Origin of the sequence: Tritonibacter horizontis, from assembly GCF_001518015.1 — a bacterium.
Lineage (GTDB): Bacteria > Pseudomonadota > Alphaproteobacteria > Rhodobacterales > Rhodobacteraceae > Epibacterium > Epibacterium horizontis.
On the sequence record NZ_LPUY01000135.1, the window covers coordinates 1 to 55945 of the forward strand.

The following is a 55945-nucleotide window of genomic DNA, read 5'->3' on the forward strand; positions in this document are numbered from 1 at the left end:
GGGCGGGCGGCTGGTCTTGTACCACCGTGCGGGCGCGGGCCGGCATGGCACCACCCAGAGCGCTGCGGCGCGCGCGCAGATACGTCATCTCGGCGCTGTCCTCGGCGGGTTTGAGAAAGCGCAGTGCCTCGACGTCCTGATCCGACAGCGGCAGGTCAAACCGGTCGCGGTATTCTGCCAGCGCGGCGAGGTCGAGTTTCTTCGCCTGGTGCGCCGTCATCCGGCTTTCGCCCGCCTGACCCATGCCATAGCCCTTTTTGGTCTTGGCAAGGATCACTGTCGGGCGCCCCTTATGCGCCTTAGCAGCGGCAAAGGCGGCATAAAGCTTGCGGAAGTCATGGCCGCCGCGTTTCAGCCGGTTGATTTCCTCATCCGTCATATGGGCGACCAGCGCGCGGGTGGCAGGATCGGCGTCAAAGAACTTGGCCCGGTTGTAATCACCATCCTTGGAGCCAAGGTCCTGATACTGACCGTCCACCGTTTCCGAGAACCGCTTGAGCAGGGCGTGGTCGGTATCGCGGGCAAAAAGCCCGTCCCATTCCGACCCCCATAGAACCTTGATGACGTTCCAGCCGGCGCCGATGAACAGGCTCTCCAGCTCCTGGATGATCTGACCGTTGCCGCGCACCGGCCCATCCAGCCGCTGCAGGTTGCAGTTCACGATAAAGGTGAGGTTATCAAGTCCCTCGCGCGCCGCCAGTGTCAGACCCGCCAGCGCCTCGGGTTCGTCCATCTCACCGTCGCCAAAGACCCCCCAGACGTGGCGGTCGGCGGTATCGGCCAGGCCGCGATGCTCAAGGTACCGCATGTAGCGCGCCTGATAGACGGCGTTGATCGGCCCGATCCCCATCGAGCCGGTCGGCAGTTGCCAAAACTCCGGCATCAGCCAGGGGTGCGGATAGGAGGACAGCCCGTTGCCGCTGACCTCGCGGCGATAATGCGCCAATTGGTCCTCGCTCAAACGCCCCTCGAGAAAGGCGCGGGCATAGACGCCAGGGGCGGAATGGGGCTGGTAGTAGACCAAATCGCCGCCGAAATCCTCGGTGCGGGCGCGGAAGAAATGGTTGAACCCCATCTCAAAAATTTCTGCCGCTGACGCATAAGAGGCGATATGGCCACCGAGGCCACCATAGGCGTTGTTCGCCCGCACCACCATCGCCAGCGCATTCCAGCGCATGATCGACGTCAGTCTTTCTTCTATCTCCAGGTCGCCAGGATAGGCGCCTTGCTGGGAGACGGGAATGGTGTTGCGATAGGCGGAATAGGGCTGGCCACTGGTAAAGACGCCTTCGCGGCGGGCGGCGTCCTCCATCTTGCGCAACAGATAGGTCGCGCGGCCGCCACCGTCCGTGTCGATCACAGAGCCGAGCGAGTCGAGCCATTCCCGGGTTTCCTGTGGATCCTCGTCAAGGTCTGCGGCAGTGTTGAATTGGGTCATAGGTTATCTCCTCCGGCGGTCGGTCCTTTGCCGGAAATCCTAGGAGGAACGGCCAAACATGTGCTGCCGAAGTCACCGCAGGCCGGTGGCGTGTGCCGCAGAATGTGCTGGGGAATGTCGAATGTCCGGCAGCTTCTGCCAAAGCCGGGACAAGCCGCGAATTTGTGTCTTTGTGAGCGTGGTGGGCCTGCCTAGATCATTGGGCAGATGACGCAACGAAACTTGGAGAGACAACCGATGACCGAGATCACAGCCGCCATGCTGGTCGGCAGCCTGCGCACCGGGTCAATCAACCAAAGACTGGCCCGCGCCATTGCCCGTTACGCGCCTGACACTCTGCGATTTCGTTGGATCGAAATGCAGGACATGCCGTTTTACAATGGCGATCTGGAGGTGGACCGCCCAGCGGCAGTGCGCGCTTTTGTTGCCGCGATGCAGGAGGTGGAGGCCGCATGTATCGTGACCCCGGAATACAACAGATCCATTCCGGCGCTGCTGAAGAATGCCATCGACTGGGGGTCAAAGCCCGCCGCCGAGAATGTGTGGCGGGACCGGGTGATTGCAATGACCGGGGCGTCGCCCGGCGGTATTGGCACCGCCGTCGGCCAGCAGCATTTGCGGCAGATCCTTGCCATTCAAAGTGCCACAGTGCTGCCGGGCGAGACCTATATCAGCTTCAAGACGCCAGACATGATCGCCGAGGACGGCGAGATTGCAGATCCGGAGGTGCGGGCGTTTATTGCCGGGTTTGCGGCGCGATTTGCGGCATTGGCGCTGCGGATGCGCTAATGGTCGCTAGCCGGTCGGCAGGGCGGTTTTATATTTCACCTGTTTCAGCGCAAAGCTGGATTTGATGTTGGCGACCCCCGGCACGGTCGTCAGTTCACGCAGGATGAACCGTTCCAGTGCGGCCAGGTCCGGCACCACAAGCCGGACAAGATAATCGCTATCCCCGGTCATCAGATAACATTCCATGACCTCGGGGATGGCGTTCATCTTGCTTTCGAAATTGCGCAATGCCTTTTCGACCTGACGTTCCAGTGTGACCTGGACAAACACGGTCATTGCCAGGCCAAGCGCTTCGGGGTCGGCCAGGGCGACATAGCCGCGCAGCACTCCGTCGCGCTCCAACTGGCGCACGCGGGTGAGGCAGGGAGAGGGCGACAGGCCAATCCGGGCCGACAATTCCACATTGGTCAGTTTGCCGTTTGCCTGCAGCTCTTTCAGAATGCGCAGGTCGGTGCGATCAAGTGACTTTCGCGGCATAATCTGCTGTCTCCTTCCCAAGTATTGGCCAGGCATACCGTAAAGGGGGTTCTGACGCCTACATGCGCGTTCGCCTATGGTGATGCCTGAAAAGTATCATCTGGGCGGATTTGAGGTCGCGTCAAACATCCCCCGTCTTCCTAGGTTTGATGAACTTCGCAACAGGACGCGAGAACAGAGGGAGGTCACGATGACGGACACAAAGGATTGCGCCGCGCTTCAGGCGCGAGAACATGCGCGGTGTGCGGCGCTGATGGCAGGGGATGCCGAGGCGCTTGATCCGATGTTGGCGGACGACCTCGTTCACATTCACCTGAACGGCATGGCGGATGGCAAAGCCAGCTATCTGGCCGGTGTGCGCGATGCCTATCGCTTTCGCGGGCTCAGCCGTGGCGACCTGACAATCCGCAGCTATGGGGATTTCGCAGTGATGACGGGTCCCCTGTCGCAACAGCTTGAGGTGCTGTCGACCGGGCAAGTCATGGATGTGCGCGCAATGACCACCCAGACGTGGCTCCGGCAGAGCGGTGAGTGGGTCCTCAATACCTGCCACAGCACGCCGCTGCAAAGCTGAACAAAGAATACAAGGACATACCCGAATGCCTCTGGCCCTCTTCTCTACCGCAACAACATCGCCACGCCTTGGCAAGGTGATTGGTGACCGGATCATCGACCTGGCCGAGGCGGCGCCAGGCTTGCCCGCAACTGTGATCGAATTCCTTGTCGCCGGAGAGTCTGCCCGTCAGGCTTATGATGCGGTCAACCCGGATAGCCCCGGCGCCCGCCCTCTATCGGATGTGCATCTGCACGCACCGGTCCCGGCGCCTGAGAAATATCTTGCGATCGGGATGAACTATTCCGATCACGGCGCGGAGGCTGAAAAGCTCGGTCTGACGGTGCCGGAATATCAGCTCTGGTTCAACAAGCAGGTCAGCTGCATTACCGGCCCGTTTGATGCGGTGGTGCTGCCGAAGGTCAGCGAGAAGCTGGACTATGAGGCCGAACTGGCTGTTGTGATTGGCAAGACATGCCGAAATGTACCGCGCGAAAAGGCGCGCGATGTGATCGGTGGCTATATGGTCGCCAATGACGTGTCTGCGCGGGACTGGCAGCTGCGCACTGGCACGATGACCCTGGGCAAGTCCTTTGATACCCACGGTCCGATCGGCCCCTGGCTGACGCTCGATCATGAGGTGGTTGACCCGCAGGCGCTGACTGTGCGGATGCTGGTCAATGGTGTTGAAAAGCAAAAGGCGAACACCGCGTCGATGATTTTCGATATCTACGACCAGATCGCCTATCTGTCGCAAGTCATGACACTGAAACCCGGCGACATTCTGGCCACCGGCACCCCTAGCGGCGTTGGCGTTGCCAAGGATCCGCCCGCGTTCCTGCAGGTGGGAGACGTGATGCGGACCGAGGTGGAGGGCCTTGGGTATATCGAAAACCGTGTCGTCGCGGACACGTGAACCAAGAGAAAAGATAACCGGCCCGGCATCGACCGGGCCAGTTTGCCGACCTGGGAGGATAAGGCAGATGACGACAACAGACATTCAACCCTTCGAGGTTTCCCTCGGTGGTGATCCTCTGACCGGGCTTTGGGCTCGGGCGGAGCGGGCACCGGAAGACAACAAGCCGGTGATCCTTGCCATTCATGGCGGCACTTACACCGCGCAATATTTTCATGTGCCCGGATGTTCGCTGATGGAACGGGCGCTGGCGCAGGGCTTTGATGTGATTGCGATTGACCGGCCCGGCTATGGCGGCAGCAAAGCGCTGCCCGATGCGGCGGATCTGATCCAGAAAAACGCAGACGCGCTGCTCCCACGAATTCCGGCGTTGCTTGAGGCCTTTGGCCGGGCGGGTGCCCCGGTCTTCATGATCGGGCATTCCATCGGCGGCGCGATCACCATCTCCATCGCGGCGGCTCAGCCGGATTGGGCGTTGACGGGGATCTCTGTGTCTGGCGTTGGCCTGCAGACCCCGCCCGAAAGCGCAATGGCATATGCGCAATTTCCCGACACCTACTTTGTCGATTTGCCCACCCCGATGAAGGACCAGCTGATGTTCGGTCCGGCCGAGACCCTTGCCACCGACATGCCGGAGGCGAGCCATATGGCCAATACCCATTGCCCGCTGAACGAACTGAAGGATATCACCGGCGGCTGGCAAGACCGGCTGCGCGGCCTCTGCGCGACTGTCACGGTTCCGGTCCAGACAAAACAGGGTGCCCATGAGGCGCTGTGGCTGATGGATGGAACGCTGGTCGAGGACTTTGGCGCCTGTTTCACCGCAGCGCCGCGTGTTGACGTGGGGGTGGTGGCCGATGCCGGCCATTGCATCGACTTTCACAAGGCGGGGGCCGCCTTTCAGGACGCGCAACTTGCATTTGCCCTGAGCACGCTGCCGGCAGCAGCTGACTGAGACCAACGAAATTGAACTCGGGCCTCCGCGACAGGCCTGAACCTCTGCCGATGTGTCGGGGGGGGCAGGCCTGTTGTGGATCGAAACAGACAGGACAGTTGAATGGAGGATCGCATGGCTGGCATTCAGTCCCTTACAAAAATCGGCTCCCTCGCCGCCGTGGTGGCGCTAAGCACAACAACGGGCCTCTGCGCTGCAGAGCTTCTGGCGCTGCGGGATGTGGCGGTGGTCGATACGCGCAGTGGTGAAATCACCACCGGGCAGACCGTGATGATCCGGGGTGACCGGATCGAGGACATTGTCGCCCTGGGGGCGGAGCCTGCCGAAAGCCATACGGTCATTGAAGGGGCCGGCCGTTATGTCGTGCCGGGCTACATGGACATGCATGCCCATGTGCTTGATGAGGCCGCGCATGGTGACCACGACCACTCCGCCGGCAACCATACGACCCAGGCGACCAAGCTGGAGCTGTTGCTGGTGAATGGCGTCACCGGGTTTCGGCAAATGTCGGGTTCAGCGGACATGATCGCAGCCGCCCGCGCATTGAATGCCGCCACTGCTGCGGGCGAGGTGGTCGCGCCGGAGGTGCTGCAGGTTCCGGGGGATATCTATCTTGGCCAGGCCCCGGCGCCGGACGCGGCGCGTGCCTTTGTCCGCGCGCAGCAGGCTGCAGGGGCGGATTTCGTAAAGATCGTGGCCGGTCCGCGTGAGGGCGCGTTGGCAGTCATGGACGAGGCCCGCAAGCTTGGGTTTGGTGTCGCGGGCCATCTGCCGGTGCCGGTCTCCACCGCCGAGGCCGTGGCGGCGGGATTTACCTCGTTCGAACATCTCGGTGCGACCCCTGGCAACATGTTGGACTGCGCCAAGGCAGGTGCAATGATCCGTACCAAGATGGTCGAGAACATGCCCAAGGGCCCGATGGAGCTGCCGCCGACGTTTTTGCTCAATCCGATGCTCTATACGGCAGAGAAGATGGCACCGGCGCTCAAGGGTGTGCTGGGGACGTTTGACCCGGAAATGTGCGATACGCTGGCGGAATTGTTCATTGAAAAAGATGTCTGGCAGGTGCCCACCCTGATCCGCATTCGCGGAATGAACTTTGGCGGGGCTGAGGCGTTTCGACAAGATCCAAACCTGAAGTATCTGCCAGCCGAGACGCGTGCGGTCTGGGAAGAACTGGGGATGCAATTCGACACAGGCCTCCCGGCAGAGACCAAATCCGTGGTGGAGGCGATCTATGGGCTGACCCAAAGGATCACCGGCCAATGGCACGCATCTGGTGTGAAGATGCTGGCAGGGTCTGACCTTGGCGGGATCTGGGTCTTGCCCGGCTTTGGGCTCCACCGCGAATTTATTGAATTGGAGCAGGCGGGGCTTTCGCCGCTATCGGTCCTGCAAGCCACAACCCTGAACGCCGGCGAATTTCTGGGGCGCGCCGATGAGCTGGGCGTTGTTGCACCCGGTTTTCGGGCCGATCTGGTTCTGCTCGATGCCAATCCGATGGAAGCCGCCGGAAATCTTGCGGCGATCTCAGGCGTGATGACACGGGGCAGTTTCATTGACGCGGATGGCATTACAGAAATCAAGCGGCGCATCGCGGAGAACGCGGCAGACTAGTTTCAGATGTGGTCCCAACACAGGCGGTCGCTCTTTCGGGGCGGCCGCTGACCGTTTTGTTCGGCAGGGAAGCCCGGAGGCTGGCGCGAACGCCGGAAAGGCCCGACCGCGGGCCTGGTATTGGCCCGCCGTGCGCAAGGCCGAGTCCCACTGATCTGGTCGTGCAGGCATGATGCCGAACAGGCATCAATTTTGCGAAACATGAACCCTGTTGCAATAGCCCACCGCCTCGCGGATCATACACTGCAAAGGGAAGGACAACATGCCGATCAAACTCACACATTTGCGCGATGTGGTGGCAGCGGCAGAGCTCGGTAGTCTGCGAGCCGCCTCACGTCACCTTGGTATCGCGCAACCGGCTATCAGCCGCAGCATCCGCGAAATCGAAAACGAACTGGGCGCGACGCTGTTCCAGCGCCACCAGCAGGGTATTCGGCTTACAGCCGTTGGCGAGGCGTTCTTGCGGCGTGCGCTGATGGTACAATCCGAATTGCGCCGCGCCCGCGAGGAAGTGGAGCAGATGAAAGGGGAACTCGGCGGCCATGTCACTGTCGGGATGTCTACGGTTTCCACCTTTACCATGATGCCCTCCGCGATCCGGGCCTTCCGGCAAAAATATCCGCGCGCCATCGTCAAGGTGACCGAAGGCTTTTTTCAGGACATTGAAAGCGCAATGATGAGCGGCCAGGTGGATTTCTACGTGGGACCGTTCAATCCGACCCGGCGCAACACTGGCCTGATCACCGAAGGGTTGTTTGAGCATAATCGGGCGGTGATCGGACGTCGGGGTCATCCCCTGTCCGGGGCAGAGAGGCTGGAAGACCTGTTTGAGGCGGAATGGGTGAAACAGACCATGTCAGAACGCGAGACGGAGGCGGATTTTGAGCTGCCCTTTACCCGTCGTGGCCTGCCGGAACCGCGTATCGTCATGTACACGACCTCTGCCACCGCGACGCTCCTGGCGGTGGCAAACAGCGATCTTCTGACCATTGTTCCCGCCAGCATGCTGGGCCGCCCAATTGCCGCCGAAGACTACGAGGTTTTCCATATGGAAGACAGTTTGAACGCGCCTCCGATCAGCCTGGTCCGGCGGGCGGATCTCCCGTTGACCCCACTTGCGGAATATCTCTCCGACATGGTGCGCCGTGTCGGTCTTCAAGTGGCCAATGCAGGTAAAGCGACCACAGTCAGGAGATAACAATCAGGTATCGTTTCCGTCAAAAAGGCATCTTATTTGCATGCTCCTGATATCGTGGAGTGACCTCGACGGGGGCGACCCCGAAACAGTCGGGGAAGCGCATGCAGGATCAGGCTAAAGCTCATCGGACCGGGGCCGCTGGAACGAGGTTACGGGGGCGGGTGATCCTGCTAACGGGTGCGGCGCAGGGGATCGGAGCCCAGTATGCCCGGGCTCTTGCCGCTGAAGGCGCCCATCTGGCGCTCTGCGATATTGAGGCACCGACCGCAATTTTGGCAGAGCTTCACGCGGCGGGATATCCGGCGATGGGTGGACCGTGTGATGTGACGGACCGGCAGGCAGTGACCCGGTTTGTCGCCGAGGCGACCGAGACGCTTGGCCCTTGCACCGGTTTGGTGAACAACGCTGCGATTTTCGCGGCCCTCACGCCGGGTCGGTTCGAAGACATCCCCTCTGACCAGTTCGATCGCGTATTGCAGGTCAATGTGCGGGGCACGTTTGAATGTATCCGCGCAGTGTTGCCGGGGATGCGGGCGGCGGGATACGGCAAGATCGTCAACATCGCCTCCGGCACTGCCTTCAAGGGCACGCCGGGGCTATTGCACTATACGGCGTCCAAGGGGGCCGTCATCGCGCTGACCCGTGTTGCGGCGCGCGAGGCCGGACCGCTGGGGGTACGCATCAATTGTCTGACGCCAGGTTTCACCCTGAGCGAAGGGCTGATCGGCGCCGAAAGCACCGAGGAAATCAACCGCATGACTGTCGCTTCGCGCTGCCTGCAGCGCGACATGCTGCCAGAGGATCTCTCCGGCACGCTTGCGTATCTGTTGTCTGCCGACAGCGATTTCATGACCGGACAAAACATCGTCATCGACGGAGGTTCGGTGATGCATTGACGCAGACCGCGCCGGGGAGGGCGCGGTGAGAGAGACCCCTGCAAAACGGGGGAACATGGGAGGAAAAAACATGACACATTCGACATTCGCTGCTGGTTTGGCGGCGCTGACCTGCATGGGGTCCGCAATGGGTTCGGCGGCATCGGCGCAGGTTCTGACGCTTTCGACAACCAATCCTGGCGGCCTGACCCATTCTATCGGCACAGCCATCGCCCGCACGGTGACAGAGCAGAGCGATGTGCGCTTGGTGGTGGTTCCAGCAGGCGGGTCCCCGATGCCCGCCGTCGCCGGAGGCGAGGCCGATTGCGGGGTCAACGTGGCATTTGACCTTGCCTATTATGTCACCGGTACCGGGTTCTATGCGGAACAGGGTGCCCATCCGTCGTTGCGGATGACGGCAGCCGTTCTGGATTCTCAGGTCGCGCTTTATGTGAAAACCGACGCCGCCGAGACGTCTGTATCGGATCTCAAAGGGCTGCGGGTTCCCGGCGGGCTCAATGCGCAGGCGGCCATCGGGCAGGTCTACGACACGTATCTGGCGCTTGGCGGTCTTGACCGGGCCGATGTCGACAGCATCCCGACCCAAAGCATCGTCCAGGCGGCGGATGACTTCAGCGCGGGGCGCAACGATACCTTTCTGTTCTCGGTTGGTGCAGCCAAAGTGCTGGAGGTCGACAGTTCCGTCGGGGGGCTACGTGCGCTGACGGTGGCAAATACCGACGAAACCCGTGCCATCCTGAACGATGGGCTGCCGGGCGCAAAGTTTCTGGAGTTGGACCCCGGCGTAAGCAGCCAGATCGCGGCGCCGACCAACGTCATTGCTTATGACATGGTTCTGCTTTGCGCCGAAAGCGTACCGGATGACGCCGTGGCGGCGATGACCCGTGTCATCCATGACCACAAGGCAGATCTGGCCGCGGCCTTTGCACCAATGGCACGTTTTGACCCCGCTGCGATGGCACCGGAGGTGCCGGGTGTCACCTACCATCCGGGCGCGATTGCGGCGCTGGGGGCGGTCGGGCTCTGGCCTCAAACGAACTAAGGCCGAACGGACCCGGCCCGTTCTGTCGGGCGGGCACTCTGTAGCGATGGCCTCTTGTCGGGCCTCAGAACAACACGAAAGACCATTTGAACATGTCCAAGGAGTCAAGTCCGCCCCCAGCGGACGCGCGTGGCATCCCCACCAGAGCTTTCGCCAGCTGTCTTGCTGCGCTGATCCCACTTGCCACGCTCGTCTGGGCGCTTGATCTCCCACGGCAGGTCGGGCTGCTGCTTTATCCTGAAACCTTTGGTGGTTTGGTCCTGGCGCTGGGGTTGGCGTTGGTCTTTATTGCTGTGCCGGCGGGACAGGGGCGGCGGCGAGACCGGACGCCCTGGTATGACCTGATCCTCGCCTTGCTGGGGTTTGTGGCTTGTAGCTGCCTTGGCCTGTTCTTTCCCGACCTGTCGATCGCCGCGCTGCGTACGCCGTTTGGGCTCGGGGTGTCGGCGGTTCTGGTGGTGCTGTTTCTGGAGGGGGCCCGGCGCACCGCAGGGGTCCCCATCATGTTGGTCGCGGTCGGCTTTCTGGGGGTCGGTCTCATTGCGCATATGCTGCCATCGCCTCTGACGGGCCGGATGGTGCGACCGGAGAGCCTGCTTTGGTATCTGGCCTGGAACAACAGCGGCTTTCTCGGCACGCCAACCAAGGTGGTGGTGAGCGTCGTGATCGCATTTGTCCTGTTTGGGCAGGCCCTTTTTCTGACCGGAGGTGCGGGGTTCTTCACCGATCTTTCGATGGCGTTGATGGGGCGGTTTCGCGGCGGTCAGGCAAAGATCGCAATCATCGCTTCCGCCTTGTTCGGCACCATTTCGGGCAGCACTGTTGCCAATATCGTGTCCACAGGCGTTATCACGATCCCGATGATGAAACGGGCCGGTTATCGCCCTCACATCGCGGGGGCGGTGGAAACCGTGGCATCGACCGGCGGTCAGTTGATGCCACCGGTGATGGGGGTTGCGGCCTTCCTGATCGCGGAGTTTCTGCAAATCTCGTATGGCGCCGTCGCGCTGGCGGCCTTGGTGCCATCGGTCATTTATTTCGCGGCCCTGTTCATTCAGGTCGATCTGGAGGCGGCCCGTCGTGGGATCGCCCGTGTCCCCGCAGCCGAGATTCCCGGTCTGGGAGGGGTTCTCAGGGCCGGCTGGTACATTCCGGTGCCGTTTGGAATCCTGATCGCCTGCATCTTCTGGCTGAACGTACCGCTCGACCTCTCGGCGCTTTATGCAACGGGTGCGGTTTTGCTCAGCGGGGTCGTCTTTGGTTACAAGGGGCAGCGCCTGACGTTGGCGCGGGTGTCAGACGTTCTGACGTCGACCGGACGTGGCACCCTGGACATTCTGATGATCGCGCCTTTGGCCGGGCTGGTGATCGGGGTGCTGAATGTATCGGGGCTCAGCTTTACCCTGGCGATGAGCCTGGTCGAGATGGCAGGGGGCAATGTCGTGATCCTGCTCTTGTTGACCGGAGGTGTCAGCATTCTGCTTGGCATGGGCATGCCGACCGTAGGCGTATATATTCTGCTCGCCACGTTGGTGGCGCCCGCGCTTGTCGAAGCCGGGATTGCGCCGCTCGCCGCGCATCTTTTCATCTTTTACTACGGTATGTTGTCCATGGTGACCCCGCCTGTGGCCATCGGCGCCTTTGCCGCGGCCTCGATCAGCGGGGCCAGTCCGATGCGGACCGGGTTTGCCGCTATGCGGTTCGGTTGGGTGGCCTTTGTGATCCCATTCCTCTTTGTTTTCTCCCCGTCGCTCTTGTTGCAGGGAACCGCCGCTGAGGCCGCAGTGGACGCAGGAACGGCCTTGGCCGCGGTCTGGTTCATCGCGGCTGGATTCACCGGCTATGGCCTCCGTCGGTTGGAGGGGCTGGCGCGCGTGGCTTGCGCGTTGGCAGGGGTGGGACTGTTCCTGCCTGCCGGCCTTACCAACTGGAGCATCTGGGCCAATTGGGCAGGGGGTCTTCTGGGCGCAGGTTTGCTCGGGGCGGATTACTTGAAACGGGCAGGCCAATTGCCAAAGAAAGGGGCGCTCTGATGATCGTCGATATCTACACACACTTGTTTCCAAAGACCTATTTCGAGACCCTCCAGCGCGAGACATCGGGGCTTGGCAGCCTTGCTGCACGGATGAAAACGACCCCATCGGTGTTGGATCTCGAGGCGCGCTTTCGCCAGATGGATGCACATGGTGATTATCGGCAGGTTATCAGCCTGCCCGCGCCGACACTTGAGGAGATCGCGGATGCGCCGCTGGCGCAGCGCCTTGCGCGGCTTGCAAACGATGGGCTTGCGGAACTGGTTCAGCGCCATCCATCCCGGTTTCCGGCCTTCGTCGCGACCGTGGCGCTGAATGATGTTTCTGCGGCAGTGGCAGAAGCGCATCGCGCAGTGCGCATGCTCAACGCCAAAGGGATCCAGATCCATACCAATATGTGCGGCCGTCCTTTGGACGATCCGGCCTTTGAACCGATCTTTGCGGCGGCGCATGAGTTGGGCGTGCCGATCTGGCTGCATCCGACCCGCAGCGCCGCCCATAGCGACTATGCCACCGAGGCGAAATCGCGATTTGAAATGTGGTGGTGCTTTGGCTGGCCCTACGAAACATCGGTTGCCATGGCGCGGCTGGTCTTTTCCGGGCTTTTCGATCGGTATCCCGGTCTCAGGGTCATCACCCATCACCTTGGCGGCATGATCCCCTATTTCGACGGACGTATCGGCACCGGGATGGAGGTGCTTGGGACGCGAACACCGGATGAGGACTACAGCCAGGTCCTGTCGTCGCTCAAGCGCCCGCATATGGATTATTTCCGCGCGTTCTATGGCGATACGGCATTGATGGGTGGGACCAGCGGCCTGCATGCGGGGCTCGACTTCTTCGGGGCGGATCAGGTCGTTTTCGCCACCGACACGCCATTCGCTCCCATTGCGGAAACCATCGCGGCGGTGGACCAGCTGAACCTCACCCCCGAGGACCGCCAGAAAATAATGAGCGGCAACGCCGCGCGTCTGCTTGGCATGACGTTTGAGTGAGGAGCGACACAGATGCCCAAGGATCTGACAGATTTTTCCACGCCGTTGTTTCAGCGGTTTCCAGGCGGGCGCATCGGCGATGCCAGCGCCTTGCATCTTTTTCACGCGCCGAATTCCATCTGTTCACAAAAGGTGCGGGCGGTGCTGGCGTTTCACCGGCTGCCCTATTGGTCGCACTCGCTGGATATATTCAAGGGTGAGACATACGCGCCCGAATATGTGCGCCTCCGTTTTGAGGCGTGTCGGTTGGCCGGACATCCATTGTCAGCGCGGCATCTGGGGTCGACCGCGGTTGAAAGCACCGGATGTGATGCCTGTGTGGTGCCGACGGTCATTGATGCGCTGTCAGGAGAGGTTCTGGTGGACAGCCTGCGCATCTGCCTGGCGATCGACGCACAGGCCGGAGGTCAGCTGATGCCGGCGGCGCATGCTGATGCCATCCGGGCGGAACTGGCCATCGTGGACGACCTGCCGAACTACCAGAACCTTGCGGTGCGGGTGGTGCCCGGGAACGCGCCACGCAACAGTTTTGCCGCCAGTAAAGTCGCCCGCTGCGACGCGTTGTTGGCCGAACATGGCGCGGACCCGGCCCTAAGGGCCGCCTATGAAGCCAAGCGCGCAAAGGAGCAATCTGCGGCGGATCACCTCTTTGACGCCACCGCGCTTGAGGCGGCGCGCGCAGCCGTGGATGCGGCGCTTGCGGCGCTTGACCTGCGGCTGGCGGCACGGCGCGGGCCATGGCTCTTTGGGGATCAGCCGAGCATGGCGGATCTGTTCTGGGGGGCTGAGCTGATCCGCGCCGAGGACGTCGGTCACGCCGGAATCTGGCAAAACGGGCGCCTCCCTCACGTCGCGGCTTGGGTCAGACAGCTTGTAGAGCTGCCGGCGCTGCGCAGCGCGATCCTGGAGTTCCCGGGCGCCCGGTTGGCGCCACCGCAGAGCTGAGGCTCGTCTCTTTCTCACCAAAAAGGGTATCTGATGACCAACCAAACCGTGACCGAACGGTCCCACTACATCAATGGCACCTGGGCACCGTCTGCGCGCCATTTCGACGTGTCCAACCCGCTGGACGACAGCCTGGTTGCCCGCGCTGCTGCCGGGACACGGGCCGAAGCGGATGCCGCTGTTGCCGCAGCGGATCAGGCTTTTCCGGGCTGGGCATCTCTGACCCCTGGCGCGCGTCAGGCTCTGTTTCTCAGGGCTGCGGACATCACCGAACGGCGCCATGATGACATCGTTCATTTGCTGGCAGTCGAAACGGGCACCGGCCGGGCCTTTGCTTCTTATCAGGTTCGTTTGTCGGCGAATTTGATGCGGCAGGCGGCCTCCTGGGGGTATCTGCCCTGCGGCGATATTTTGCGCAGCGACACGCCCGGACGGACGGCGATGGTGCAACGCAAACCGCTTGGTGTCGTTGCAGGTTTTACGCCGTGGAACGGGGCATTTTTCCTCGCTTGGCGCACAATCGTGCTGCCGATGGCCTTTGGCAACACCGTGGTCATCAAGCCGTCAGAACTTGCACCTGTGTCAGCGGGTCTCATCCAGGCGGAAATCCTGCATGAGGCCGGTTTTCCGGCCGGCAGTCTCAATGTGGTGACCCATGCTCCGGGAGAAGCCGCAGCTCTTTCGGATGCCTTTTTTGAAAGTCCCGCTGTGCGCAGTATCAATTTCACCGGGTCGGATCGCACCGCGCGCATTCTTGCGGCCCGTGCCGGTCAGGCGCTCAAGCGGATGGTGCTGGAACTCGGCGGGTACAACCCGATGCTGGTGCTTGACGACGCCGATGTTGATCATGCCGTGCGGGCGGTGAATTTCGGTGCCTTCTTCCACCAGGGACAGATTTGCATGAACACCCGCAAGGTCTATGTGGCGCAGTCTATTCACGACGACTTTGTCGCGAGACTGGCAGAACGCACAGGTGGCCTTCTGGCAGGGGATCCCCTGGCCGAAGGCGTTGTGGTCGGGCCGCTTATCAATGATGCCGCCGTTGCTCTGACCAAATCGCGTATCCGCGACGCGGTGGACCAGGGGGCGACCCTTGTGACCGGCGGCACCTGCGAGGGGCGCGTCCATGCGCCGACAATCCTGACCCATGTACCCGATACGGTGCGTGCGACGCAGGGCTGTGAAGAGACCTTTGGACCGCTGCTGATTGTCGAGGCCTTTGATGATGCCGAAGCCGCATTCCAGAAGGCGCAGGACACGCCCTATGGGCTGAGTGCAGCAATCATGACGGGAGATGCGGCCAAAGGGCTGGAGATGGCCAGCCGTATGGACACCGGAATGGTACATGTGAACGGAGCCACGATGGCCGGCGAGGCATCCTTGCCCAACGGCGGCGTCAAAGATTCCGGCTGGGGTCGGTCGGGCCACTATGCCGTTGAGGATTTTACCGAACTCCGCCTTGCCACGCTGACTCATGGCGCGGGCACTTTCCCGTTCTGACCGGTTCCGGCCACACCCTGGGATCGGGGTGCGCCACACAATAAAAAGAGGGGCTGATTTCTCGGCCCCTCTTTTTGTTTGTCTCTGGTGGCGCGGTCAGCTGTCGAACATCATCAGGTTCATGCTGAAGAGCGAGATTTCGGGCACAAAGGTGATCAACGCCAGCAGGGCAAGGAACACCGCAAAGAAGGGCAGCGTCCCACGGTAAATATCTGCGGCCCGCATTCCCAATGCCGATTGCGCCACAAAGATGTTGATCCCAAAAGGCGGCGTAAAAAGGCCCACTGCAAGGTTCAACGTCATCACGATCCCGAAATGCACCTTGTCGATACCGAGTGTATCAACAATTGGGATCAGAACCGGCGTCAGCAACAGGATCGCCGCAAGGGGATCCATGAAGCAGCCCCAGATCAAGAGCATGATGTTCACGGCGAGGAGGAACTGCCAGACGGACACATCAAGCGAGACAACCCAGGCCACCATGCTCTGTGGGATTTGGTTTACGGTCAGTACCCAGGAGAACAGACCTGCCGCAGCCACGATGACGAGGATCTGTGCCGAAAACAGTACAGTTGTCGTGGCGCAGTTCAGGATGTCGGCCCAGCTGAGTTCGCGGAACACATAGCGGGTGACAATAATGGCGTAAAAACAGGCCACCGCAGCGGCTTCGGTCGGGGAAAATACGCCACCGTAGATGCCGCCGAGCACGATCACAGGGGCACCCAGCGCCCAGATTGCCCGCCCGGCGGCCCGCAGTATGCCACCGAGTGAGGCCCGGTTGCTGCTGCCAAACCCACCCAGGCGCGCGCGGATCATGATATAAAGCGCCAATACGCCCGCAAGCAGGAGGCCCGGAAGCACGCCCGCCGCATAGAGCCGCGGAATGGATGTCTCGGAGCTGGCACCATAGACAATCATCGGGATCGAGGGTGGAATAATGATGCCGATGGCGCTGACGGATGTGATCATCCCGGCCGAAAAACTCTTGGGATAACCATCTTCCTGCATTGCCGGGTGCATCACCTTGCCGACAGAGGCGACCGCTGCCGCGCTTGACCCGGAGATCGCACCAAAGACGGTCGCGGTGCCGACGGTTGTCACGCCCAAGGCACCGGGCATTCGCCCGACGATGCTGCGGATGAAGTCCACCAACCTGAGCGATACGGTTCCGCGCGACATCAGTTCACCGGCAAAGATGAAATAGGGCACGGCCAGAAGGCCGTTCTGGCTGATGGCGCCAAACAGGTTCTGGTGCACCGCGTTCATCGGAATGTTCATGAAAAACGCCAGCGCAATCACCGAAGCCGCAAGCAGCACGACAAAGATTGGCAGGCCGAAGATCAGCAGCCCGGCAGGCAGCAATCCTAGTGCGAAAGTCATATCGGATGCTCCTCTGCGGTGATGTCGGAAACGGGCGCGTTCACCAGCACGGCACAAAGTCGCCAGAGCGCGATCAGCGCCATGCAAATCAGGCTCAGTGTGATTGTGCTGTGAAAAATCCAGAGTGGAAGCCGCGCGGCATCGCTGGTCATACCAAAGCGGAAAACCCGCGCGACATAGGCCCAGGACAGCCAGGCCACCCATCCGCAGATGGCCGCAGTTATCGCTTGTTGCAACGCGCCTATGGGGCGTTGCCAGCCTGTCGGGAGCATCGCAACGATCATGTTCATCGAAATTTCTGTCCGTCGCCAGCTGACCACAATGGCCCCGATCCAGGTCACGACGATCATCGCAAAGATCGCGACCTCGTCAGCCCAGAGCAATGCTGCGTTGAAGATATAGCGCGCGACGACGTTCCAGACCGATAGGGCCACCATCGCCAGCAGTGCCAGCCCCAGAAGCGTCGCAAGGGCAGTCATGCCCCGGCCAATGATGCGCTCCATCTGTTGTTCCTCCTCCTTGTTGGAGGTCTCCCGCCTCCGGCCCGCACAAAACCTGTGGCGGGCATCTATCTTTCTACAGGGCGAAGTCACAGCGGTTAGATGCCTCATTTGTCCCGGTGATGCTGATTTTGCATCGCCTATAGGTGAAAGCTGCGGTTTTGGTGCCATGGCTGATACCTGAATTGCATAGATTGCCCACTGCGATTGCATCGTGCTATCGGGGAGCCCATGAAATTCAACCAGCTCAGAGATTTTGTTGCCGTAGCCGAAAACGGTAGCCTGCGCGGGGCCGCGCGGGCGCTTGGATTGGCACAGCCGGCGATTACCCGATCCATTCAGGAACTGGAGCATTCGCTTGGCACACAGCTTTTTATCCGCGAGGCCCGCGGCGTCCGGATGACGCCCATCGGCGAAGAATTCCTTGTGCGCGCCATGACCATTCTCGGCGAGGTACGTCGGGCGCGCGAGGCGGTGCATCAACAACAGGATGGCGTGGAGGGAGAGCTGGTCGTTGGCCTGTCCATTGCCGGGCATCTGGGGCTGTTTTCCGAGGCGCTGCGCCCGTTTCGCCGTCGTTATCCAAAGGTCCGGCTGCGACTGATCGAGGGATTCCTACCGACGCTTGAAGGGGATCTGCGCAATGGGCTGGTCGATATCTATGTCGGCCCGGTGCCCGAAGGGCTGCATCCGCCTGATCTGCATGTCACCAAGCTTTTTGACAATCAGCGGGTCGTGATTGGGCGCAAGGGGCATCCGTTGTCCGGGGTGCGCCGCCTGCAGGATCTGGAGGGGGCGGAATGGCTGACCACCTCGATCACGCACGAGGCGGTGGATGAGCTGGCACAGGTCTTTGCAGAAGAGGGCCTGCCGCCGCCGCAAATGGCAGCGCAATGCCAGTCGGCGCTGTCGATCCTGACGGTGCTGATGAATTCTGACATTCTGGCGATGGTGCCGGTGGAATGGGTGCAGACGCCGATGTTGAGCGGGTTGCTGGAGGCCTTCCAGCTGGAACACCCGTTTGCCGCACCGCCGCTGGTGATGGTGCACCGCACCGGCATTGGCCTGACGCCGGCAGGCGAGCATTTTTCCCACCTGATCCAGCGTGCCGCGCAGAAAGTAGATAGGCACGCCTGATACTAAAATCGTATCGCGCCGACATTTTTGAATTCTCTTTCAATCGCTCTGTTGGCGTCACCCTGTCCTGACACGACTGTGGAAGGAAGGAAAACCATGACGCGGGTGACGACCGATGTGCTGATTGTTGGCGCAGGGCCTTGCGGGCTGATGTTGGCAAACGAACTGGGCCGCCGTGGCATTGCAGCCATGGTGGTGGATCGCGAGCCAACGGTCGCCACGGCCCCACAGGCGAATGCGACCCAGGCCCGCACGATGGAGCATTACCGGCGCCTTGGCTTCGCCGCGGAGATCCGCGCGCTTGGTCTGCCGGCTCACCACGCCACCGATGTAGCCTATTATACGACCTTTGCGGGCCATGAGCTTGCCCGGCACCAGATGCCTGCCTCGGGCGAGGCAGACCGGGTTGTCCGCGAGCAGGCACATCTTTGGAACGGGGCGGAACTGCCTCATCGCATTCCGCAAAGCCTGGTCGAGCAGACCCTCTGCCAACAGGCGCAGGCGCTGCCCGATATCGAGATTGCGTTCAACACGGAACTTACCGGGTTTGTCGAGGACGACGCCGGGGTTCTGGCCGAGGTGCGAACGGCGGCGGGGCAGAGCTATCGCATCCGCGCGCGCTACCTTTTTGCGGCGGATGGCGGCAGCAGCATGGTGCGCAAACAGCTCGGCATTCGCTACGCGGGTGGGGATGCAAAAGCGCGCGATTTCATGGGCGGGCAAATGCTGTCGATCTACCTCGACGCGCCGGCCTTTTACGAGCTGAACCTGCCAAGGGCCTGGATGTACTGGACCTTCAACCGCCGTCGTCGCGCCCTGTTGGCGACAGTGGATGGGACTGGCGGCTTTGTGCTGCAAACCCAGCTGCGTGAGGGCGAGGACGCCGCGACGATGACGCAGGCAGAGGCGGGCGAGTTGTTCTTGCAAGCCGTCGGCAAAGAGATCCCCTATCGCCTTACCGGCATTGCCACCTGGCTGGCTGGCCGGGCGTTGGTGGCAGAGCGGTTCTGTCACGGGCGTGTCTTCCTGGGCGGCGATGCGGTGCATTTGTTCACCCCGACCGGTGGCATGGGTTACAACACCGCGATTGAAGATGCGGTCAATATCGGCTGGAAGCTTGCAGCGGTGCTCAAGGGGCAGGCAGGGGAGGGGCTTTTGGCCTCTTACGAAGCCGAGCGCAGGCCGGTCGCACTGCGCAATACCCGGTTCGCGATAGAGTTTGCCGATTCCGTGGGCCTTTATGTGCCGTCTCCCGCAATCGAGGACAGCGGCGCCGTGGGCGAGGCCGCGCGGGCGCGGGCGGGCGCCTATCTGCAGCAACATGCCGCTCGTGAATTCACGATCCCGGGTTTTACGTTTGGGGCCCGCTATGATGCTTCGCCGGTCATTTCCGCGGAACGTAGCCCAGCCCCACCAGATGCGGCTTCGGTCTATGTTCCCAGCGCCAAGCCGGGCGGGCGCGCGCCGCATGCCTGGTTGAGCGACGGGCGATCCTTGTTTGATGCCTTTGGTTTTGAATGGACCCTGTTGTGCCTTGGTGAAGATAGTGATGCGGCGGGCGACTTCCTGGTCGCGGCAGAGGCGCGGGGGATGACGCTCAAGATCCTCTATCTGCCACAGGAAGTACTGCTGCCGGATCTGTATGAGGCACCCTATGCGCTCATCCGTCCGGATCAGATTGTCGCCTGGCGCGGTGCCGCACCGGGGACGCGCGCGATTTCCACACTGTTTGACAAGCTCACCGCCCGCGCTGCTGTGCGCGCTGTGGCGGATGTGGCTTGAAGCTGATCCATACACAAGGGAGACACACATGAAATTCGCGAGCTTTGCCAAAGATGGCCAGAGCGGCCTGGCTATCGAAACTGCAGATGGCTTTCGGGGCTTACTGGCGGATGCCCCCGGCTTTCCCGGCGATCTGCTGTCGCTGATCCGCGCGGGGGGCGCGGCCTTGACGGACGCGGGCGAGTGCCTCGCCAAGGGGGAGGTCGTGGATGTCGACGCCGTCACCCTGCTTCCACCCGTAAGCGCACCGGAAAAAATCGTCTGCGTCGGCTTGAACTACCGCGATCATTCTGCCGAGAGCGGGTTTGCCCAGCCGGAATTTCCCACCTTGTTTGGCCGGTTCAATTCGTCGTTGATCGGCCACGGCGCGCCGATCTTGCGGCCTGAAGTTTCTGAACAGCTCGACTATGAAGGTGAGCTGGCTGTGGTGATCGGTCGCGTGGCGCGCAATGTCAGCGCGGCGGAGGCGCTCGACTATGTAAGTGGCTATTCGATCTTCAACGATGCGTCTGTCCGGGACTATCAAACCAAAGCCCCGCAATGGACCGCTGGAAAGAACTTTGACGATACCGGTGCCTTCGGGCCGTGGTTCGTGACGGCCGATGCGCTGCCCCGGGGCTGCCTTGGTCTCTCCCTCATCACCCGGCTGAATGGGCAAGTGGTGCAGGAAGCGCAAATCGATCAGATGGTGTTTTCCGTTGCCCAGATCATATCCATTTGCTCCAGTTTTATGACGCTGAAGCCGGGCGATGTGATCGTGACAGGCACCCCGTCCGGCGTCGGGCTGGCGCGAGAGCCACAGCTCTGGATGAAAGAAGGCGATGTCTGCGAGGTCGAAATCACCGGCCTTGGCACGCTTTCGAACCCAATTCGAAACGCAGCCCCACTGGCGAAATCCGCCTGATACCACGGCACGAAGGGAGCAGACATGACCGCAATTACTGGCAAGGTGCAAATCACCAAACGCCCTGGCGAGCTGGGCATCCATTCGATGGACAGTTTCAACCTGATTGTGCCGGACCTGGGGCAAGCCCAGTCCTTTTACCAGAGTTTTGGCCTTGATGTCCGCGAGGAGGGGCAGGGGCTGGGGCTCTATACCGTGGGGTCCGATCATCGCTGGGCAAGCCTGACAGAAGGGGGGCGCAAGAAGCTCAACCACCTCAGCTTTGCCGTCTTCGAAGAGGATTTCGCCCCCATGCGCCGCCGGATCGAGGCTGCCGGCACGCGGATCATGGATGTGCCTTCCTATCACGAGCAGACGACCGAGGGCTTCTGGATCAGCGATCCTTTCGGGATGATGATCGAAATCAAGGTGGCGCCCAAAAGCTCCCCTTGCGAAAAGGCACCCTTTTTGACGCGATCGGTGCCCGCCGGCCAGATGGGCGCCGTGCAGCGATCCCAGGCGCCGAAGGTGGAGCCGACCCGCCTTGCGCATTTGTTGGTCTTTACCCCCTCGGTGCCGGACTCGCTGGCTTTTTACGCGCGCACGTTGGGGCTGCGATTGTCAGACCGGTCTGGCGACGGGATCTGCTTCATGCATGGGATCCACGGCTCAGATCACCATCTGATCGCCTTTGCCAAGTCAGACGCCCCCGGTTTGCATCATTGTTCCTGGGACGTAAGCGATATCAACCAGATAGGCACCGGCGCCATGCAGATGGCCGACAAGGGCTATTCCGAAGGCTGGGGGCTGGGGCGGCACGTTCTCGGTTCCAATTACTTTCACTACGTAAAGGACCCATGGGGGAGCTATTCGGAATATTCCGCCGATATCGACTATATCCCGGTCGACCACGATTGGGACGCGGGCGACTACCCGGCAGAAGACAGTATCTATCTTTGGGGGCCGGATATTCCGGCGGATTTTGTTCACAACTACGAAAGCGACCCGGCCTGACTGGGCCAGGTTCGGTCGACCGGAGCGCGTGCCGTGATGCCTGGCAGGCATCACCACATCGGCATCGCTATCTGGATTGGTGGTGGGCATCGCGGCAAGACTTTCATCCAAACTCTTCTGGTGCATGGGGCGAGGAGGCCCCGCGTTCCGGGCGAACAACCTATTCAGGGAGGAACACAATGACACTCAGAACGACCCTCGGGTCCACACTCAGGGCGCTGAGCTGCGCCACCATTTTTGCCATGAGCACGGTACAGGCCGCGATGGCTGCGGATTACGTGCTCAAGGTTTCGGCCCCAATTCCACCCACCGAAAAAGATGTGGTCTACGCTTGGATGGTGGCCTTTGAGAAAGGTGTCGAGGCCAGCAGCAATGGCCGTATCGATGTCCAGCTATACCCTGCGAACCAGCTTGGTCAGTTGCCCGCCGCCATTGAGGGCGTGGCGATGGGAACAATCGAAGTGACCTTTTCGATTATTGGCTTCTTTTCCTCCATCGACCCGCGTTTTCAGGTGCTGGATGCAGGCGGATTGTTCTCCACCCCGGAGATGGCAATGACCAGCCTGCAAAAACCAGAAGTGCGGGAGATGTTTTCTGATTTTGGCGCCAGTGCGGGGGTCCAGCCGCTGACGGTTCTGATCGACGGTCAGGGGGTGGTCATCTCAAAGGACCCGATCGAGCATATGGTTGATTTCATCGGCAAGAAGGTGCGCAGCGGAGGCGCGACGCCATTGCTGAACGAACCGCTTCGGGCTGTTGGCGCGTCGCCGGTGGCGATGTCGCTGGGCGAAGTGCTGCCCGCCCTCCAGACCGGGACCATTGATGCGGCCACCAACAGCATGGGGGTGGTCAATGCCTTCAAGATGTATGACGCGGCAAAGAATGTGACCTATCTTCCGGGCAACTTCACCACTGTCGGGGCCGTTGTGAACAAGGACTTCCTTGCCATGATCGGGCCGGAACTCGCCGAGGTCGTCTATGCCGAAGCGGCAAAGGCCGAGGCGGTGGTCTTCCGTCATCTTGCCAATGTTGAAAAGCTTGACGCCGCCTGGGAGGCGAATGGCGGCCGGGTGATCCGGATGCGACCAACCGAGGTCAGAACCTACCTGACCACCATCGCCCCCGTCATTTCAGATCTTCTGAAGCAGAGCGATCAGATGCAGGCGGATTACGACGTCTTGGCAAGAGCCGCGCAATCCGAGTAGAAAACACCTCTGCCATCGCGTTCCACGACGCGATGGCAGATGCGCTGCCCGACGGGGCGCGGTCGACGTGCCAAAGCAACGTCAGAGCGCCGCTTCTGTGATCGGGTCAAAGAGGTGCACTTTGTCTGGATCAATGGCCAGTTGCACCCTGTCACCAACCGAAATGTTACGGCGGTCAGACAAGACCACGGTAATGTCGTTCCGGTCGCCCGCGCCGACGTAAGTGGTGGATCCGGTGGACTCGATGACGCCAACCCGAACGGCAAAATTGTTGTCTCCGGTGCTGGCCATCGACAGATGCTCCGGCCGCAGGCCCACGATGACATCCTGATTGGCGGCGGCAGGACGGCCGAGCCTGAGCGTCGGCTGGCCGTCCAACGCGAGGTCGACCGATGTGCCATCCCCATTGGTCCGGCCGGGGATAAAATTCATCGCGGGCGAGCCGATGAAACCGGCGACAAATTTCGACGCTGGCCTGTCATAAAGATCCAGCGGCGCGCCCTGCTGTTCGATCACACCGGCGCGCAGGACCACCACATGATCGGCCATCGTCATTGCTTCGATCTGGTCATGGGTGACGTAAACCGATGTGGCGCCCAACCGGTCGTGCAGCGCCCGGATTTCCTTGCGCATATGCACCCGGAGCGAGGCATCAAGATTGGAAAGCGGTTCATCAAACAGGAACACCTTGGGGCGTCTGACAATCGCGCGACCCATCGCGACCCTCTGCCGTTGCCCGCCCGACAGCTCTCGCGGATAGCGGTCCAGCAGGGTTTCAAGGCCGATTGTCGCCGCAACCTCTTCGGCCATTTTGCGAGCTTGGGCCTTTGGCGTCTTTTTCAGGCGCAGCGAGTAGGTCAGATTGTCGATGACTTTCATATGCGGATACAGCGCGTAGGACTGGAACACCATCGCCACATCGCGCCGCCGGGGGGGCATGTCGTTGACCACCTCGTCGGTGATCTTCATGACGCCGCCGGTAATGCTCTCCAGCCCGGCGATTGAGCGGAGCAGGGTTGACTTCCCGCAACCGGAGGGACCGACTAGCGCGACGAAGGACCCGTTCGGGATCGACAGGTTGATGTCCTTCAACGCATGGAAGCCACCATAGTGTTTGTCCACGCCCGTCAGTTCGATTTGCAGGTTCTGCGTCATTATTTGAGAGCTCCCGAAGTGAGACCGGCGACGATACGCTGTTGCAACAGCACAAAGGCGGCAAGGATGGGCGTCACGTAGATCGACGCATAGGCCATGATGTTGTTCCACTCGACAGTGTTGGGCCCCATGAAGGCATTCAGGCCGACCGATGCGGGCTGCAGGCTCACGTCCTGGATGATGGATTTCGAATAGACGAATTCGCCGAAGGCCTGCATGAAGATCAGGATGGCAGAAACCAGAACGCCATTGCGCGCCAGCGGCAGCACCACGGACCAGAAGGCTCCGATACGCGAATTGCCATCGACCAGCGCGGCCTCTTCCAGTTCGGCCGGGACGGCCATGAAGGTGGCACGCACCAGGATCACGAAGAACGGCATCGCCTTGGCCGTGACCGCCAGGATTACTGCAAACCGGGGATAGTCCAGCAATCCGAGCGCCGAAAAACCGACGAACAAGGGCGTGACCATGAGTGAGGCCGGCAGCACCTGCAGCATCAACACCAGAAACAGCGCCAGATTGATCCAGCCGTTGCGATACCGCGCCAGCACATAGGCGCAGCCCGTGCCAAGCGTCGCCACAAGGACCATTGTGCCGGTCGCGATCACCAGCGAATTCCAGATGAAACGCCCCATGTCGCGGATTTCCCAGACATGGGCAAAGACGCCCCATTGCGGATCGGTGGGCACAAAGGTTGGCGGGTAGGAAAAAATCTCGGAGCCGGATTTGATCGCGGTGACATACATCCAGTAAAGCGGGAACAGGTAGACCAGCGCAAAGATGATCGCCAGGGCCAGATACAGCCGGTTCATGTTGCGTGTCATCAGCCCCGCACCTCGTGCCGGGTGGAGCGGACGTAGAAGACCGACGCGATCATCACAAAGGCGATCATGATCGTTGAAATTGCCGCGCCGCGGGCAAAATCATACTGCCGGAACGATAGCTCCCAGGCCCAGTATTGTGCCACATTGGACGAATTGGCAGGGCCGCCGCTGGTGATGGCGGCGAACAGGTCAAACTGTTGCAGTGTGAAAATCAGCCCCAGGCAGATCACCGCCCCGGTGGTCGAGCGCATCATCGGCACCGTGATCGTCCAGAATTGCTGAAATGCGGTGGCTCCGTCCAGCGAGGCTGCCTCGTAAAGGTCCTTCGGGATGCCCGCCAGGCCCACCGACAGCAGGATCATGTTGAATGCCGTGCCCAGCCAGATGTTGGTGATGACGACCGCCCAGAGCGAATAGTCGATGTCCGATCGCCAAAAGATGTTTTTGGAAATGAGGCCGAGACTGTCGAGGATATAGTTCAGCACGCCAAAATCGCCGGCGAGAATCCAGTTCCATGTCGCGCCGACAACCAGCCCCGGCATCACCCAGGACACCAGAAACAATCCCCGAATGAAGGTGGACCCCCGAAAACCGGTGTTAAAGAAAACCGCCAGCGCAAAACCAAGCAGGAATTGCCCGCCGATGGAGCAGGTGACAAAGATCACCGTATTCCACATGATCGGCCAGAATTCGGGCTGGGCCAGCAGGGCACGATAGTTGTCAAGGCCGACAAAGGGGCGAAAGACGTCGCCAAGGCTGAACAGGTCTACTTCCTGAAAGCTCATCAGAACGTTGTAAAGCAGCGGCAGGCCTGAAAACAGGATCAGGAAAACAAGCGGTATCCCGACCAGCAACAGGTCAAAGCCCACACCGTCCACGATGCTTGATTTGATGCGGCGCATGTCGTCTTCCCTCGCTGACAGGCACGAGACGCGCGACGTGTCATCGTCGCGCGCCTTGGGTTGTATCGGATCAGTCGGCCAGCACCGCGTCAATCGACGTCTGCGCCCGGTTCAATGCGTCTTCGGCGGTCATCTGACCCGTCAGAGCGAGTTGAATTGCGTCCTGGATCGACTTGGAGATTTTCGGCCATTCCGGGTGTGGACCCCGGGCCTGTGCATATTGCAGCTGCTCCAGAAACACCTGAAGCGCGGCATCTTTTGGGGCAACTCCGGTTGGGGGCAGTTCGATGTCGGACCGGGCTGGCAATTGGCCGAACTCCGGGAACAGACGATGGTCCTGGCTTGCGAAATACTCGATGGCCTGGAACGCTTCGTCAGGATGATCGGTATTGGCAAAAATCGCCCAGTTGAAATCCCCCATGGCAGAGGCCCGCTGCGCGCCCTCTTCGGGCACCGGCAGCAGAGCGACACGCCAGTTGAATTTCGCTTCCTCGACCATGCGGTTCAATTCCCAAGGTCCGGAAATCGCCATGGCAGCATTGCCAGAGTTGAACGTGCCGGTGGAATCCCATTGCCCGCGCGTCAGCGTATCGGGCGAGGCGAGGCCCTCGTCCAACAGCGTTTTCCACAGGTTCAGCGCCTCGACCGCGCCATCTGTGTTGATTTTGTCATAGCCGCCGCCGGACATCTGGGCCCAGGGCAGGAACTGGAACGTGCCTTCCTCGCTGGCCTTGGCCGAAAAGGCGATGCCATAGACCGATTCTTCAGGATTGTTCAGCGTGCGGGCTGTCTCGACCAGCTCTGCCCAGGTTTCGGGCGGGCTGTCGGCGTCCAGGCCAGCCTTTTCAAACGCATCAGCGTTGTAATAAAGCGCGATGGTATTGGTTGCTTTGGGCACGCCGTACAGCCGGTCGTTCCAGGTGACCGAATTCAACGGGCCGGGAAAATACGCATCTGCATTGATGATCTCGGACTCTGCCACCCTGTCGGTCAGGTCCAGAAACGCGCCACGGGCCGCAAACAGCGCATGTTCGGGGTTGTCGACGGCGATAATATCGGGCGCCTGACCGGTGGCAAAGGCGCGCATGGATTCCGTCACTACGTCGTCAAACTGGATCAGCCGATAATCAACGGTGATCCCGTTGTCCATCTCGCTGAATTCACGGGCGAGGTTCATCGCCGGCTGGTTCTCTTTGTCCAGCGACCAGACCGTGATGGTCACATCCTCAGCTTGCGCAACGGCGCCGACCGACAGCAAGACCGCGCTGCTGATACTTGTTAGATATCTCATTGGGTTCTCTCCTCCTCTGATGTTCGTCAGGTCTTCTCGAGCGAAGGGTCCCCCCCGCCATAGCGAGCCGCGTCGCTGACGAACGACCCGCCTCTGCACGTCTTGAGGTAATTGAGCGCATGCACCTGCCCGGTCATTTCGAGCGCGTCGCGATAGACCGGATCATGCCAGCCTTCGATGTCGATCGACCCCTTGTAGCCGGCCAAGCGCAATTCAGAGATAATGTCGGTCCAGTTGCTATCACCGAACCCGGGCGTGCGCATGAACACGAAGGGATGTTTGCCGAAAATCCCGTGTTCGCGGATCACGTCGTGGCGAATGGTGGCGTCCTTCCCGTGGACATGGAAAATCTTGTCGGCCCATTTGCGGATCTGCGGCAGCGGGTCGATGAGGTAAACCATCTGATGGCAGGGTTCCCATTCCAGGCCGATATTGTCAGCCGACAACGCGTTGAACATCAACTCCCAGGCATCGGGATTGTGGGCGATGTTCCAGTCACCGGTTTGCCAGTTGCCATCCATGGCGCAATTCTCGAACGCGATGCGGATGCCCTTGTCCGCCGCCCGCTTTGCCAGATCGCCCCAGATTTCGGTGTAACGCGGCAGGCTCTCTGGCAGCGGTTTGCCGCGCAGGCGTCCGGTGAAACCGGCGACGCACGTGGCGCCGAAGTGATGCGCATTGTCGATACATTGCTTCCACCCCTCGAGGGTTTCGAGGTCCATGGCCTCTCCCTCCAGCGGGTTTCCGAACATGCCGATGGTGGACATGGTGATATCCCGGTCGCCAATGGCATCGCGGCAGCGCTTGCCCAGCTCCGCAACGTCCTGCCCTGCGGTGGTCTGCCAGAAGAAGGGTTCGAAACTCTCGAACCCGTGGTCCGCGATCTGTCTGATGTTCTCGGCCGCATCGCCGCCGTTGGCGGAGACCATCGTGCCGATCCGGATGTCTTTGGCTGGGTTGTCCATCAGTGCGTGATTTCCTGTGCTATGTTGATTTTTCGGCCGGCTTTGGCGCTCTCGATGGCCCCGAACACCATCGCGAGGGAGTGCAGGTTGTCCGTGCTGTCGGTTTCGGCCGTCTGGCCTGTTTCCAGCGCATCAAGGAAAGCTGCCAGAACAGAGGCATGGTCTTCGGTCTCGCGCGGATCAGGTGCCATCGGCACGTCGATCTGTTTGAGCGGCCGCAGGAAGCCCTCGTCACTGTTGGTGACGTGTGCCTCGAACTGCTCCAGCCCGTCCCAGGTCAGGGTGCCCCGGGTTCCGGTGATGCGCCAGGCGGCGTCCCAGGATGTCCGCTTTCCTTCCGCGCACCAACTGCCTCGGTAGGTGAAGAAGGGGCCGTGCTCCATCTCGAAAATCGCAAAGGCGGAGGCACCATGCGCGTACCATGATCCGGTGGGGTTGGTTTCCTGGCAAAAAACGCTACCCGCGTTCTGACCGCACAGGAAACGTGCCGCATCGAAATGGTGGATCGCCATGTCCAGCAGCAAAACGTGATCCATCTGATCCCGAAAGCCGCCGAAATGCGCCCCGATAAAGAAATCTGCATGAATGCCAGTGACTTCGCCCAATGCGCCACTGTCCAAAAAGGCGCGGATCCGGCGGATTCCGTCCTTGTATCGACGGTTCTGCGTGACAGCGAACAGACGGTTGGACGATCTGGCCAGGTCGGTGAGTTCGCGCGCCTCAGCCATGCTGTTGGCCATGGGTTTTTCCGACAACACATGCTTGCCCGCGATCAGAGCGGCCCGCACGACAGAGGCGCGTGCCTCTGGCGGGGTCACATCGAACACCAGATCGCAGTCGACAGATTGCATCGCCTCGTCGACGCTTGCAAAAATCGGCAGCCCCTCAAGCCCGGAAACCGCCGCCAGATCTTGTGCGGTTTTGGGGCTGCGATCAACCAGGCCAACCAGGTTTACCCGGTCCGCCACATAGGGCCTCTGGGTGATGGCCTTGACCCAAACATTGGCCATGCCACCACACCCCACAAGCAGTGCTTGCATCGTATTTCTCCTCCCAAAAGGCCGTGTTTTGGCCTTCAGAAAACGTTTCCCATACGAAGACATCAATCTCCGTAAACGTTTACGGAGATTGAAATACCGCTTGGATCTGGATGAGTCAATCGAAATCGTAAACGTTTACGGCAATCTTCCCTTGCCGTGGGAGACGTGACAGAATGCACCCGAACCGGAGGACCCGCACATTGACAAGCATCAAGGATTTGGCCCGACACCTCGACATTTCGATCGGGACAGTATCGCGTGCACTCAACAACAAGACCGACGTCAGTCAGGAGACCAAATCGAAGGTCCTGAAAGCCGCGGCTGAGCTTGGCTATGTCCCGAACCAGGCCGGGCGGTCGCTGAGCAAAGGCAAGACCAATGTGATCGGATTCGTGCTGGAAACCGACAGCGAAGGGATGATGCAGGGGGATCTGTTCTTCATCCGGGTCTTTGACGGCATGCAATCGGTGCTGACAAAGCGGGGGCTAAATCTGGTGGCGCTCCTGTCGCCTTCGAACGTCGAACCGGAGGCGTATCTGCAACAGATCGTTGCCCGCCGGTTCACCGATGCGCTGGTGTTGTCGTCTATTCATCGCAACGATGCGCGGATCAATTTTCTCAACCAGCAGGGCATGCCCTTTGCGACGCTAGGCCGGTCGCTGGTGGATGGGGGCCAGCCCTGGCTTGACCTTGATTTTGATGGCGTGGTCGAAGACGCCATTGCAAGGTTGACGCAAAAGGGCCATCGGACCATCGCCCTTGCGCTGCCGCGCAACGATCTGAACCTGCGTCACATCATGATCGAAAGCTATCGCAAGAACATCGCCAAGGCCGGATTGCAGCTGGATGAAGACCTGATGATCAGGATCAGTCCGGGCGACCGGGCAGGGGTCACCCTTGTCCATCAGCTGATCAATATGCCACAAAAGCCGACGGCAGTGATCTACTCGGATCATATCCTGCCGTTCGGGATTTATCGTGGCCTTGCCGACCTTGGGCTGACGCCCGGTGTCGATCTGTCGTTGATCGGCGTGGGCACCCGGTTGGCGGCGTTTCTGACGCCTGATCTGACCTACTATCGGTTCAACCTGTTCGACCTGGGGGTGCGTATCGCAGAGGCGCTGTTGACCATTATGGATGACCCGACCGCTGCCGAAGGCCGCCCCGTGGTCCGGGAAAGCGTGCCCTTCACTTTCATCGAAGGCCAAAGCATCGCCGACCTGACCTGAGCGCAATTGCGCCGGGAGGCAGGCCTGGGTCGCGCGGTCATGCTGTCGGGCCGAAGGTTTCGTGACGAATTTGATCGGGCCGAATGCCGCGCTGTTCAAGCACCTCGGTCAGCCCGGCGATGAATTCGGCTGGTCCGCATATCATGTAATGTGCCTCTGGACCGGCTCGGAGCGCCATCAGGTCATCGACCGTCATGCGCCCCTCGGTGACGTTGATCGGTAGCGGGCGATCCTCCGGGCGGGGGGTGGAATAGAAGGTCCGCACTGTCGCATTTAATGCGCGTGCCGCCAGTTGTGCGACCTCCCCGCGAAACGCATGTGCGGCGCCGTTTCGGACGCCCTGGAGGAACCAGACCCGGCGATTGGACTGGGCTGCGACAACCGCGTGAAACATGGCGAGCATGGGCGTCACGCCCACGCCCGCGCTGACCAGTACCAACGGGGTATCGCCGTTCGGCAGCGTAAAATCTCCGGAGGGTGCGCCTGCGTTGATCAGGTCGCCTGTTTCAGTCTGATCGTGCAGGAACTTGGATACGCGCCCCTGGGCCTCGCGCTTGACGCTGATGCGGTAGGCGCGCGGGCTGACCGGGCCAGACAGCGTGTAGGTGCGTTGTACCGAATCCGAAGTGTTCGTCGCTTGGCCGATGGATTGATCCGGAGCGCCAACAACCACAGGCAGATATTGCCCGGGCAGGAAGGGTGCCAGCGCCCGCCCATCTTCAGGTTCAAGGTGAAACGACGTAATGTCGCTGCTTTCGATGTCCTTTCTGGTGATCCGGAGCGTTCGGTTCGCGGCCGCATCGGTACGCCAGCGCAGCGAGAGCGCGTGGGGCCGTTCGACCACGCGATCAATTGTGATCAGAATTTCGCGCCGGGCCTGCGGGTCGGCGCTGCCTGTTCCGTCCCAGAGGATTTGCGCCCGACCGGTCAGGTGCAACAGCCCGCCGGTGGCAAAATCGACAAATAGCAATCCGACACGCGGATCTTGCAGAAGGTTGCCGATGGTGTTGAAAAAATTGTTGCCGGTGTAGTCGGGCATGCGCAGGCTCCGCGGTCCCGCGATTTCGACGAAGCCCGGTTTCCCACCGCGATGAGAGGCATCAAAACTGGCCCGCCCTGCGTCCCCCAACCCGGATCCTATGAACAGCGTATCCGCGGAGGCAATCCAGCGTTTCTGCGGTTCGGACAGGTCTCTGTCGGTCCGGGGTGGGGGGCGGCGGTCTGCTGGCTCATCGGCCCGGACCCAATCGCGCTCGTGGATGTATTGTGGGCAGTTGCCAAAGCTTTGGGTGACTGAAAGTGCCAGCCCGGTCTCGGTGGCCCTCAGCTGCCCGTTTACCCGGTTGCGCCGCCTGGTTGCCAGGTCGATGCCGAGAATACCCAAGGCGGCGCCCGGCACGAAGCCAGGCGCCAAAGGGTCCGCTGCGCCAAGTCCTGCTGGCAGCGTCAGCAGCTGAGCAGAGGGGGACGCGACATCGCCATCTTGTGTTTCCAGCATCGAAACCCATCGTGCTCCGGACGTATCTGCCCCGGCCACAACGAGAAACGGCAGCGACTCGAAAAACATGCGGTGCTGATCCGGCATATGATCCCGGATGAACCGGCTTGACGTTGCGGCCTGCCGTGCAACGCCTGCGCGGCCCTGGGCGATGATCTCACCCTCGTGAAATGGGGTCTCAGGGCGTGTCATATCGGATCTCCGTTGGCCCGCGTGCCCTCGCGGAGCGAAGGCGGGGCTGATGAGGTTTCAGACAAGGGTGAGGGTCAGGCCAGCGCGGCGGAGCGCACCATCCCGATGAAACGCGGAAGCGCTTCGATCCGGTCGAGCCAGGCCCGGATGGCGGGGTAAGGTGCCAGCGAAACGCCGCCTTCTGGCGCGTGTGCGATGTAGCTATAGCCCGCCACATCCGCCAGACATGGCCGGTCCAGCGCGAGCCACTCCCGTGTCTTCAGATGAGAGTCCATCATCGTGAACAAAGCCTCTGCCTTTGCCTTGGCTGTCTCGTGATCGAGAGGCGCGCCAAACAGGGTGACAAGGCGGGCGGAGCAGGGTCCTTGATAGATTTCACCAGCGGCTATCGACAGCCAGCGCTGAACCTCGGCCCGTTCAGTCGCGGTTCGGCCGGCCCATTCGTCCAGATCACCGTATTGGTCCGCCAGATAGACAATGATCGCGTTGGAGTCGCTCAGGGTCAGGCCATTGTCCTCAATCGCGGGAACCTGGCCGAAGGGGCTGATCGCGAGAAACTCTGGCCGTTTATGGGCGCCGTTCATCATATCCAGGTCGATGGTTTCGTAAGGGACGTCAAGCAGGGCAAGCATCAACTCTACCCTGTGACAGTGGCCGGATTTCGGGGTCCGGTACAGTTTTACCGGGGCGGTGTCGGACGTGTTTGTCATAGGCGTGCTCCTTCATGCAGGGGTCAAAGGCAGCGTCAGCTGCGATGAGCCAAAGATAGGATCGGCACTCTGGATAGATAATCATACGAATATGAACTATATTAATGCAGATTCTGAACTAATCAGGTGTGACATGGACCGGCTACAAGCGTTGAGAATTTTCGTTGCCGTGGCGGAGGCCGAGAGTTTTGTTGGCGGCGCACGGTCACTTGGGCTTAGCGGTCCAACCGCGACACGGGCGGTTGGAGCCTTGGAAGACGCGTTGGGGGCGCGATTGCTGGTTCGTACCACGCGACGCGTCCGGTTGACCGATGTCGGGCGCGATTTTGTCGAGGACGTGCGAGAGATCCTGGCGCAATTGCGCTTGGCAGAGAATGCGGTAACCGGGGCGGTCCAAACACCGACGGGCCTTTTGCGTATCACAGCGCCGCAGGAATTCGGCCGACTCTACATCGCGCCGCTTGTGGCGGACTTCCTCGATGTTTGGCCGGATGTCAGGATCGAATTGCTGCTGGTGGACCGGACGGTCAACCTGGTCGAGGAGGGTCACGACGTGGCGCTGCGCATTGGCGAGCTGCCGTCGTCGGGTCTGTTGGCGCTGCGCGTGGGGTCGGTGCGCCGGGTGCTGTGCGGCGCGCCATCCTATTTCGAGCGGTTCGGCCAGCCCACCGCCCCAGCCGACCTGACCGAGCGCCACCGCACTATTGCAACGGGAAATACTCAACGAGACTGGCGCTTCGGGTCGGATCCGCAAACGGTCGTTCGGCTTGATCCGCAGCTTACCGTCAACAGTGTTGCCGCCTCGATCGAGATCGCGCGACACGGCTGGGGCCTGTGTCGGGCGTTGTCCTATCAGGTGGCGGAGGACCTGAAATGCGGTCGGCTGGTCCCGGCTCTCGAAGCATATGAACCCACGCCGCTGCCGGTTCATATCGTCCATCCGGCGGGGCGGAAGACGCCTGCAAAACTGCGGGCTTTCGTTGATTTCGCCAGTGCCCATCTGCGACAGGTTCCGGCCCTGAGGGACAGCTGAGGCTGGCCACCCCGTGCGATCCGCGACACATGGCCTCCGCGCCCGGCGGGTCGTTCAACTGCTGTCCGGGGTGCTTCTTGCGGAAGCATAGGCCTGACACATGGCAATCAACTCGACGCGCAGCGCGTCCCCGTTTGTCGCGTCGAGGCCCCGTTCGAAAGCATTTCGCACCGCGCCAAAGATCACAGTGACCAGTGTCAGGTTGATGGCAGCAGGATCGCGGAATGTCACATCCGAGGCGCTGCGCAGCATGGTTTCTGTGGCGGCACTTGTGCGCGCTGCAAAATCGTGGATCAGGGCTGCGTTGTCCATTTCAACGACCGATCGATACAACGCCCGCGTGACATCGGCACGCTCTGTCTTGGCGGTCCAATAGGTGTTGACGAGCGCCTCTATCATGTCGGTGACGGGTGCGCCGTGGTTGGTGGTGCAGGTGGTCTCGATCCGCTGCGCCAAAAGATCCAGATACTGCGCGTTCAGGGCATAGATCAACGCCTGTTTGTTGGGGAAATACTGGTACATCGTGCCGACGGAAACGCCCGCCCGCTCTGCTACATTTGTCGTAGTCAAACCGGCGATCCCGCCGCGCAGCAAAACCTGAATGGTGGCTTCGAGAATCGCGTCAACGGTGACTTTGGCACGCTGTTGGCGTGGTGTTTTACGGGGGATTAGGCCCGGTGGTGCGGTGAGGGTCATATGCGAATCCCATACCTGAACATTCCTTCATATATTCTGCGGGACCACCTGAAAGGAAAGGAAATTCGGATGGAACAGCAACCAATTGCGCTGGTTACCGGCGCGAACAAAGGCATCGGTCTTGAGATCGCACGCCAGCTTGCTCAGGCTGGGGTGCATGTGATCGTCGGGGCGCGGGATCCAGTCAGAGCCGAAAAGGCGCTTGCCAATTTGCAGGCCAGTGGCGTGCAGGCGGAGTGGGTCAAGGTGGACCTGAATGACACCGAAAGCCTTGCTGGTGCGGCAACAGAAATCGCCACAAGGCATGGGCATCTCGACATTCTGGTAAACAACGCCGGCATTTTTGATTTTTCCGATGGCGCACCAGAAAAAGCCGACATTGCTAGCGTGCGTAAGGTGCTCGAAACGAACTTTTTGGGCACACTGGCGGTCACACAAGCCATGTTGCCGCTGTTGCGCAAGGCGACCGCGGCGCGGATCATCAATATTTCCAGTTCCCTTGGGTCGTTGGCCGTCAACGGCGACCCGGACTCGCCCTATTTTGCAGCCCGTTTCATCGGCTACAACGCCTCCAAGGCGGCGTTGAATATGCTGACGGTGCAACTCGCGGAAGAATTGCGTGATAGCGGTATCAAGGTGAACTCCGTCAGTCCGGGCTTTGTGAAGACCGACCTGACCGGCATGGGTCATATGAACCCGGAAGAGGGCGCAGTCCTGCCGGTGCGCTACGCTCTGGGCGGAGATGAGACCGGAACCTTTGTGGAGCCGGACGGCGTTACGCCCTGGTAGCAGGGGACAGGCCATCATTCCTGGATGACGCAGGTGTTGTGCGAGGTGGGCTTTGCCGGGCCTGCCTCGCGATCTGTTCCGGGCAGCAAGTCGGGGTGGGGAGGCCGATCTGCGCAAGGCAGGTCTTGTCAGGCCTTTGCAAGTACATCATCCACAACATCCAGGAAAATCTGGATTTTTGGGACGCGCCCAAGCTGGCGATGGTACAGACAATAGAGCGAAACCAGGGCACCGGACCAATCCGGCAGCACCGGTGTCAATCGCCCAGCGGCGACACTTTCTGTCGCCAGAATATCACTGAGAAGACCAACACCCGCCCCCGCACAGACGAGCCTTTCCGTCAGGATCGGATCGTCGACTTCGACTGCGGGGGGCCGTTCGATGACAAATGTTTCGTGCGTGTTGAAAAGCTCCCAAAACGTGCAGTCCCGACGCATCCGCATTCTGTGGGCCACAAGCGGCACGTACATAAGGTCGCTGGGGGTCACGATCGGGTGCTCGGCGCAAAACGACGGTGCTGCGTACAGGCTCTGCTTCAGCTGCCCCAGTTTTCTGTAGACCAGGGCACTGTCTGCTGGTTCGCCCATGCGAATGGCAATGTCGACGCTTTCGCCGATTAGATCGACATTGAGATGGCTGGTCTTCACATCAACCGACACATCGGGACACATCTCCCGGTATCGCGCCAGGATTGTCGGCATCAGGGAATGGGCAAAGCTGAAGGAGGTCGCAACGCGCAAGATCCCGGTGGTCGGCGCATCGGGCGTATGAAATCCGACCATGCTGCGGTCGATCTGTTCAACATGGTGACCAACGGCATCCAGCAATTGGCGACCTTCGTCAGTCAGAGAAACACGGCGAGTCGAACGCAGCAACAATGTGGTGCCCAATGCGGTTTCAAGGTTCTGCAGGCGACGGCTGACCGTGCTGGGCGGTAATTTCAAACGGTCCGCTGCCGCAGAAAAGCTTTCTGAGCGGGCGATCTCGATCAAGAGACGCAGGTCGTTGAGATCAGGTGTCGGTCCGGGTTTCATGGAAAATCTGGAATAGTGCCTTCCATTTTGAGGGGGTAATCACCGCTTAGGCCTCTCCCTAGGTATTCGGCATCGGTTCGAACATCATACAGGAGAAGACCATGACAACGCGTCGAAACATGTTGGGCTTTCTTGCAGGGGCAGCTGCGCTGTCGGCGTCGCCGCGATTTGCGTTTTCTGCCGCTCCATTTTCATCGGTGGGCAATTCAGGGTACTACAGGCTGAAGTTCGGTCGGTTTGAGATCACGGCGCTCTCTGATGGCACGTTGGCTTTGCCAATGGCTCAGATCTACCAAAACGAGTCTGAGGGCGAAATACAAGCTGCGCTTGATCAAAATTTTCTTGGATCCGAGCCGCATATCTCCATCAACGCCTATCTGGTCAATGATGGCACACAGCTGGTCCTGATCGACGCTGGTACGGGAACCCTATTCGGTCCGGATGCGGGCAAGCTGATCCGGCATATGATGGTCTCGGGCTATCAACCCGAACAGGTCGATGCGGTGTTGCTGACGCATATTCACGCCGACCATTCAGGTGGCCTTACGGTTGCCGGCAAGGCCGTTTTTCCAAATGCGACAGTTTATGTGCCGCAGCGTGAATACGCCTTCTGGATCAATCGCGAGGGTCTCACGGCGCCAACCGCAGAGATGAAAACGGATCTGCAGCGCGCGCAGGTCTCGCTTGCGCCATATATCAAGACCGGGCGTGTGGTGCGTTTTGCCGATGATGCTGACCCGTTGCCCAATTTTGGCTCCATTCTCCGGCCAGGTCACACCCCGGGACATAGCTCTATCGTCCTTAAGACAGAGGCGGGCGAGCAATTGGTTTTCTGGGGGGACATCATCCATGGCGACTATATCCAATTTGATAGTCCGGATATCTACGTGAGTTTTGACGTGGATGGCGCGCAGGCCGCCGCAACCCGCAGGCGTGTGCTGGCGGAAGCGGCGGACAAACACTATCTGGTTGCGGGGGCGCATCTTCCCTTTCCTGGGATTGGACGGGTGGCGCGGGATGAGACGCTCTATCGTTTTGTGCCGCTTAACTACGAAATTTAGGGTCGCCCGCCGACAGCGCTTCAGAACCCGACCATCAGCGCCGGGTCGCGCTCCACTGGTCAAAGTCGCGCTGCGCGGCTTCCAGTGCCTCGATATTGAGGATCCGGGTCACCAGGGCCCGGTTCAGGGCGCGCACCCGTTTGTTCAGCGGTTCGGTTTCTTCGGCATCGACCCCGAGCTTGTCATAAAGCGCCAGCAGGCGGTTTTGCACGGTGCGCAGTGACATGCCCCGGCGTTCGGCGATCCGCTTGTCCTGCAGGCCGATCGCCAAGTCCAAGAGCACCGCAAATTCGCTGTCGTCGAGGGTTGCCCAGGGGGTGGCCTGACGGCGCTGCAGGCGGTGGATCTCGCGATCCACCATGATTTGCCCTTCGATCAGCACTGCCCGCAGTGCCAGTTTCAACCGGTCGCGGGGCGCGGTCTTGAGCACATACCCATAGGCGCTATCCTCTGGCACGATGGCGGTGATGCCGCGCAGATAGGCCTCATCGGCGTAATTCGACCAGAACAGGATGCGGGTTTCCGGCCTCTCCTGCCACAAGGTCCGGGCGGCCTCGATCCCATTGCGGGTGGCCATGCGCAGGTCCATCACCACGGCCTGGATCGACAGCAGTCGGGCTTCGCGCTCGGCCTCGGCCCCGTTCTGGGCATGAAAAATCTCAGAGACTTCGGGCAGGGCATCGGCCAGCATCTCCTCCATCCAGGAGGCGTGAAACTGATCGTCTTCGACAAGCAGAACCTTCATGGCGACTCCAATGATACAGCGACGCGGGTGCCCGCCTCGGAGCGAATATCCAGCGTCGCTGAAATCAGCCGGGCACGGGTGCGGATATGGGCGAGGCCCGATTGGCGGGCCGGGGCGGCGGGGATACCACAGCCATTGTCGGCAATTTCGACCGACAGGCGGTGCGGGGCCGGGTGGTCGATAATGATCTCGACCCGGCTGGCGCCGGAATGACGGCAGGCGTTGTTGATCGCCTCTTGAGCGATACGAAACAGCGCGGTGCGCACCAGCGGCGCCAGCGTGTCGGCGGCCCCGTCTGTGCGATCCTCGACCGTCACCGTCATCGGCGCAAGTCCAGCGGCGCGCTCCAGGTGCACCCGAACCGCATGGGCAAAGCCGAAGAGGTCCAGCACCGTCGGCACAGCTGTGTCGATGATGCGGCGCAGATCGGCGATGGTTTCGTTCAACCGGCTGGCCAGCATATCGCGCGCCAGAGGCGGATCGCCCGTTACCTCGCGCAGCAGCCGTGACAGATCCGCCAGCGTCTGGTCGTGCAGGTCCATGCCGATACGCTGGCGTTCCTGTTCCAGCGCCTGGGTCAGTTCCAGCGCCCCCCGGCGCAGCCCATCATCACTGTCGCGCGGGGCTGATGCGGTGCGGCGGGCGCGTTCGGCGCTGTGCAGGGTCTGGACGCAGGGCGCCAGAATGGCCGCGATGGCCTGGGCACGGCTGACGGTTTCGGCGGTATAAAGCCCATGGGCAGAATGCGAAATGTTCAGCGTCCCTATGATTTTGCCTCCCACCGACATCAAGACATTGACGCGACTGCGCAGACGATGGTTCAGGATCGGCTCGCAACTGGCGCCGGGATAGGTGTAGCGCGGATCCTCGGTGGCATCGGCGGTCAGCATATGGTCGCATTGCCCCATCAGCAATTCGCGGATCGGTGCATAGGCAATCCGACCCGAGGCCCGTGACCAACGGGTGCGGATGCCGACCTCATAACTGACCACCCAACCGGGACGATCCAGCAGACAGAGATCCGCATGGGTGAAGGGGATCAGCTCGGCGATGTCACTGGCCACCGCCTCTAGGGCGGAGGTCACATCGGTGCGCGCGGCCAGATGCGCGGCGATACGGTCGAGCGCGCTTGGCGGCTCTGTCGTGGTGATCATCGCGGCTCCTCCCTTGCGCGTTCCCGCAAGAATGCCCCGCTGCGAGGCAAATGGAAACACTGTCACCCGCAAGTTTGCTGCGGGAACCCGCAACAGGTCTGCGGGCGGTTGCCTTTACAGCCGCGCCAGACTGACGGCACCATTCCTGCGACCGGATCCGCAGAGGAGGCGAGGCCCGGCTGACAGGAGCGCGCGCAAGCGCAGGGAGGACCAAGATGAAAAACCATTTTACGGGCGCAGCTGTGCTGGCGCTGATTGCGGGGGCTGTGGCCGCTGACACGGCCGACAAGCGTATCGCGCTATCCAACAACTATGCCGGAAATTCGTGGCGTCAGGCCATGTTGTCGACGTTTCAGGAAACCGCCGATCAGGCGGTGGCCGATGGCATTGTCGCCGCTGCCGATGCCTATACCACCTCTGAGAACCAGCCAACGGAGCAGGCCGCGCAGATCCAGAACATGATCCTGCAAGGCTATGATGCGATTGTCCTGAATGCGGCCTCCCCAACAGCGCTGAATGGCGCGGTCAAGGAAGCCTGCGACGCGGGTCTTGTCGTCGTCAGCTTTGACGGCATCGTGACCGAACCCTGCGCCTGGCGCATCGCGGTGGATTTTGCCGCCATGGGCAAGGAAGAGATCGACTATCTCGCGACACGCCTGCCCGATGGCGGCAACTTGCTTGAAATCCGCGGTCTGGCCGGGGTGTTCGTCGATGATGAGATCTCCAAAGGGATCCATGCGGGCGTTGCCGAGCACGACAAATTCGACATCGTCGGGTCGGTGCATGGCGACTGGGCTCAGGACGTGGCGCAAAAGGCCGTCGCCGGTATCCTGCCCTCGCTGCCTGAGGTCGTCGGTGTGGCCACGCAAGGTGGCGATGGCTATGGCGTCGCCCAGGCCTTTGCCGCGGCGGGGCGCGACACGCCGCTGATCGTGCTGGGCAACCGCCAGGACGAACTCAAGTGGTGGGCCGAGCAGCGCGATGCCAACGGCTATGAAACGCTGTCGCTGTCGATTGCGCCGGGCGTTGCATCGCTGGCTTTCTGGGTGTCGCAGCAGATCCTCGATGGCAAGGAGGTGCCAAAGGATCTGACGGTGCCGTTCCTCAAGATCACCCAAGCGGATCTGGACGCGACCCTGGCGTCCACGCCCGAAGGGTCGGTGGCCAATACGGTCTACACGCTGGAAGACGCGCAAGCGGTCATCGAAGCGGCCGAATGAGCCACCCTGAACGCCCCCGTGTGCTGCGGCATGCGGGGGCTTTTTTGACGCGAGGTCGTGATGAGCGGAACAGAAACCGGGCCGGTGGTGGTTGAACTCACCAATGCGGCGAAACATTTCGGGCCGGTGCGCGCGCTGGACGGGGTATCGCTGCGCGTACATCCCGGTGATTGCGTCGGGCTGGTCGGCCACAATGGTGCGGGAAAATCGACGCTGGTGAACCTGGTGAACGGCGCGTTGGCGCCCACGGGCGGGAGCGTGACCTTTCCCGGCGGCACCGACGGCGTCCGGGCAGTCTTTCAGGAACTGTCGCTCTGCCCGAACCTGACTGTGGCCGAAAACCTGCGAGTTTCGCATCCCGGCCTGACGGGGCTGCGCTGGCGCCGGGCGGCGCGGGCGGAAATCGGCGCATCGCTGGACAGGGTTTTCCCCGACCACGGCATTGATGTCGATGCACCGGTGGACACGCTGAGCATCGCGCAACGCCAGATGGTCGAGATCGCCATCGGCTTTGCCCCCCGGGCAGGGCAGGCGCGACTGGTGATCCTGGACGAACCGACAAGCGCGCTGGATGCCGGCATCGCCGAGCAATTGCTGGCTCATGTGCGCCGGTTCTGCGCGGCGGGTGGTGCCGTGATCTTCATCAGCCACATGATGGGAGAGATTTTTTCCGTCGCCAATCGGATCGTCGTCCTGAAGGACGGCAGATCGGTGGCGGAGCGCCCAGCGGCGGAGTTTACCCGTCAGGGGCTGGTCGATGCCATGGGACATGTCGTGACCGCCGCTGCAGCCGCCGCAGCCCGCGCCGCGCCGGGTGAGATTGTGATCGAGGCCGAAGGCCTCAACGCGCGCCGGGGCGAGATTGTCGGCCTGTCGGGTCTGGCCGGCCACGGGCAGGCGGCAGCGCTGGCACGGATCTATCTGGCGCGGACGTCGGGCTGGCGAACAGCTGGGCCGTCGCGGTCAAAGCAGACGGCGAATGCGGTTTTTGTCGCGGGTGATCGTGGCCGTGACGGGGTGTTCCCGCTCTGGTCGATCCTGCGCAACGTTTCGATTTCGGTCCTTGGGCGCGACGCCCGCGCCGGTGTCGTAAACCGCCGGGCGGAGCGTACCCTTGCAGAGGACTGGCGTCGCCGCATTGGCATCCGCACCGACAATCTGGACAACCCGCTGTTGTCGCTGTCAGGCGGCAACCAGCAGAAGGTGTTGTTCGCCCGCGCGCTGGCCTCGGACGCGGAGGTGGTCATCATGGACGACCCGATGCGCGGGGTCGACGTGGGCACCAAGCAGGACGTCTATGCGATGATCCGCGCGGAGGCCGCCAAGGGGCGCACCTTTCTTTGGTATTCAACCGAGACAGAGGAGGTCTGCCAATGCGACCGGGTCTTTGTCTTTCGCAACGGTACCATCAGCGCCGAGCTGACCGGTGCCGACATCACGGAGGAAAAGATACTGGAAGCCTCGTTTGAAATGCAGGACGCCCTCCCACAGGTGGTGCCCGCATGAACCGTTATCGCATTCTGTTGCCGGTCGTCTCGCTGGCGGTCCTGTTGGGGCTGACCTTCTGGATGCAGCCCCGCGCCATGAGCTATTTCGGCGTCAATCTGCTGTTCAATCTGGCGGTGCCGATTGCGCTGGCGACGGTCGCACAGATGTTCATCATCATGGTGAATGACATTGACCTGTCGATCGGCGCCTTTGTCAGTCTGGCGGCATGTGTCACGGCGACATGGCTGAACGATGCGCCTCTGATTGGCCTGCTGGCGATGGCGGCTCTGATCCTGGCCTATGCCGGGATGGGGGCCGTAATCCACGCGTTAGAGCTTCCGGCCATCGTGGTGACCCTGGGCATGTCCTTTGTCTGGGGCGGGCTGGCCCTGTTTTTACTGCCGACACCGGGAGGCGCGGCGCCGGAATGGCTGCGAGCGATCATGAAGGTAAAGCCGCCACTCGTGCCAATGGCTGTGGTTGCCGCCCTACTAATCGCGGGGGTCACCCACCTGCTGGTGATCCGTGCCGGGTTGGGGACGGTCCTGCGCGGCGTCGGTGGCAATCCGCGCGCCTTGACGCGGGCGGGGTGGAACGTGATGCAGCTGAAGGCGCTGGCCTATGCCGGGGCGGGCCTGTTTGGCGTGCTGGCTGGCATGGCCCTGGTCGGGTTGACCACCGCAGCGGACGCCAATATCGCGCTGCGTTATACCTTGCTGTCCATTGCCGGTGTCATCCTGGGCGGCGGTGAATTCACCGGCGGCAAGGTCAGCCCGGTGGGGGCTGTAATTGGCGCGCTGACATTGACGCTTGCGGCCTCATTTCTGTCCTTCATGCGGCTGTCGCCGGATTGGCAGATCGGCGCACAGGGTGCGATTCTGATCCTGGTGCTGACGGCGCGGCTGATCTTTGCCCGCCGGGGAGAAACGACATGAGCCTTGCAGGAATGACATCGAAGCCCTGGATCTGGGCCTGGGCTGCCGCCGCATTGGCGTTTGCCGCGACGCTGGTGTTGACCCAGGGGCGTGGCGCAGGCGAGCTGGCCTATGCGGCGCTGAGCTTCGGGGCCTTTGCCGCGATTGTCGGGCTGGGGCAGATGCTGGTCATCACGCTGGGGCCGGGCAATGTCGATCTGTCGATCCCGGCCACCATGACGCTGGCCGCTACTTTGGCGCTGAAGTTCATGGGGTCCGATCCTGGAACCGCTCTGCCGGGACTGGCCATCGCGCTGGCTGTCGGGCTTGGGGTCGGGGCGGCGAACTTTGCTCTGATTTTTTTGCTGCGGCTGCCGCCGATCATCGCCACGCTGGCAGCCTCGCTGATCTATCAGAGCCTCGCGATCTGGTCGAACCGGGGCCTGCGGATCAAGCCACCGACAGGACTGGCCGAATTCGCCACCGGTCGCTTTCTCGGACTGCCCAATGTGGCCTGGGTCGGGCTGGCGCTGGCGCTGATGGTCTGGGTCCTGCTGGAACGCAGCCTCTGGGGACGTTGGCTGCTGGCTTCGGGGCAGAACCTGCGCGCCGCCCGGCTGGCGGGTGTTCCTGTCGAGGCGGTACGCGCCGCGACCTACCTTGCCGTGGCGGTCTTTGCCGCGTTGGCGGGCTATCTCCTGGCGAGCTTCTCGGGCGGCGCGGCGCTGAACATGGGGGCGGAGTATCTGCTGATGTCGATTGCCGTTGTGGTGATCGGGGGCAGCTCCATCGCCGGGGGCAATTCGAACGTACCTGGCGTCTGGGGCGCGGCGCTGTTCATGTTCCTGGTGGTTTCCATGCTGAACAGCTATGGCGCCGCGGCCGGGGTGCGCAACGTGCTGACCGGCACCATCATCATCGCAATCGTCATCGCCGCCAGCAGCCGGAGGGCCCGCATATGATCACCTTGCCACCGCATTTGCAGGTGCACGACCCGCGCTTTGCCGCGCTGGTGCACCCGATGTCCAAGCTGGAGCGCATCGCCGAGGGGTTCACATGGACCGAGGGGCCGGTCTGGTTCGGCGATCGTGATTGCCTGCTGTTTTCGGACATCCCGTCGCGCCGCATCCTGCGCTGGTCCGAGGCCGACGGCCTGAGCGTCTATCGCAATGACAGCGGGTTCAACAACGGCAATACGCGGGATCGGCAGGGCCGGTTGATCGGCTGCCGTCACGGGCCGCGTGACGTGGTGCGCACCGAATATGACGGGACACTAACCGTGCTGGCGCGCACCTGGCAGGGCAAGCGGCTGAATTCCCCCAATGATGTGGTGGTCAGTTCCGACGGGGCGGTGTGGTTCACCGATCCCACCTATGGCATCCTGTCGAATTTTGAAGGCTTCCGAACCCCGCCGGAGCAACCCGCCCGCAATGTCTACCGCCTGTCGTCCGAGGGCGACCTGTCGGTGGTGGCCGGCGATTTTGTGCAACCAAACGGCCTGTGTTTTTCGCCGGACGAAACACGGCTGTATATCGCAGAAAGCGGGTCAAGCCATGACGACGACGTGCCTGCGGTGATCCGCGTATTCGACGTGACCGGGAACCGGTTGGAGGATGGAGGCGTCTTTGCCACCATTGATGACGGGCTGCCCGACGGGCTGCGCTGTGACATGCAGGGCAACCTGTGGAGTTCAGCGCGCGACGGGGTGCATTGCTTTGACCCGCAGGGCGTCCTGCTGGGCAAGATTCTGGTGCCGGAAACCGTGTCGAACCTGTGCTTTGGCGGAGCGGACGGGCAGCGGCTGTTCATCACCGCTACCACCGGCGTTTATCGCACCTTTGTCGATGTCATGGGGGCGGAACCCTGGACCCGTGGACGGCTCTGTGCGGGGTAGGTGGGCTAGGGCGCGGCGCGGATCATATCGGCGGCTTTTTCTGCGATCATCGTGACGGGCGCATGCGTGTTGCCAGAGACGATTGTCGGCATGATCGAGGCATCGGCGACCCGTAGGCCAGTGATCCCGTGCACCCGTAAGGCGCTGTCGACAACCGCCATCGGATCGTCCCCCATCCGCGCGGTGCCAACGGGATGAAAGATGGTCGTGCCCACCTGTCCTGCGGCGGCGATCAGATCTTCTGCGCTTTGCGCCTTGGGGCCGGGCAGCATTTCTTCGGGGTGATAGGGTAGCATCGCGTTGGTCTGCATCAGTTTGCGGGCAATCTGCAAACTCTCAACGGCAACAATCCGGTCCTGTTCGGCGCTCAGATACTGTGGCCGGATCTCTGGCGCGCCCCTCACGTCCTGACTGCGAAGATGGACGGTGCCACGGCTTTTAGGGCGCAGATTGCAGACCGATACCGTCATGCCGGGGTAGCGGTGCAGTGGCGTGCCAAAACTGTCGAGAGACAGCGGTTGGACGTGAAATTCGATATTGGAACTGGCCTCGCGTTCAGATGAACGGCAGAAGATGCCCAATTGGCTTGGGGCCATGGCCATCGGCCCACTCCGCCGCAGCATATATTCCAGCCCAATCAGTGCCTTGCCCGCAAGGCTGGCGACACGGTCATTCAGCGTTCGCGCGCCTGTGACCTTCCAGACGGTGCGCAGTTGCAGGTGATCCTGCAGGTTCTCTCCAACGCCGGGCAGCGCATGGCGGGTCTCGATCCCATGTTGCGACAGGATCTCTGGCGCGCCGATGCCGGACAGCTCGAGGATCTGCGGCGTACCGATGGCCCCGGCGGACAGGATGACCTCGCGCCGGGCACGGGCTGTGCGAGATTGCCCCTGCAGGCTGAAACGGACCCCGGTGCAGCGCCGCCCGTCCAGCAGTATTTGTTCCACATGGGCGTTGGTGACAATTCGCAGGTTGCGGCGTTTGCGCGCTGGATCAAGGAAGGCTTTTCGCGCATTCCAGCGCAGGCCGCGGCGCTGATTGACGGGGAAATACCCGCTCCCTTCGTTATCGCCGTCGTTGAAATCCTGCGTCGGGGCAATGCCGATTTCTTCGGCCGCCTGGGACACCGTGTCGAGGATCGGCCAGCTCAATCGCTGTTGTTCCACCCGCAATTCGCCGCCTGTTCCGTGAAACTCATCCGCTGGACCCCAGTGATGTTCCGATTTGCGGAAATAGGGCAGGATGTCGTCCCATCCCCAGCCCGCGTTGCCCATCTGGCGCCATTGGTCGTAGTCCCGCGCCTGTCCCCGCATGTAGATCATGCCATTGATCGACGAGCAGCCGCCGAGGAGTTTGCCGCGCGTATAGTTCAAAGCGCGCCCGCCAAGCCCGGTCTCGGACTCGGTCCGAAAGCACCAGTCGGATTTTGGATTGCCCATGGTGTATAAATACCCCATCGGCACATGCACCCAGAAACGATTGTCGCTGCCGCCGGCCTCCAGCAGCAGCACGCGGCATGTCGGATCGGCGCTGAGCCGGTTGGCCATAACGCATCCCGCCGATCCGGCGCCAACCACGACATAGTCATACTCTTCTGTTTCGACTTGGTTCGTCACGATGCAGCCCTACGCACGCATTTCTGTTGCTGGACGCCCAGCCCGTCAATCTCCAGCCGCATGACCTGCCCTTCTTTCAGGAAGACCTGCGGGCGCAGGCCCAGCCCGACACCAGGGGGGGTGCCGGTGGTTACCACATCGCCGGGTTCCAGCGTCATGAAGCCGCTGAGATAGCTGACCAGGTGATCAATTCCAAAGATCAACGTCCGGGTGGAACCGGTCTGCCTGCGCACGCCGTCCACATCCAGCTGCATGTTCAGATCATGCGGGTCGGCGATCTCGTCTGCGGTCACCAGCCAGGGCCCCATGGGGGCAAAGCTGTCGTGGCTCTTTCCCTTGGTCCATTGGCCCTGCCGTTCGGCCTGCCAGGCCCGTTCGGAGACATCGTTGAGGATCATATAGCCGGCCACATGAGACAGGGCGTCTTCTTTCGAGACGTTCTTGGCGCGGGTGCCGATGACGAATGCCAACTCAACCTCCCAGTCGACCTTCTCGGCGCCGAGGGGTAACTCTACCTCGTCATTGGGGCCTGTGATGGCGCTTGTGGCCTTCAGGAACACAATCGGCTCGCTTGGGACCTCCAGTCCGGACTCGGCGGCATGGTCGGAGTAGTTCAGCCCGATGCAGACCAGTTTCCCGACCTTGCCGACACAGGGACCGAAGCGGGGCGTGCCGGGCACGCGCGGCAGATCGGAGGGGTCAAGGGCAGCAAGCCGCTGCAGGGTTGCAGGGGCGAGGGTGCTCCCGTCGATATCACTCACCTGGTCAGAGAGGTCGCGCAGCGTACCGTCGGCATCAATCAATCCCGGGCGTTCTTCGCCCACCTGCCCATAGCGCACCAGTTTCATGTCGTCATACCTTTTGTTTATAAGGGGTTGAGAGCAACGCTCCTGCCCGTAGGGGGTGGGGGTCGTGCTGCATCACAGGAGACCCGCCCCCCCCCAGGGCACGGCGCTGTCAGTAGACCGCGATTTGCGGAAACAGGATCAACAAGCCGACGGCCAGAACCTGCAAACAGATGAAGGGCAGTAGCGATCGAAAGATCTCGCCCAGGGAAATATCGGGCGGGGTGACGCTCTTCAGGTAGAAGGCGGCCGGCCCGAAGGGCGGGGTCAGGAACGACACCTGCATGTTCATCGCAAACAGGACGCCGAACCAGATCGGATCCAGCCCGAGGTCACGGATCACCGGAACAAAGATCGGCATTGTCAGAAGTGCAATGCCGACCCAGTCCAGGAACATCCCCAGCAGGAAAAGGATCAGCATCATCACCAGAATGATCACGGTCGTGTTGTCAGAGACCCCCGTGATCAGGGACGAGATGAACTCGATCCCGCCCATCAGGTTGTAGACACCAACCAACGCGCTGGCACCGATCCCGATCCAGACAATCATGCCAACGGTGGTCAGCGTATGACCCGCAGCGTCAAGCAACATGGCAAAACTGAATTCGCGCCGCAGAATGGTGGACAGGATCACGCCCGCGACGCCGACAGCCGAGGCCTCGGTCACGGAGGCGATCCCACCGTAGATGGACCCCAGAACGAAGAAGACCACCAGCATGGGCAGGACCAGCCCGCGCATCAGCGCCAATTGCTCGTTGCGGGGCATCTTTTCCACCACCGGAGTCGGGGCGGCATCTGGGTCTGTGTAGGAACGGTACAAAACATAGGCCACATAAAAGCTCGCCAGCATGAAACCGGGAACGAAAGACGCCGTGAACAGCTCTCCGACCGATACATTCGCGGTCAGGCCATAGATGATCAGCACGATGGACGGGGGCACCATGGTGCCAAGCGAACCGCCGGCACAAACCACACCGATGGCCAGCCGCCTATCATAGCCCTGGCGCAACATCTGCGGCAGGGCGACAAGTCCCAGCAGGACGATTTCGCCGCCGATGATGCCGCTCATCGCTGCCAGGATGACCGCGACAAAGATCGTCTGAACCGCGACCCCGCCCCGCACCCGGCCGGCGATCAGCTTCATCGCGTCAAACAGATCGCGTGCAATCCCGGACCGGTCGAGGATCGCGGCCATTAGCACAAACATCGGTACGGAGACAAAGACGAAGGAGGTGACGAAGGAATACACCCGGCTGGTGATCAGCGGCACCGAGGCCGGCCCGAACCAGCCAAGCGCAAAAATCAGCGCCACGAGAAGCGTGACCAGTGCCAGCGGCATGCCTGTCAGCAACAATGCGAGCAGGAGACCGAACATCACCAGCGTGCCCAGCTCGACGCCGAGGTTGCTCAGATCCGAGAGTGTAGAGAGGAATTGCATCAGCCACCCGTCTTTCCGTGCCCGCGCGCCAGCCGCAGGTAGTTGAAGGCCAGCGTCAGAAACTGGCCGCACATGATGATGAGAACGAAAAACAGGAAAATCTTGACGAAGGCGGGCGCGGGTGAATTCCAGGCGCTGCCACTGGTTTCGAGATAGAGATCCCCGGAGGGACGAAAGACTGCCTTTTTGACCATGCGCCAGGCGGCCCAGGCGAAGAACCCTGTGGAGACAGCACAGGTAAGCGAGATCACGGCATCAAGAATTTGCCGCGCCCGGCCCGTAATCAGATCGTAGAGCAGCACTACCCGGATGTGCGAATTGCGGCAAACGCAGAGCAAACCGCCAAAGACAAAGGTGATCGCACTCAGGAAGGTAGAGGTCTCATGGGCCCAGGTGGTGGGCGCGTTGAAGAAATACCGCATCACCACTTCAAGCACGAGGGTCGCCATTGCCAGCAGGATCCCGATAGCAAAGAGCAGGGACACCCGGTCAATGAGCCAGCCGAGCCGCCCGGCCTGTGGAAGCGGCCGCCTGCGTTCGGCCACCGCATCGGGTATCGCCTCCTGGGCGATGTTGTCACGTTGCGCCATAGTTTACGTCCAGATCGTTGGGAAAAATCGGACGGACAGCAGCCCTGCCCGCCCGGAGGGGGCTCAGTCGAGCATGCCTTGCTTGTCCAGATAGGTGGTCAGTCGGTCATAAACCTTCTGAGCATTTTCAGACTGACCCGCGACGTTTTCCCATTGCTCCATCGCGATGGTCCGGAAACGGGCGCGCTCGCCCGTGGACCAGTTGTGCACGGTGATGTTGGGGTTGGCCTTGGCCTCGGCAAAGGCCTCGAGATCCTTGATCGACAGCTGTGCCACCATATCCGACGCAAGGTCGCGCACGGAAACGGTGAGAATCTCCTGCAGGTCCTCGGGCAAGCTGTTCCATTTGTCGAGGTTCATCGACACTTCGACCAGGGGCATGGAGTGAAAACCGGGATAAACCGGGTGATTGCCGGCGTCATGCAATCCCTGCGCCTGGTTGGTCGAGAACACGGTGGAGTCGGCCGCGTCGATGACGCCCTTGTCCAGCGCCGTGAAAACTTCGGCATAGGGCAGGTTCACCGGCACCGCGCCGGCAGCTGCAAACACTTGCTGGATCAACCCTTCGGGGGCACGCACCTTCAGCCCTTTAAGATCGTCGACACCCTCCAGCGGCTTCTTCGAGACAAAACCCTCAAGCCCGGTCGTAGTCGCGCCAACAAAGTGCAGGTTATAAGGGGCCTCCAGCTCGGCCATCAGTTCATTGCCGCCACCATAGCGCATAAAGCGGAACATTTCTTCGGGCGAAGACCATGCGCCAATCGGGTTGGCGATGAGGCCAAAGGCGGGGTCCTTGCCGGAGAAATAGCTGACGTCGGTAATGTGGCCGTCCAGAATGCCGGCGCCCACCGCGTCCTGGGTTTCATTGTATTCCACGACCGAACCCACCGGCAGCAGTTCGATTTCCACCCGTCCGCCGGTCATGGCGCCGACGCGTTCGGTCCATTCCTTCTGGATTTGAAAGTTGGAGTTGCCCGCCGGGTCGACCGATTGGAATTTGAAAGAGAACTCCTGTGCAAACGCAGGCAGCCCCGCCGAAGCGGTCAAGATTGCCGCAGCAATCACCGTGTTGAAAATATTAGCCATTTTTGCTCCTCCCATGGATACTCTGGCATTCTCGGTCGACCTGTCCCAGGACAGGCGCAACCGTTTCCGCGACGGACTCCGCCGCGGGGTTCCTCCCTCCGGCGACAGCTACTCTGCTGCGATCGGGGTCTGTTTCGGGGTGTTGACGAGGTTTCGGATACGTCCCTCATTCAGGCACAACATGGCAGTTTCCACGGCGAGGCGACGGGCGTCGGCGACGCTTTCCGGGCTTGACCAGGCTGCGTGCGGCGACAGCAGCAGCCGTTCACCGACCAGCGGATCTTGGCGCCCTTCATAGGCGACTGAAACCGGGTCGTCGCTGGCGGGCGGCTCAACCGGAAGCACATCCAATGCGGCACCGGCGATAACATTTGTCCGCAATGCCTCCAAAAGGGCAGGGACATCAACGATGGCCCCGCGCGCGGTGTTGATCAGCAAGGCCTCCGGTTTCATCCGGGCCAGCGTTTCGGCGTTGATCATGTTGCGGGTCGTATCCGTCAGCGGGCAATGCAAGCTGACAACGTCACTGATTTCCAGCAGAGCGCCGAGGCTTTCGACCCGCTGGACGCCAACCGCGATCTCGCTCCCACGGGAGACATAGGGATCATAGCACACGACGTTCAGGCCAAACCCCTTGGCCCGCAGCGCCGTTGCTGTTCCGATACGGCCAAGCCCGACAATCCCCAATGTCCGGCCACGCAACCGCCCCATCAGCGGTGCAAGCGCATGGTCAAATCCTGTCTGAGGGGAGGCCATCAGGGCGCGATGATACGAGGTCAGGCCGCGTTTGAAGTTCAGCATCATCGCGATGGCATGATCGGCCACTTCGCTGGTGCCATAGTCTGGCGTGTTGCACACAGGGATGCCCTTCGCCGCTGCAGCCTCCAGGTCGATGTGATCAAAACCCACGCCGGCCCGAACGATGACGCGGCAACGCTCCAGCTTGTCGATCACCTGTGCGTCGATTGGCATCTCGTGCCAGACCACCAATGCATCCGCCTTGCTCCAATCCGCGTCGGGAATGGCCTCGGGGCGGCGCGCACGGTGGATGCACCAGTCCACGCCACTGCCGGCCGTCTCGCGCTCGATCGTGGCATCATCCGGGTATTGCGCGTCTGGGGTCAGCAGTTGGAACCGGGTCATGTGATGGGCTTCCTCTCTCAAAGTACACCATCTAGAATTCTAGTATGAAAACAATTTGTCAAGCACCTTCTGATGTCGTATTCGATAGGAGGGGGCGGTTCGCCCGGTTGCGGACAGGGTGACAAGGGCGTGACCCAAGTTGTGGATCTGGCTGAATTCAGGCCAAGGGTGAAAAGGAAACCAAAGTGTCGTTGAGCCAACAAGCGTTTGATCGCATTCAGAAAGCCATCGTTTCGGGGGCTTTGGATTTTGGCGAACGCCTCTCCGAGATGCAGATCGCGGAGGCACTTGGCATGAGCAAGGCACCGGTCCGGACGGCCTTTTTCAAACTGCGGGATATTCGCCTCGTCAATATCGTGCCGCAGGCGGGCACATATGTCTTTTCGCCGACTCGCGCGGATGTCTTCGAGATGAGCACCTTTCGCGCGGTGTTGGAAACGGCCGGGTTGCGGCTGTCGATGGCACAGCGACCTTCCGTGGTGCAAAGCGAACTGGAAGCGACAGTCGTGGCAATGGAAAAGGCGATCGCGGACGCGGATTGGAAAGCCTATGAAACGGCGGATATGGATTTCCATCAGGTGTTTATCCGCAACTCGTCCAACAGCTATCTGCCGCAGGCGTTTGATCTTACCGCATCCGCCATCAAGGCGCTGCGCGTGCGGCTGCAGGGCGGTGAAGGCGGGTATCGCAAGCAGTCGTATGACGAGCACAAGCTGATCCTGCACCATGTTCAGAGCCAGGATGTCGACAAAGCCACCAAGACGCTGGAAGAACATATCATGGTGATCAACTCCTCCAGTCTGGAACTACCGGCCGCCGGGACCGTGCGTTCAAAGGGTAGAACCCGCACGTTTGAAGCCTACCGGGAGCTGTTTCGCTAACGGCCCTCAGGCACGGAGCTTTGCAATCTGGAATGCCCCACGCTGTGGTGCAGGTGAACCCAGATTGGCGCTCGGACCGGCGGAGACTGGCGCGGGCCAATTCAGGGACCGTTTTGCCACCCGCCTTTGCGGATGGATTTTATCTGCTTTCCCATGGGGACCAGACGCAGTAGACGGGCTGATCCTCGGAAATTTGGAATAATAATATGGCCCAGAAATCAACCATCTATAGAGTCGAACTCTCGGTCTCCGATATGGATCGCCACTATTATGAAACCCATAAACTGACCATCGCAAAACATCCCTCGGAAACGGATGAACGACTGATGGTCCGTATGTTGGCTTTTGCATTAAATGCCCATGAGCATCTTGAAATGGCAAAAGGTCTTTCAACGGATGACGAACCTGACATTTGGCAGAAAAGCCTGAGTGGCGTGCTCAATGTGTGGGTGGCCCTGGGCCTGCCCAGCGAGAAAATTGTGCGTCAATCCTGCGCCAAGGCCGACCGTGTTGTCATCTACCCCTATGGTGGCAAAGCGGCAGACATCTGGTGGGAAAAGATCAAGAATTTCACCAACCGCTTTGATAATCTTCAGGTGGTCAATCTGTCTCAGACCGACACAAATGAGCTTGCCAAATTGCTAAGCCGCTCGATGAGACTGCAGGTCAACATTCAGGACGGTGAAGTGATGGTCAGCGTTGATGACAGCATTGTCTATGTCACACCTGTTCAGTGGAAGGGTGGGGTGTAGCGGATCAGGTTTTGACCTGGCCGTTTTCCCCTCCAAAGGATGCTGTTCCCGCAGATATGTTGCGCGCGGATCCACCTTGGCAGTTAGATGCAGTCGGATGCGGTCACAGTATCAGAGCCGACCTGGACCCATCGTGCGGCTCGGTCCAGTGCAAAAGAAAGCCAGCGCAAAGTGAAGGGGCCGCTCAGGCCGAAAGCAACATTTCAACCCGGCTATCCACCTCCTCCAGCATGCGCTCGCTGGACCATCCCGCACGCCCCTTGAACATATAGCCTTGCCGGATGTCAAAGAGCAGCGCCGCCCTGGATTTGGCCGGAAAATCGGGATCTAGCGTGCCTTTTTCTATTTCCCGCTCAAACCGCGCGGCGAGACGGTGTTCAGTGTCGGCAATCGCGGCTTCGACCCGCTCCGCCACCCCATCAACCTGTCCGACCGAGGCCACGACGCTGGAGGCAAGGAAACAGCCCGTTGCGCCGCTTTCGTGCTCAGTCGCGGATCGGATGATTTCGGACAAAAAGGCACGCAGAGCTTTTTCAATATCCTCCTCCCCTTCCAGCGCCACCAGAGGCGTGCAGGCATCCGCCGAGCAATAATAATCTATCGTCTTCAGATAGAGGCCGCGTTTGTCTCCGAACGCCGCATAAAGACTCGGGCCGGTGATCCCCATGGCGCCGGTCAGGTCGCGCATGGAGGCACCATCATATCCCTTTTCCCAGAACACAGCCATCGCTTGAAGCAGGGCGGTGTTATAGTCAAAGGCGCGCGGGCGGCCTATTTTTTTTGTAACGTTCAATATGTAACTCTTGACGTTTCTGGTTTCTGATCATTATGTAACGATCAGTACATATAGGAGATCACCCAAATTGACCAGTGAAAAACGCGCCGCCAGAACTGTGTTTCCGGCGCTCAGCCTCCCTGTGCTTGCCGGTGGGACGCGCGACATTTCCAAACCAAAGGATGGTTTGGAATGGATGCTCGTTCTTGTTTATCGCGGCAAACATTGCCCGCTGTGCACGACCTACCTGCAACAGCTCAATTCGACTTTGCCCGACCTTAATGCGCAGGGGGTCGATGTGGTCGCGGTGTCTGCGGACAGCCGGGACCGCGCACTCGCCCAGATGGCAGACGTGGACCCGAAATTCGACGTCGCTTACGGGCTGACCATCCCCCAGATGCAGGAAATGGGGCTCTATATCTCCAGCCCGCGCAACGGGATGGATGTCGAGGCCCCGTTCGCCGAACCCGGCCTGTTCGTTCTCGACAATGCAGGGGTCCTGCAGATCGTCGATATTTCGAACGTTCCCTTTGCACGGCCGGATCTCGCCTGGATTGCCAAGGGGATCGGGTTCCGCCGCGGCCCCATGAAAGATGCGCCTGTCAACGGCACATATGCCTAACACAAAGGAGAAAAGTGATGACTGAGAACACCAAAGAGGCCCTGCTTGCCAAGGTTCAGGACCTGATGAAATACGGTACCAGCGCCAATATGGAAGAGCTGGACAAGATCTATCACAAGGACATCATTGTCATGGATCTCAACATCGACGGCCGCCTGGTCAGCCTGAAGAAACAAGGTTTCATGGAGATGTTGAAAGAGGCCTTCAAGGACAAGATCCCAGAAGACCACATGTGGTCGAAAATTCACAGCGCGACGGTAAACGACGACCGTGGCCATGTTCTGATCTCCCGGAAAATTCCGGTTGGTGGCCCAAAGATGCATATCGAGCTGAGCATTGATTTCGTTTTTGAGGACGGCCGCTGGCAGGTCACACGGGAGGTCAACTTCAGCCGTCCCGATCGCGAAGCGGCCTGAATCCTCACTGCGATTGTATAAGACGACCCGACGAGCGGATGCCCCATGGCACGGTCACGTCGGGTCAGATCCCCGCGTTTTATGTGGGTCCATGCTGCTTTTGCCTCAGGCGCCAATGTTGCTTGGGTCTGGCGGCGGTGGTGGTCATCCGCCACCGCTGCATCGGGCCGAGTGCCCCAACAAGACTGACAATGCGAAACAATAGGCAGGCCCCGGAGCCGCCGTAAGCCGCGTAAAAGGCGTCTTCGTCGGCAAGGCCGGAGCTTGGACTCGCCAGCGGGAAGGCCGTGGACCGTTGGAGTGTATCAGGCATGCAAGGTTTCCTCTTGGCAGCTATTCGCACAGCGTGCTTGACCTCAGCCCAGGATAGCGGCCAAGTGGACATTACAAAACGAAACGGTTTGAACTCTTCTTTGCAGAAGTGAAATGATAGATTCGGGAAAGCCACCCATCGGTGCAGCCAATGCTGAGGCCCAAACGGGCCCTCGGACCGGCGGCCCCGATTGGGAAAACCTCAACCTGTTTCTGGCCGTCGCCCGCGATGGCGGGTTATCGGCGGCGGCACGGAACACTGGGCGCAGTCCAGCAACCCTGGGGCGGCGCATGCAGGGGCTGGAACGCAGCATTGGCCGCGACCTGTTCGTCCGCCACGACCGCGGTTATCGGCTGACCAGTGAGGGCCAGGCGCTGTT

The 55945-nt window shown here is 61.0% G+C and carries 54 protein-coding genes and 1 pseudogene (1 of these 55 cut by a window edge); 31 read left to right on the forward strand and 24 right to left on the reverse strand.

Annotated elements, in window-relative coordinates; all coding sequences use genetic code 11:
- Positions 1–1438: pseudogene (locus tag TRIHO_RS21410) on the reverse strand (pyruvate dehydrogenase (acetyl-transferring), homodimeric type); the annotation flags it as partial.
- Between the two features lie 237 nt (positions 1439–1675).
- Between TRIHO_RS21410 and TRIHO_RS21415 the strand changes: the two are divergent.
- The gene (locus TRIHO_RS21415; RefSeq protein WP_068248618.1) at positions 1676–2227 is read left to right on the forward strand and encodes an NADPH-dependent FMN reductase; all 552 of its coding nucleotides are present in this window, start codon (positions 1676–1678) and stop codon (positions 2225–2227) included.
- 6 nt (positions 2228–2233) lie between these two features.
- Here the strand turns inward: TRIHO_RS21415 and TRIHO_RS21420 are convergent, their stop codons facing one another.
- Positions 2234–2704, reverse strand: a complete 471-nt coding sequence (locus TRIHO_RS21420; protein ID WP_068248620.1) for an Lrp/AsnC family transcriptional regulator — start codon at positions 2702–2704, stop codon at positions 2234–2236.
- Positions 2705–2894: 190 nt separating this feature from the next.
- On the opposite strand from TRIHO_RS21420, the gene TRIHO_RS21425 reads away from it, so the two are divergent.
- The 11 genes from TRIHO_RS21425 to TRIHO_RS21475 all read left to right on the forward strand — a co-directional run bounded on the left by TRIHO_RS21425 (position 2895) and on the right by TRIHO_RS21475 (position 15354).
- A complete protein-coding gene (locus TRIHO_RS21425; protein ID WP_068248622.1) occupies positions 2895–3278 on the forward strand; it encodes a nuclear transport factor 2 family protein in 384 nt (127 codons plus the stop codon).
- Positions 3279–3303: 25 nt separating this feature from the next.
- Positions 3304–4173: a fumarylacetoacetate hydrolase family protein gene (locus tag TRIHO_RS21430; RefSeq protein ID WP_068248624.1), complete on the forward strand. Its 870-nt coding sequence runs from the start codon at positions 3304–3306 to the stop codon at positions 4171–4173.
- 67 nt (positions 4174–4240) lie between these two features.
- Positions 4241–5128, forward strand: coding sequence for an alpha/beta hydrolase (locus tag TRIHO_RS21435; RefSeq protein WP_068248626.1), 888 nt, complete (start codon positions 4241–4243; stop codon positions 5126–5128).
- Between the two features lie 114 nt (positions 5129–5242).
- Entirely contained in the window at positions 5243–6745 is a 1503-nt protein-coding gene (locus TRIHO_RS21440) for an amidohydrolase family protein (protein WP_165595941.1), read from the forward strand.
- Between the two features lie 262 nt (positions 6746–7007).
- Positions 7008–7943: a LysR substrate-binding domain-containing protein gene (locus TRIHO_RS21445; protein ID WP_068248629.1), complete on the forward strand. Its 936-nt coding sequence runs from the start codon at positions 7008–7010 to the stop codon at positions 7941–7943.
- Between the two features lie 101 nt (positions 7944–8044).
- Positions 8045–8839, forward strand: coding sequence for an SDR family NAD(P)-dependent oxidoreductase (locus tag TRIHO_RS21450; protein ID WP_068248632.1), 795 nt, complete (start codon positions 8045–8047; stop codon positions 8837–8839).
- A 70-nt stretch (positions 8840–8909) separates the two neighbouring features.
- Positions 8910–9881 carry a TAXI family TRAP transporter solute-binding subunit gene (locus tag TRIHO_RS21455; RefSeq protein ID WP_068248634.1) on the forward strand — a complete coding sequence of 324 codons (972 nt, stop codon included), beginning with the start codon at positions 8910–8912 and terminating at the stop codon, positions 9879–9881.
- Positions 9882–9973: 92 nt separating this feature from the next.
- A complete protein-coding gene (locus tag TRIHO_RS21460; protein ID WP_068248636.1) occupies positions 9974–11914 on the forward strand; it encodes a TRAP transporter permease in 1941 nt (646 codons plus the stop codon).
- A complete protein-coding gene (locus tag TRIHO_RS21465; protein ID WP_068248638.1) occupies positions 11914–12909 on the forward strand; it encodes an amidohydrolase family protein in 996 nt (331 codons plus the stop codon). Before TRIHO_RS21460 ends, TRIHO_RS21465 begins: the two co-directional genes overlap by 1 nt.
- A 12-nt stretch (positions 12910–12921) precedes the next feature.
- Positions 12922–13854, forward strand: coding sequence for a glutathione S-transferase family protein (locus TRIHO_RS21470; protein WP_068248640.1), 933 nt, complete (start codon positions 12922–12924; stop codon positions 13852–13854).
- A 33-nt stretch (positions 13855–13887) separates the two neighbouring features.
- Positions 13888–15354, forward strand: a complete 1467-nt coding sequence (locus TRIHO_RS21475) for an aldehyde dehydrogenase family protein (protein WP_068248642.1) — start codon at positions 13888–13890, stop codon at positions 15352–15354.
- Between the two features lie 96 nt (positions 15355–15450).
- On the opposite strand, the gene TRIHO_RS21480 is transcribed toward TRIHO_RS21475, so the two are convergent.
- Positions 15451–16734, reverse strand: coding sequence for a TRAP transporter large permease (locus TRIHO_RS21480; protein WP_068248644.1), 1284 nt, complete (start codon positions 16732–16734; stop codon positions 15451–15453).
- Positions 16731–17237, reverse strand: a complete 507-nt coding sequence (locus TRIHO_RS21485; protein ID WP_068248646.1) for a TRAP transporter small permease — start codon at positions 17235–17237, stop codon at positions 16731–16733. The genes TRIHO_RS21480 and TRIHO_RS21485 overlap by 4 nt, the downstream gene beginning before the upstream one ends.
- Positions 17238–17465: 228 nt before the next feature.
- Between TRIHO_RS21485 and TRIHO_RS21490 the strand changes: the two genes are divergently transcribed.
- From TRIHO_RS21490 to TRIHO_RS21510, 5 genes are all read left to right on the forward strand, one after another.
- Entirely contained in the window at positions 17466–18371 is a 906-nt protein-coding gene (locus TRIHO_RS21490; RefSeq protein WP_068248649.1) for a LysR substrate-binding domain-containing protein, read from the forward strand.
- A gap of 96 nt (positions 18372–18467) precedes the next feature.
- Positions 18468–20153: an FAD-dependent monooxygenase gene (locus TRIHO_RS21495; protein ID WP_068248651.1), complete on the forward strand. Its 1686-nt coding sequence runs from the start codon at positions 18468–18470 to the stop codon at positions 20151–20153.
- A gap of 28 nt (positions 20154–20181) precedes the next feature.
- On the forward strand, positions 20182–21057 hold the full coding sequence (locus tag TRIHO_RS21500; protein WP_068248653.1) for a fumarylacetoacetate hydrolase family protein: 876 nt from the start codon (positions 20182–20184) through the stop codon (positions 21055–21057).
- A 24-nt stretch (positions 21058–21081) separates the two neighbouring features.
- Positions 21082–22050, forward strand: a complete 969-nt coding sequence (locus TRIHO_RS21505; protein ID WP_068248655.1) for a VOC family protein — start codon at positions 21082–21084, stop codon at positions 22048–22050.
- 179 nt (positions 22051–22229) lie between these two features.
- Complete coding sequence (locus TRIHO_RS21510) at positions 22230–23255, forward strand: TRAP transporter substrate-binding protein (RefSeq protein WP_082705272.1); 1026 nt, start codon at positions 22230–22232, stop codon at positions 23253–23255.
- 81 nt (positions 23256–23336) lie between these two features.
- Here the strand turns inward: TRIHO_RS21510 and TRIHO_RS21515 are convergent, their stop codons facing one another.
- From TRIHO_RS21515 to TRIHO_RS21540, 6 genes are all read right to left on the reverse strand, one after another.
- Positions 23337–24410 (reverse strand): ABC transporter ATP-binding protein, encoded by a 1074-nt coding sequence (locus TRIHO_RS21515; RefSeq protein ID WP_068248659.1) that lies wholly within the window; start codon positions 24408–24410, stop codon positions 23337–23339.
- Positions 24410–25234: a carbohydrate ABC transporter permease gene (locus TRIHO_RS21520; protein WP_068248661.1), complete on the reverse strand. Its 825-nt coding sequence runs from the start codon at positions 25232–25234 to the stop codon at positions 24410–24412. The genes TRIHO_RS21515 and TRIHO_RS21520 overlap by 1 nt, the downstream gene beginning before the upstream one ends.
- On the reverse strand, positions 25234–26136 hold the full coding sequence (locus tag TRIHO_RS21525; protein WP_068248663.1) for a carbohydrate ABC transporter permease: 903 nt from the start codon (positions 26134–26136) through the stop codon (positions 25234–25236). Before TRIHO_RS21525 ends, TRIHO_RS21520 begins: the two co-directional genes overlap by 1 nt.
- Positions 26137–26206: 70 nt before the next feature.
- Positions 26207–27427: an ABC transporter substrate-binding protein gene (locus TRIHO_RS21530; RefSeq protein WP_068248664.1), complete on the reverse strand. Its 1221-nt coding sequence runs from the start codon at positions 27425–27427 to the stop codon at positions 26207–26209.
- Positions 27428–27453: 26 nt separating this feature from the next.
- A complete protein-coding gene (locus TRIHO_RS21535) occupies positions 27454–28392 on the reverse strand; it encodes a sugar phosphate isomerase/epimerase family protein (protein WP_068248666.1) in 939 nt (312 codons plus the stop codon).
- Positions 28392–29432, reverse strand: a complete 1041-nt coding sequence (locus TRIHO_RS21540; protein WP_068248668.1) for a Gfo/Idh/MocA family protein — start codon at positions 29430–29432, stop codon at positions 28392–28394. The genes TRIHO_RS21535 and TRIHO_RS21540 overlap by 1 nt, the downstream gene beginning before the upstream one ends.
- 200 nt (positions 29433–29632) lie before the next feature.
- Between TRIHO_RS21540 and TRIHO_RS21545 the strand changes: the two genes are divergently transcribed.
- The gene (locus TRIHO_RS21545; protein ID WP_068248669.1) at positions 29633–30661 is read left to right on the forward strand and encodes a LacI family DNA-binding transcriptional regulator; all 1029 of its coding nucleotides are present in this window, start codon (positions 29633–29635) and stop codon (positions 30659–30661) included.
- A gap of 37 nt (positions 30662–30698) precedes the next feature.
- Here the strand turns inward: TRIHO_RS21545 and TRIHO_RS21550 are convergent, their stop codons facing one another.
- Complete coding sequence (locus tag TRIHO_RS21550) at positions 30699–32351, reverse strand: FAD-binding oxidoreductase (RefSeq protein ID WP_068248671.1); 1653 nt, start codon at positions 32349–32351, stop codon at positions 30699–30701.
- Between the two features lie 74 nt (positions 32352–32425).
- On the reverse strand, positions 32426–33061 hold the full coding sequence (locus TRIHO_RS21555; protein WP_068248673.1) for a glutathione S-transferase family protein: 636 nt from the start codon (positions 33059–33061) through the stop codon (positions 32426–32428).
- 133 nt (positions 33062–33194) lie between these two features.
- Here TRIHO_RS21555 and TRIHO_RS21560 point away from each other — a divergent pair, with 133 nt between their 5' ends.
- Entirely contained in the window at positions 33195–34094 is a 900-nt protein-coding gene (locus tag TRIHO_RS21560; RefSeq protein ID WP_068248675.1) for a LysR family transcriptional regulator, read from the forward strand.
- Positions 34095–34148: 54 nt separating this feature from the next.
- Here the strand turns inward: TRIHO_RS21560 and TRIHO_RS21565 are convergent, their stop codons facing one another.
- Positions 34149–34790: a TetR/AcrR family transcriptional regulator gene (locus TRIHO_RS21565; RefSeq protein WP_068248677.1), complete on the reverse strand. Its 642-nt coding sequence runs from the start codon at positions 34788–34790 to the stop codon at positions 34149–34151.
- Between the two features lie 69 nt (positions 34791–34859).
- Between TRIHO_RS21565 and TRIHO_RS21570 the strand changes: the two genes are divergently transcribed.
- On the forward strand, positions 34860–35579 hold the full coding sequence (locus TRIHO_RS21570) for an SDR family oxidoreductase (protein ID WP_068248678.1): 720 nt from the start codon (positions 34860–34862) through the stop codon (positions 35577–35579).
- Positions 35580–35707: 128 nt separating this feature from the next.
- On the opposite strand, the gene TRIHO_RS21575 is transcribed toward TRIHO_RS21570, so the two are convergent.
- A complete protein-coding gene (locus TRIHO_RS21575; RefSeq protein WP_068248680.1) occupies positions 35708–36613 on the reverse strand; it encodes a LysR family transcriptional regulator in 906 nt (301 codons plus the stop codon).
- 101 nt (positions 36614–36714) lie between these two features.
- Here TRIHO_RS21575 and TRIHO_RS21580 point away from each other — a divergent pair, with 101 nt between their 5' ends.
- A complete protein-coding gene (locus tag TRIHO_RS21580) occupies positions 36715–37674 on the forward strand; it encodes an MBL fold metallo-hydrolase (RefSeq protein ID WP_068248682.1) in 960 nt (319 codons plus the stop codon).
- 34 nt (positions 37675–37708) lie between these two features.
- On the opposite strand, the gene TRIHO_RS21585 is transcribed toward TRIHO_RS21580, so the two are convergent.
- Together TRIHO_RS21585 and TRIHO_RS21590 are read right to left on the reverse strand one after the other, a co-directional pair.
- Positions 37709–38419: a response regulator transcription factor gene (locus TRIHO_RS21585; RefSeq protein ID WP_068248683.1), complete on the reverse strand. Its 711-nt coding sequence runs from the start codon at positions 38417–38419 to the stop codon at positions 37709–37711.
- The gene (locus TRIHO_RS21590; RefSeq protein WP_068248686.1) at positions 38416–39573 is read right to left on the reverse strand and encodes a GAF domain-containing sensor histidine kinase; all 1158 of its coding nucleotides are present in this window, start codon (positions 39571–39573) and stop codon (positions 38416–38418) included. Before TRIHO_RS21590 ends, TRIHO_RS21585 begins: the two co-directional genes overlap by 4 nt.
- Before the next feature lie 215 nt (positions 39574–39788).
- Between TRIHO_RS21590 and TRIHO_RS21595 the strand changes: the two genes are divergently transcribed.
- Genes TRIHO_RS21595 through TRIHO_RS21615 form a run of 5 tightly spaced genes read left to right on the forward strand, consistent with a single transcriptional unit; the run spans position 39789 to position 45089 of the window.
- Positions 39789–40793, forward strand: coding sequence for an ABC transporter substrate-binding protein (locus TRIHO_RS21595; protein WP_082705274.1), 1005 nt, complete (start codon positions 39789–39791; stop codon positions 40791–40793).
- 60 nt (positions 40794–40853) lie between these two features.
- Positions 40854–42299, forward strand: coding sequence for a sugar ABC transporter ATP-binding protein (locus tag TRIHO_RS21600; protein WP_068248690.1), 1446 nt, complete (start codon positions 40854–40856; stop codon positions 42297–42299).
- Complete coding sequence (locus tag TRIHO_RS21605) at positions 42296–43216, forward strand: ABC transporter permease (protein WP_068248692.1); 921 nt, start codon at positions 42296–42298, stop codon at positions 43214–43216. Before TRIHO_RS21600 ends, TRIHO_RS21605 begins: the two co-directional genes overlap by 4 nt.
- Entirely contained in the window at positions 43213–44157 is a 945-nt protein-coding gene (locus TRIHO_RS21610; RefSeq protein WP_068248694.1) for an ABC transporter permease, read from the forward strand. Before TRIHO_RS21605 ends, TRIHO_RS21610 begins: the two co-directional genes overlap by 4 nt.
- Entirely contained in the window at positions 44154–45089 is a 936-nt protein-coding gene (locus TRIHO_RS21615) for an SMP-30/gluconolactonase/LRE family protein (RefSeq protein ID WP_068248696.1), read from the forward strand. Before TRIHO_RS21610 ends, TRIHO_RS21615 begins: the two co-directional genes overlap by 4 nt.
- Before the next feature lie 5 nt (positions 45090–45094).
- Here TRIHO_RS21615 and TRIHO_RS21620 read toward each other — a convergent pair whose 3' ends face one another.
- The 6 genes from TRIHO_RS21620 to TRIHO_RS21645 all read right to left on the reverse strand — a co-directional run bounded on the left by TRIHO_RS21620 (position 45095) and on the right by TRIHO_RS21645 (position 51807).
- Positions 45095–46705 carry a GMC family oxidoreductase gene (locus tag TRIHO_RS21620; RefSeq protein ID WP_269745372.1) on the reverse strand — a complete coding sequence of 537 codons (1611 nt, stop codon included), beginning with the start codon at positions 46703–46705 and terminating at the stop codon, positions 45095–45097.
- Entirely contained in the window at positions 46702–47553 is an 852-nt protein-coding gene (locus TRIHO_RS21625) for a fumarylacetoacetate hydrolase family protein (protein ID WP_068248700.1), read from the reverse strand. Before TRIHO_RS21625 ends, TRIHO_RS21620 begins: the two co-directional genes overlap by 4 nt.
- A 109-nt stretch (positions 47554–47662) precedes the next feature.
- Positions 47663–48988 (reverse strand): TRAP transporter large permease, encoded by a 1326-nt coding sequence (locus TRIHO_RS21630; protein WP_068248702.1) that lies wholly within the window; start codon positions 48986–48988, stop codon positions 47663–47665.
- A complete protein-coding gene (locus TRIHO_RS21635) occupies positions 48988–49578 on the reverse strand; it encodes a TRAP transporter small permease subunit (protein ID WP_068248705.1) in 591 nt (196 codons plus the stop codon). Before TRIHO_RS21635 ends, TRIHO_RS21630 begins: the two co-directional genes overlap by 1 nt.
- A 63-nt stretch (positions 49579–49641) precedes the next feature.
- Positions 49642–50664: a TRAP transporter substrate-binding protein gene (locus TRIHO_RS21640; protein ID WP_068248707.1), complete on the reverse strand. Its 1023-nt coding sequence runs from the start codon at positions 50662–50664 to the stop codon at positions 49642–49644.
- Between the two features lie 108 nt (positions 50665–50772).
- A complete protein-coding gene (locus tag TRIHO_RS21645; RefSeq protein ID WP_068248709.1) occupies positions 50773–51807 on the reverse strand; it encodes a C-terminal binding protein in 1035 nt (344 codons plus the stop codon).
- 185 nt (positions 51808–51992) lie between these two features.
- Here TRIHO_RS21645 and TRIHO_RS21650 point away from each other — a divergent pair, with 185 nt between their 5' ends.
- Both TRIHO_RS21650 and TRIHO_RS21655 read left to right on the forward strand, forming a co-directional pair.
- Positions 51993–52688, forward strand: coding sequence for a GntR family transcriptional regulator (locus tag TRIHO_RS21650; protein WP_082705275.1), 696 nt, complete (start codon positions 51993–51995; stop codon positions 52686–52688).
- Positions 52689–52894: 206 nt separating this feature from the next.
- Complete coding sequence (locus tag TRIHO_RS21655) at positions 52895–53440, forward strand: YaeQ family protein (protein ID WP_068248713.1); 546 nt, start codon at positions 52895–52897, stop codon at positions 53438–53440.
- 184 nt (positions 53441–53624) lie between these two features.
- On the opposite strand, the gene TRIHO_RS21660 is transcribed toward TRIHO_RS21655, so the two are convergent.
- Positions 53625–54233 carry a TetR/AcrR family transcriptional regulator gene (locus TRIHO_RS21660; protein WP_207498766.1) on the reverse strand — a complete coding sequence of 203 codons (609 nt, stop codon included), beginning with the start codon at positions 54231–54233 and terminating at the stop codon, positions 53625–53627.
- 100 nt (positions 54234–54333) lie between these two features.
- Here TRIHO_RS21660 and TRIHO_RS21665 point away from each other — a divergent pair, with 100 nt between their 5' ends.
- Positions 54334–54837, forward strand: coding sequence for a peroxiredoxin-like family protein (locus TRIHO_RS21665; protein WP_207498768.1), 504 nt, complete (start codon positions 54334–54336; stop codon positions 54835–54837).
- 17 nt (positions 54838–54854) lie between these two features.
- The gene (locus TRIHO_RS21670; RefSeq protein ID WP_068248717.1) at positions 54855–55253 is read left to right on the forward strand and encodes a nuclear transport factor 2 family protein; all 399 of its coding nucleotides are present in this window, start codon (positions 54855–54857) and stop codon (positions 55251–55253) included.
- A gap of 79 nt (positions 55254–55332) precedes the next feature.
- On the opposite strand, the gene TRIHO_RS21675 is transcribed toward TRIHO_RS21670, so the two are convergent.
- On the reverse strand, positions 55333–55566 hold the full coding sequence (locus TRIHO_RS21675; RefSeq protein WP_068248719.1) for a hypothetical protein: 234 nt from the start codon (positions 55564–55566) through the stop codon (positions 55333–55335).
- A 113-nt stretch (positions 55567–55679) separates the two neighbouring features.
- Between TRIHO_RS21675 and TRIHO_RS21680 the strand changes: the two genes are divergently transcribed.
- A protein-coding gene (locus TRIHO_RS21680; protein ID WP_082705276.1) for a LysR family transcriptional regulator crosses the window boundary here: on the forward strand, positions 55680–55945 show its beginning. Its footprint extends 616 nt past the window's final position; 266 of the gene's 882 nt are visible here — the first part of the coding sequence; its start codon is at positions 55680–55682; the stop codon falls past the right edge of the window.

Excerpts from the sequence above, each read along its gene's own strand:
- TRIHO_RS21415 (WP_068248618.1), top strand. The coding sequence starts at position 1,676 with ATGACCGAGATCACAGCCGCCATGCTGGTCGGCAGCCTGCGCACCGGG.
- TRIHO_RS21420 (WP_068248620.1), bottom strand. The coding sequence starts at position 2,704 with ATGCCGCGAAAGTCACTTGATCGCACCGACCTGCGCATTCTGAAAGAG.
- TRIHO_RS21425 (WP_068248622.1), top strand. The coding sequence starts at position 2,895 with ATGACGGACACAAAGGATTGCGCCGCGCTTCAGGCGCGAGAACATGCG.
- TRIHO_RS21430 (WP_068248624.1), top strand. The coding sequence starts at position 3,304 with ATGCCTCTGGCCCTCTTCTCTACCGCAACAACATCGCCACGCCTTGGC.
- TRIHO_RS21435 (WP_068248626.1), top strand. The coding sequence starts at position 4,241 with ATGACGACAACAGACATTCAACCCTTCGAGGTTTCCCTCGGTGGTGAT.
- TRIHO_RS21440 (WP_165595941.1), top strand. The coding sequence starts at position 5,243 with ATGGCTGGCATTCAGTCCCTTACAAAAATCGGCTCCCTCGCCGCCGTG.
- TRIHO_RS21445 (WP_068248629.1), top strand. The coding sequence starts at position 7,008 with ATGCCGATCAAACTCACACATTTGCGCGATGTGGTGGCAGCGGCAGAG.
- TRIHO_RS21450 (WP_068248632.1), top strand. The coding sequence starts at position 8,045 with ATGCAGGATCAGGCTAAAGCTCATCGGACCGGGGCCGCTGGAACGAGG.
- TRIHO_RS21455 (WP_068248634.1), top strand. The coding sequence starts at position 8,910 with ATGACACATTCGACATTCGCTGCTGGTTTGGCGGCGCTGACCTGCATG.
- TRIHO_RS21460 (WP_068248636.1), top strand. The coding sequence starts at position 9,974 with ATGTCCAAGGAGTCAAGTCCGCCCCCAGCGGACGCGCGTGGCATCCCC.
- TRIHO_RS21465 (WP_068248638.1), top strand. The coding sequence starts at position 11,914 with ATGATCGTCGATATCTACACACACTTGTTTCCAAAGACCTATTTCGAG.
- TRIHO_RS21470 (WP_068248640.1), top strand. The coding sequence starts at position 12,922 with ATGCCCAAGGATCTGACAGATTTTTCCACGCCGTTGTTTCAGCGGTTT.
- TRIHO_RS21475 (WP_068248642.1), top strand. The coding sequence starts at position 13,888 with ATGACCAACCAAACCGTGACCGAACGGTCCCACTACATCAATGGCACC.
- TRIHO_RS21480 (WP_068248644.1), bottom strand. The coding sequence starts at position 16,734 with ATGACTTTCGCACTAGGATTGCTGCCTGCCGGGCTGCTGATCTTCGGC.
- TRIHO_RS21485 (WP_068248646.1), bottom strand. The coding sequence starts at position 17,237 with ATGGAGCGCATCATTGGCCGGGGCATGACTGCCCTTGCGACGCTTCTG.
- TRIHO_RS21490 (WP_068248649.1), top strand. The coding sequence starts at position 17,466 with ATGAAATTCAACCAGCTCAGAGATTTTGTTGCCGTAGCCGAAAACGGT.
- TRIHO_RS21495 (WP_068248651.1), top strand. The coding sequence starts at position 18,468 with ATGACGCGGGTGACGACCGATGTGCTGATTGTTGGCGCAGGGCCTTGC.
- TRIHO_RS21500 (WP_068248653.1), top strand. The coding sequence starts at position 20,182 with ATGAAATTCGCGAGCTTTGCCAAAGATGGCCAGAGCGGCCTGGCTATC.
- TRIHO_RS21505 (WP_068248655.1), top strand. The coding sequence starts at position 21,082 with ATGACCGCAATTACTGGCAAGGTGCAAATCACCAAACGCCCTGGCGAG.
- TRIHO_RS21510 (WP_082705272.1), top strand. The coding sequence starts at position 22,230 with ATGACACTCAGAACGACCCTCGGGTCCACACTCAGGGCGCTGAGCTGC.
- TRIHO_RS21515 (WP_068248659.1), bottom strand. The coding sequence starts at position 24,410 with ATGACGCAGAACCTGCAAATCGAACTGACGGGCGTGGACAAACACTAT.
- TRIHO_RS21520 (WP_068248661.1), bottom strand. The coding sequence starts at position 25,234 with ATGACACGCAACATGAACCGGCTGTATCTGGCCCTGGCGATCATCTTT.
- TRIHO_RS21525 (WP_068248663.1), bottom strand. The coding sequence starts at position 26,136 with ATGCGCCGCATCAAATCAAGCATCGTGGACGGTGTGGGCTTTGACCTG.
- TRIHO_RS21530 (WP_068248664.1), bottom strand. The coding sequence starts at position 27,427 with ATGAGATATCTAACAAGTATCAGCAGCGCGGTCTTGCTGTCGGTCGGC.
- TRIHO_RS21535 (WP_068248666.1), bottom strand. The coding sequence starts at position 28,392 with ATGGACAACCCAGCCAAAGACATCCGGATCGGCACGATGGTCTCCGCC.
- TRIHO_RS21540 (WP_068248668.1), bottom strand. The coding sequence starts at position 29,432 with ATGCAAGCACTGCTTGTGGGGTGTGGTGGCATGGCCAATGTTTGGGTC.
- TRIHO_RS21550 (WP_068248671.1), bottom strand. The coding sequence starts at position 32,351 with ATGACACGCCCTGAGACCCCATTTCACGAGGGTGAGATCATCGCCCAG.
- TRIHO_RS21555 (WP_068248673.1), bottom strand. The coding sequence starts at position 33,061 with ATGACAAACACGTCCGACACCGCCCCGGTAAAACTGTACCGGACCCCG.
- TRIHO_RS21560 (WP_068248675.1), top strand. The coding sequence starts at position 33,195 with ATGGACCGGCTACAAGCGTTGAGAATTTTCGTTGCCGTGGCGGAGGCC.
- TRIHO_RS21565 (WP_068248677.1), bottom strand. The coding sequence starts at position 34,790 with ATGACCCTCACCGCACCACCGGGCCTAATCCCCCGTAAAACACCACGC.
- TRIHO_RS21570 (WP_068248678.1), top strand. The coding sequence starts at position 34,860 with ATGGAACAGCAACCAATTGCGCTGGTTACCGGCGCGAACAAAGGCATC.
- TRIHO_RS21575 (WP_068248680.1), bottom strand. The coding sequence starts at position 36,613 with ATGAAACCCGGACCGACACCTGATCTCAACGACCTGCGTCTCTTGATC.
- TRIHO_RS21580 (WP_068248682.1), top strand. The coding sequence starts at position 36,715 with ATGACAACGCGTCGAAACATGTTGGGCTTTCTTGCAGGGGCAGCTGCG.
- TRIHO_RS21585 (WP_068248683.1), bottom strand. The coding sequence starts at position 38,419 with ATGAAGGTTCTGCTTGTCGAAGACGATCAGTTTCACGCCTCCTGGATG.
- TRIHO_RS21590 (WP_068248686.1), bottom strand. The coding sequence starts at position 39,573 with ATGATCACCACGACAGAGCCGCCAAGCGCGCTCGACCGTATCGCCGCG.
- TRIHO_RS21595 (WP_082705274.1), top strand. The coding sequence starts at position 39,789 with ATGAAAAACCATTTTACGGGCGCAGCTGTGCTGGCGCTGATTGCGGGG.
- TRIHO_RS21600 (WP_068248690.1), top strand. The coding sequence starts at position 40,854 with ATGAGCGGAACAGAAACCGGGCCGGTGGTGGTTGAACTCACCAATGCG.
- TRIHO_RS21605 (WP_068248692.1), top strand. The coding sequence starts at position 42,296 with ATGAACCGTTATCGCATTCTGTTGCCGGTCGTCTCGCTGGCGGTCCTG.
- TRIHO_RS21610 (WP_068248694.1), top strand. The coding sequence starts at position 43,213 with ATGAGCCTTGCAGGAATGACATCGAAGCCCTGGATCTGGGCCTGGGCT.
- TRIHO_RS21615 (WP_068248696.1), top strand. The coding sequence starts at position 44,154 with ATGATCACCTTGCCACCGCATTTGCAGGTGCACGACCCGCGCTTTGCC.
- TRIHO_RS21625 (WP_068248700.1), bottom strand. The coding sequence starts at position 47,553 with ATGAAACTGGTGCGCTATGGGCAGGTGGGCGAAGAACGCCCGGGATTG.
- TRIHO_RS21630 (WP_068248702.1), bottom strand. The coding sequence starts at position 48,988 with ATGCAATTCCTCTCTACACTCTCGGATCTGAGCAACCTCGGCGTCGAG.
- TRIHO_RS21635 (WP_068248705.1), bottom strand. The coding sequence starts at position 49,578 with ATGGCGCAACGTGACAACATCGCCCAGGAGGCGATACCCGATGCGGTG.
- TRIHO_RS21640 (WP_068248707.1), bottom strand. The coding sequence starts at position 50,664 with ATGGCTAATATTTTCAACACGGTGATTGCTGCGGCAATCTTGACCGCT.
- TRIHO_RS21645 (WP_068248709.1), bottom strand. The coding sequence starts at position 51,807 with ATGACCCGGTTCCAACTGCTGACCCCAGACGCGCAATACCCGGATGAT.
- TRIHO_RS21655 (WP_068248713.1), top strand. The coding sequence starts at position 52,895 with ATGGCCCAGAAATCAACCATCTATAGAGTCGAACTCTCGGTCTCCGAT.
- TRIHO_RS21670 (WP_068248717.1), top strand. The coding sequence starts at position 54,855 with ATGACTGAGAACACCAAAGAGGCCCTGCTTGCCAAGGTTCAGGACCTG.
- TRIHO_RS21675 (WP_068248719.1), bottom strand. The coding sequence starts at position 55,566 with ATGCCTGATACACTCCAACGGTCCACGGCCTTCCCGCTGGCGAGTCCA.